Below are 57041 nucleotides of genomic sequence, written 5' to 3'. Positions count from 1 at the left end.
GCCTGCCGCTGATGTTGACGTCGCATTTGGCCGAAGTGCTCGCCGGCATGGTTCTCGTCGGCGTCGGCACATTCTTCGCGCAGGCCGCAGCGACGGGCTTCGTCGGACAGGCCGCGACCGACAACCGCGGCATCGCCAGCGGGACCTATCTTGCGTGCTACTTCTGCGGCGGGCTGGTCGGTACGGCCGTGCTCGGGCGATTGTTCGACAGTTTCGGCTGGCACGCCTGCGTCGCGGGCGTCGGCGCGGCCCTCGCGCTGGCGGCCCTGCTCACCCTTGCCTTGAAGCGCTAGCGCTTGGCCGGCATTTCCGGCGGCGGCTCGTCGTCTGCGATGGCGCGCCAGGCGGCGCCGTCGAGATCATCGTACTGGCCGCTTTTCAGCGACCAGAGGAAGGCGACCAGACCGGCTCCTCCAAGCATCAGGGCCAACGGGACCAAGATGACCAGGATCTCCATTACCCAAGCTCCCGCGAGGTGTTCCGGGCGCGCAGCGAGTTCAGCATCACCAGGATCGACGATCCGCTCATGGCCGCCGCCGCGATGAGCGGCGTGACGATGCCGCTGATCGCGACCGGTACGGCCAGCACATTGTAACCGATCGCAAGCCAGAGGTTTTCTCGCATCAGATGCAGCGCCTTGCGCGACGCGTCGATGGCGGCCACCACAGGCGCCAGCGGCCGGCCGAGGAAGACGAGATCGGCGGTGGCCTGGCTGAGATGTGCGGCCGAGATCGGCGACATCGAGACATGGGCTGCCGCGAGCGACGGCGCATCGTTCATGCCGTCACCGACCATCAGCACCTTTGTGCCGCGCCGCTTCAATTCCTCGATCCGTGCGATCTTATCGGCCGGCGTCACGCCCGCGCGCCACTCGGGAATGCCGAGCGCATGCGCTGCTGCGACCACCGCCGGCTCACGATCCCCGGAGAGGATCTCGATGCCGATGTTGCGCGCCTTCAGCGCCGCGATCACGGCCTGGGCATCTGGGCGCAGCCCTTGGCGCACCGAGAGGATGAATTTTTCGCTCCCTTTGCTGAATGCGACGATGGAGGCCTCGGGATCGAGATCGTCGGTCAAGCCGACAAGTCCCTCGGCGCCGCAGAAGGACGGACGGCCGAGACGCAGCTCGACACCGTCCACGGTGGCGCGCACGCCCTGCCCGGCCTCTTCAACGGCACCGACGATCGGCGACCTCGCGCCGGCTGCCTGCGCGACTGCGGCCGCTACCGGATGATGGCTCGACAGCGCGAGCCGCCCAGCGAGCTCGAAGATGTCGGCGGGGATGTCGGCCACGTTGGTCACTTCGAGATCAGGCAGCGTCAGCGTACCGGTCTTGTCGAAGATGATGTGGTCGGCCTCGGCGAGGCGCTCGATCGCATCACCCGCGTTGAGCAGCACGCCGGACTTGAACATCGTGCCCGCGGCCACCGTCTGCACAGTGGGGATCGCAAGACCGAGCGCACAGGGGCAGGTGATGATCAGCACCGCAACGCCGGTCACGATCGCATCGTGCCACGACGCGCCGGCGACAACCCAGCCGAGGATCGTGACCAGCGCGGTCGCATGCACCACCGGCGCGTAGAGCCGCGAGGCGCGGTCGGCGAGCCGCATGTAGCGCGAGCGCGCGGCCAGCGCGTTGTCGAGCAGCCGCGTGATCTCGGCGAGCAGCGTCGCTTCCGACGCCGCCGAGACCCGCACCCGCAGCGTGCCGGAGATGTTCATCGATCCCGCATAGACCGGCGTGTCCTGCTCCGCCGTGACGTAGAGCGTCTCGCCGGTGATCAGGCTCTGGTCGATCTCGGACCGTCCCTCGATCACCGTGCCGTCGACCGCGCAGCGCTCGCCGGGCCGCAGCAGCACGATGTCGCCGGGATGGATCGCGGCGATCGGCACCTGGGAGATCTCATCGGGCCCGATGAACTTCGCCGCGGTCTCGGCCTTCAGCGCAGCGAGATTGCCGGCGACCGCACGGGTACGCCGCCGCATGTTCTGGTCGAGGAAGCGGCCGACCAAGAGGAAGGTCAGCAGCATGATCGCCGCGTCGAAATAGGCATGCTCGGCGTGGTGGATGGTCTCGACCACGGACATGCCGAGCGCAAGGCACACGCCGATCGAGATCGGCACGTCCATGTTGGTGGTCTTGTTCGACAGCGCGCGCCAGGCCGAGCGGAAGAACGGCTGGCCGGCATAGGCCGCCGCCGGCAGCGCGATCAGCGCCGACAGCCAGTGAAAGAAGTCGCGCTGCTCCGGCAGCATGTCCGAGACGTTGCCCGACCACACCGGGATCGACAGCATCATCACGTTCATGGTGGCGAAGGCTGCGACGCCGAGGCAGCGCAGCAGGAAGCGGGATTCGGCAACCTCGGCCTCTTCCGCGCTTTCGGTCTCGAAAGGATAAGCCTTGTAGCCAAGCTCCTCCAGGCGATCGATGAAGCGGGCGGGATCGAGCGTGCCCTGCTTCCACTCCAGCGCGACGCGGCGGTCGGTGAGGTTCACGCGCGCCAATGTGACGTCGGGGATGGCCGACAGTCCGCGCTCGATCTTGGCCATGCAGCCGGCGCAGTGAACGCCCTCGACGGCGAGATCGATGTGCTTGATCCCCTCGCCCGCGATGCGGACATAGTGCGAAAAATCCCGCGTGACCTGCATGACCATGTCCCTCAGTTCAGGATCACGCGATTGCGCGACATGAACACGCGCGTGCCGCGCGCCTTGCCCTCGATCACGAGATCCCACTGGCCGGGCGCGACGGCGGCGGCATTGCCGCGATAGACGCCGATGCCGGCTTCAGGAAGCTCGACGGCGAGATCGGCGCGCTTGTCGGTCGGCCGCTCCAGGCGTCCGCCAAATTTCAGGCCGCTCACCGGCTGGCCATTCGCATCGCGCGCCTCGACCTGAAGCGTGGCACCGCCATCTGCGCGGCGCTCGATGTGAGCGCTGACCTTCCATTTGCGCGCGGCCTGGTCATGAGCTGCCGAGATCTCGCGGTCGTAGGTGAGGCCCGCCGCATAGGGGCTGTTGACATCAGTGCCCGGCAGGGTCGCGATCGCGAGCTTCATCATGGTGACGTTGACGCCGATCACGAGGCCGAAGAAGGCGACCAGCATCAGGAACACCTTCGTTCCGGTCAGCGGCTTGGCGGCCATGGCAGTCTCCTGAACTTACGGCGCGACGAAATTGTCGGTGGTGGTGGCGACCTCGCCGAGACCGATATCGGTGACGTGGAAACGCACGGGGATCGACTTCTCCGGATTGCTCTCGGCCGGCGCGGTGACCAGCAGGCGCAGCTCGCTGGTGGAGTCGCGCGGGATCACGATCATCGGCCGATCAGGCGTCACCGAATCGATGCCGACGACATGCGTGGTCAGATTGGCCGGTCCGTCCGCATCGATCGCGACGAGGCGGTCGTAACCGCTCTTGTTCAGCAGCCGCACCGTATAGGCGTTGCGGATCGAGCCGTCGCTGAGCTTGACCGCGACGGGGTTGCGATCGTGCAGCACGTTGACGTCGAGCAGGCTGCGGGTCGCCAGCGTATAGATCATGAAACCGCCGATGACCGCGATGATCGCGCTGTAGACGACGGTACGGGGCCGGATGATGCGGTAGACCGGCGCCTTGCCTTCCTGGCGGCGCTGGATATTGATGTCGTTGTCATAGCCGATCAGCCGCTTCGGCCGGCCGATCTTGGTCATCACGTTGTCGCAGGCGTCGATGCAGAGCCCGCACTGGATGCATTCCATCTGCGGTCCGTTGCGGATGTCGATGCCGGTCGGGCAGACCGCAACGCATTGATAGCAGTCGACGCAGTCGCCGACATGCTCGCCGAGCGCGCGCAGCTCGGCCGCCTTCTTCACCGAGGTGCGCTTTTCGCCGCGATCGTAGCGATAGGTGACGTTGAGCGCCCATTCGTCGGTGAGCGCGGCCTGGATGCGCGGCCAAGGGCACATATAGGTGCAGACCTGCTCGCGCATGAATCCGGCGAGCACGTAGGTCGTCGCGGTCAGGATGGCGATCCAGATATAGGCGATCATCGGCGCCTGGAAGGTGACGAGCTCCTTCACCAGCGTCGGCGCGTCGTTGAAATAGAGCACCCAGGCGCCGCCGGTCCACCAGGCGATCATCAGCCAGATCGAATGCTTGAGCACGATCTCGGAGATGCGCTCCAGCTTCATCGGATCGGACGACTTGTCCTTTTTCATCCGCTCGCGCCGATCGCCCTCGACGAGGCGCTCGACCGCGTAGAACAGATCGGTCCACACGGTTTGTGGACAGAGATAGCCGCACCAGATGCGGCCGCCGACCGAGTTCATCAGGAACAGCGCCACCGCAGCGACGATCAGGAGGCCGGTAAAGTAATAGACCTCCTGCGGCCACAGCTCGATGAAGAAGAAATAGAAGCGGCTGTTGGGCAGATCGATCAGCACCGCCTGGCTAGGCGCACCGAGACCGCGATTCCAGCGCACGAAGGGCAGGAAGTAGTAGACGCCGAGGCAGAACGCCATCAGGCCCCACTTGATCCGGCGGAAGGTGCCATGGACGCTCTGGGGATAGACCTTCTTGCGGGCCGCGTAGAGCGGCCCGTAATCGTCGTCCGATGTGAGCTCGTTCGGGTTCACGGTCTTGTTCATCGCTAATGGCGTCTCGAAAAGGTGCGATCAAACCTAGACCCGACGCCGCCGCGTCGGTTGATCCAGCTCAAGCGGGGGCACTTTTGTTCACTCTGCTTGCGCGACTAAGGCTTGAGACTCGACGAGCGCCCCGCCGAAGGTGCGTTCCCTCCCCCTCGCGGGGGAGGGAACGGAGAGACCGGTGCTGGTGGTCGAGCTCCATTCGACCTCACCCGTCACTGCTTCTACTTTCCGCCGCCCAGCGAGTGGACGTAGACCGCCATCGCCTTGAGGGTGGCGGAGTCGAGCCGTCCTTCCCAGGCCGGCATGACGCCGGCGCGTCCCTGGCTGATGGTCTCGATCAGGGTCGCCTCGTCCGAGCCGTAGAGCCAGATCTTGTCGGTCAGGTTCGGTGCGCCCATCTCCGGGTTGCCCTTGCCGCCGTCGCCATGGCAGGCGACGCAATTCTCCGCAAAGATCTTCTCGCCCTTGGCGGCGTCAAAACCCTTGCCGGTCGACAGGCCCGACAGCGAGCGTACGTAGTTGGCGACCGTGACGATCTCGTCCGGCTTGAGCACGCCGTCCTTGCCGAAGGCGAGCATCTGGCCCTCATGCGTCTTGGCATGGCCGGAGCGCGCGCCGAACTGGATGGTCTGCATGATCTGCTCGAGCGTACCACCCCACAGCCAGTCGTCGTCGTTCAGGTTCGGGAAGCCCTTGGCGCCGGCGCCGCCCGAGCCGTGGCACGGTGCACAATTGTCGCCGAACACGGTCCTGCCCTTGGCACGGGCGAGCGCCAGCAGAGCCGGATCCTTCTGGATGTCGGCGAGCGGCGCCGCCGCCAACGCCGCCATCTTCTCGCCGCGCAGCGCCTCGAGATTGGCGAGCTCCACCGCGAGGCTGGCGCGCGTCGAGTAGCCGAGCAGCCCGGTGGTGTTGCTGGAGATCAGCGGCCAGGCCGGATAGACGATCCAGTAGCCGATCGCCCAGATGATGGTGAGGTAGAAGGAGATCACCCACCAGCGCGGCAGCGGCGTGTTGAGCTCCTTGATGCCGTCCCACTCATGTCCGGTCGTGGACTTGCCCGTGACGGAATCGATATCGCCATGATGATCGGTCATGATCTCTTACTCCTCCCGCAACGGCAGGCGTGCCGCTTCGTCGAACGCGGCCTTGTTGCGGGGCCAGAATGCGTAGGCGATAATCGCGAGAAAGATCGCGACGAACACCGGCGTCCAGATCGTCGTGACGAGACCAGACGCGAGATTGTCGAGTGTCAGGATGGCTTTCATCGGTGATGCCTTCTCAGCGAAGATTGGCTTTCTCGTTGTAGAGCTGGAAGTCGACCAGCGTGCCGAGCATCTGCAAGTACGCGATCAGCGCGTCCATCTCGGTCGGCGTGCCCGACTTGCCGTCGAAATTGCGCACCGCGGCCTTGGCGTAGCGCTTGGTGAAGGCGTCGGTGCCGGCATTGTCAGGATCGGCTTGCGCCTTCAGGTCGGCGCCAGCGTTCACGATCTGGTCGTCGGTGTAGGGCGTTCCGACGGCCTTGAGCGTCTTCATGTGGTCGGCGATCGTATCAGGGTCGACTTCGGTCTGACTGAGGAAGGGATAGCCCGGCATCACCGATTGCGGCACGATCGCGCGCGGATTGGTCAGATGGGTGACGTGCCAGTCGTCGGAATATTTGGCGCCGACGCGGGCAAGATCGGGACCGGTGCGCTTCGAGCCCCACTGGAACGGGTGGTCGTACATGCTTTCGGCGGCGAGCGAGAAGTGGCCGTAGCGCTCGACCTCGTCGCGCAAGGGACGGATCATCTGCGAATGGCAGAGATAGCAGCCCTCGCGGACATAGACGTTGCGGCCCGCGAGCTCCAGCGGCGTGTACGGCCTGACGCCGTCGACCGCCTCGATCGTGCTCTTGAGGTAGAACAGCGGCGTGATCTCGACGAGCCCGCCGATCGCGATCACCAGCAAGATGCCGACGATCAGGACGATCGAGTTCTTTTCGAAGATTTGGTGGCGTGTCCAGAACGACATGGAAGGAAGGCTCCTCATTCCGCCGGCTGGAGCGCGACGGGCATCTGGACTTGCTGCTCGCCTGCGCGAACGGTCATCCAGAGATTGTAGGCCATGATCAGCGCGCCGATCAGGAACAGCCCGCCGCCGGCAGCGCGGATGATGTAGAAGGGATGCATCGCCTCGACGGTCTCGATGAAGGAATATTCGAGGAAGCCGAGCGAGGTGTAGGCGCGCCACATCAGGCCCTGGAGGATGCCGGAGACCCACATCGCCGAGATGTAGAGCACGATGCCGAGCGTCGCGATCCAGAAGTGCCAGTTGACGAGCTTGAGGCTGTAGAGGCCCTTGCGATTCCAGGCCCACGGCACCAGGCAATAGAGCGCGCCGAAGGAGACGAAGCCGACCCAGCCGAGCGCGCCGGAATGCACATGGCCGATGGTCCAGTCGGTGTAGTGGCTGAGCGAGTTCACCACCTTGATCGACATCATCGGGCCTTCGAAGGTCGACATGCCGTAGAAGGCGACGGAGACGACCAGCATGCGCAGCACGGGATCGGTGCGCAGCTTGTCCCAGGCGCCCGACAGCGTCATCAGGCCGTTGATCATGCCGCCCCAGGACGGCATCCACAGCATGATCGAGAAGGTCATGCCGAGCGTCTGCGTCCAGTCCGGCAGCGCCGTGTAGTGCAGATGGTGGGGACCCGCCCAGATGTAGAGGAAGATCAGCGCCCAGAAGTGGATGATCGAGAGCCGATAGGAATAGATCGGCCGCTCGGCGCGCTTGGGAATGAAGTAGTACATGATGGCGAGGAAGCCGGCGGTCAGGAAGAAGCCGACCGCGTTATGGCCGTACCACCACTGGAACATCGCATCCTGGATGCCGCCCCACGCAACGTACGACTTCGAGCCGAACACAGAGACCGGAAGGGCCGGATTGTTGCCGAGATGCAGCACGGCGATCGTCACGATGAAGGCGAGATAGAACCAGTTCGCGACGAAGATGTGCGGCTCCTTGCGCTTGATGATGGTGACAAGGAACACCAGCAGGTAGACCACCCAGACGATGGTCAGCCAGAGATCGGCATACCATTCCGGCTCGGCATATTCCTTCGACTGGGTGACGCCGAGCAGATAGCCGGTGCCGGCGACCAGGATGAAATAGTTGTAGCCGAGCACGACGAACCAGGGCGCGAGATCGCCGGCAAGGCGCGCGCGGCAGGACTTCTGCACGACGTAGAACGACGTGCCGATCAGCACGTTGCCGCCGAAGGCGAAAATGACCGCCGAGGTGTGCAGCGGCCGCAGGCGGCCGAAGCTGGTCCAGGGCAGGTCGAAATTCAGCGCCGGCCAGGCCAGCTGCGAGGCGATGATGAGACCGACGAGGAAGCCCGCGATGCCCCAGAACATCGCCATGACGGCGGTGAACTTGATCGGGCCCATGTTGTAGTTGGGGCGCCCGTTGATCTCCGCCGGCGGCAGCTCCGCCGGGCGATCGAAGTAGCGGTTGATGATCACGAACACCGCGGCGAGGCTCGCCGCCGCGCTCAGCGCGGCATGAAAAGCGAAGGGCGCATCGAGCGCCTTGGCCGAGGCGATCACGCAGAGGAAGGCGGTGACTGCGAACGCGACAGCCAGTCCGCTTTCACCTGATGTCATGGATTTTGAGATGGAGGGCTGGCTCATCGCGGATTCTCTTTCGAAAGAACACGGAGCCAGAAACCACATTCACCCTCGCGGGGAATTGATTGAAATCAAGACGGGCGTTTTGGTTCGTCGTAGGTGGCAAACATTTTTGGGGAGCTCCCGTATTTCTGCGGAGCCGCCGGTTGAAGTGCCCTCTCCTTTCATGTCCGTCGAAGCCTTTGCGGCGGATTCGGGAGAGGCAGCGATCACGGTGCGGCAGACTCACTTGGGTGAGGAGTCTGGCTCCGCGAATCCAGTATCGTAGGGTGGGCAAAGGCGCACTTGCGCCGTGCCCACGATTTGTCGAACACGCGACAGGATGGTGGGCACGCTTCGCTTTGCCCACCCTACGATATCTGTGATCGCGGATAGATACCCCTCATCCGGTGCTTCGCGGAAGGACTCACTCCCTCGCCGTCGCCTTCAGCGCGGCGATGACATCCTCGCGGGCGATGATTCCGGCGAGCTTCTGCGCGCCGTCGAGCACGATGATGCTCCGGATGCGGTGTTCGACCATGATCTGGAGCACGCGCGTCAGCCGCGTGTCGGGGCTGACATAGATGAACTCCGGCGTCATGACGTCGCCGATCCTGCGGCTCATCAGGTCGTGATAGCGCGGCAGCATCTGGTTCGGAGTGAACGCAAAGCATTTCAGGATGTCGAACTTGGTGACGATGCCGACCACCTGCCCGTCGTCCTCGACCGGATAGGAGTTGAAGTCATCACGCTCGAACATCTCGCTGAGCGCGAGCAGATCCTGGTCGCGCTGCACCGTCTTGACCTTGCGCGTCATGTAGCCACTGGCGGTCTCTTCGAGAAACTTGTACACGGCGCGTCCTCCTCGAATGGTTCAGTCAGTGCGACAGCAGTACGCAGCGCGCCGATTGCGTGACCAGATGCTCCGTGACGCCGCCGAGGATCAGCTCGCGAAAGCGCGAATGACCATAGGCGCCCGCGACGATCAGGCCGGCGCCGACATCGCCGGCGACCTGCTCCAATTGCGCGGCGGCAGAATCGTTCCGCACCGCCTCTGTGATGCGCGCGCTCGCGGTGATGCCGTGACGGGCGAGCCAAGCGGCGACATCGGTGACGCCGGCCATCACCGCCGAGCGGTCGTCGTCGCGCTCCGGAATCTCGACAACGGTGACGTCACTCGCCTTGCGCAGCATCGGCAGCGCGTTGGCCACTGCACGGCGCGACTCCGGCGTGTCCTTCCAGGCCACCAGCACGCTGCGCAGATCGAGCCAGTTGACCTTGTCGGGGACGACGAGGAGCGGGCGGCCGGCCTGCATCACCAGATCCTTGGGGCGAGCTAGCGCGAACGCGTCGGGGAAGGCCGGGCCGTACCCGCCGCTGACGATGATGTCGGCGCAGCGCGCCTGCGCCAGCACGAATCGCGCCGGAAAATCCAGGGCGCTGCGCCACTCCGCCCGGCCGCCGCGCGCTTTCGTGGCGCTGCGGAACTGGGCTTCCAGATCGGCAAGGCGCTTCCTGATGGAGGCTTGCTCCTGATCGATCAGGCTCTGGGCCTCAGCGCCGTCGGTGAAATAGAGCGGCGGCGCATACTGCCCCGCGGCGACGCCGATGATGGCCGCCTCGAATCGCTCGGCGAGCTCGCCCGCGACCTGAAGACGCGCCTCGTTGGACTGATCGAGCGCCAGGCTGACCATCACGGTCGCGTATGTCATGGGGTGTCTCCGCACAGAAGGAACTGCCGCGGAATCTAGCCGCGCCAGCGCGCGGCATGATGAGGTAGATCAAACTGCCGGGCACCGGCTTGCGGCAAATCCGCCAATGGAATCAGACATCCGAACTTGCCTCTCGCCCGCCCATGGGCGAAATTGCGGCCATGTTCGCGGCATAGTCCGCCGCGCCAGAATGGGAGCCATCGATTGTCGCCGACCCGCGTAACGCATCCGTCAGACGACAGTCGGGGCGAGCATTTCCGGGTCCGGATCGAGGGGTTCGGCGTCGGCACCTGGGATCTCGACCTCACGACGCGGGAGCTGGAGTGGTCCGAGACCGCGCGGATGCTGCTCGGTATCGGGCGCGGCCAGCCGGCCAGCTACGACCTCTTGCTCTCTCGCCTCGAGCCCGAGGACCGCGCCCGCGTCGAGGACGCGATCAGGCAGGTCATCGAGCATGGCGGCGGCTTCGACGTCTCCTTCAAAATTTCCCGCAATGCCGACCGCGGCAAATGGCTCAGGGCCCGCGCCGGCCTGATCCGCGACGATGCCGGCGTCGCCCGCCATCTCAGCGGCATCCTGCTCGACATCGACGAGGAGAAGCAGGTCGAGGAAGCGCTGCGCACGCGAGAGACTCACCTCCGCTCCATCCTTCACACCATTCCCGATGCCATGATCGTCATCGACGGCCACGGCATCATCCAGCTGTTCAGTACGGCCGCGGAGCGGCTGTTTGGCTGGTCGGAGCAGGAGGCGATCGGCCAGAACGTCAGCATCCTGATGCCGGAGCCGGACCGCACCCGTCACGACAGCTACATCGCGCGCTATCGCTCGACCAATGATCCGCACATCATCGGCATCGGCCGCATCGTCACGGGCAAGCGCCGCGACGGCACGACGTTCCCGATGCATCTGTCGATCGGCGAGATGCAGTCCGGCGGCGAGCCCTATTTCACCGGCTTCGTCCGCGACCTCACCGAGCACCAGAAGACCCAGGCGCGGCTGCAGGAGTTGCAGTCCGAGCTCGTCCACGTCTCGCGGCTCACCGCGATGGGCGAGATGGCCTCCGCCCTCGCGCACGAGATCAACCAGCCGCTGGCGGCGATCAGCAATTACATGAAGGGATCGCGCCGGCTGCTCGCCGGCAGCACGGATCCCAACACGCCGAAGATCGAGAGCGCGCTGGACCGCGCCTCGGAGCAGGCCTTGCGTGCCGGCCAGATCATCCGCCGCCTGCGCGACTTCGTCTCCCGCGGCGAATCCGAGAAGCGGGTCGAGAGCCTGTCCAAGCTGATCGAGGAGGCCGGCGCGCTCGGGCTCGCCGGCGCGCGCGAGCAGAACGTGCAGCTCCGCTTCAGCCTCGATCCCGATGCCGATCTCGTCCTCGCCGACCGCGTGCAGATCCAGCAGGTGCTGGTCAATCTGTTCCGCAATGCGCTGGAGGCGATGGCGCAATCCGGGCGGCGCGAGCTCGTCGTCGCCAACAAGCGCGTCGCCGACGACATGATCGGAGTGGAAGTCTCCGACACCGGCTCCGGCTTCCAGGACGACGTCATTCCAAACCTGTTCCAGACCTTCTTCACCACCAAAGACACCGGCATGGGCGTCGGACTGTCCATCAGCCGCTCGATCATCGAGGCTCACGGCGGGCGCATGTGGGCCGAGAGCAACGCATCGAGCGGCGCGACATTCCGCTTCACCCTGCCTGCAGCCGACGAGACCTGAGCAATGACGACCAAGGGACATGTCTACGTCATCGACGATGACGCCGCGATGCGGGACTCGCTGAACTTCCTGCTGGACTCCTCCGGCTTCGGCGTCACGCTGTTCGAGGACGCGCAGAGCTTCCTCGACGCCCTGCCCGGCCTTGCCTTCGGCTGCGTCGTGTCCGACGTGCGCATGCCGGGCCTCGACGGCATCGAGCTTCTCAAGCGGATGAAGGCGCAGGCCAGCCCGTTCCCGATCCTGATCATGACCGGCCATGGCGACGTGCCGCTCGCGGTCGAGGCGATGAAGCTCGGAGCCGTCGACTTTCTTGAAAAACCCTTCGAGGACGATCGCCTCACCACGATGATCGAGACTGCGATCCGCCAGGCCGAGCCGGCGGCCAAGAACGAGGCGGTCGCGCAGGACATCGCCGCCCGCGTCGCTTCCTTGAGCCCGCGCGAGCGCCAGGTCATGGAGGGCCTGATCGCCGGCCTCTCCAACAAGCTGATCGCCAGGGAATACGACATCAGCCCGCGCACCATCGAGGTCTACCGCGCCAATGTCATGACCAAGATGCAGGCGGGCAGCCTGTCGGAACTGGTCCGGCTGGCGATGCGCGCCGGCATGCTGAAGGATTGAGGCAAACCGGATTGAGGCAAGTCAATCTGCGCGGCTCAGGCTGTGCTAGCCAGATGCGATGATCGAGATCGGCTCGCACCCCCAGCGGCTTCCCATGGCGCCCTCGGCAAAACCCGTCGTCTATGTCGTCGACGACGATGCCGCCGTGCTGGGATCGCTGCGATTCCTGCTCGAAACCGACGGCTTCGACGTGCGGACCTTCAGGAACGCCACGGCGCTGCTGAATGCCGCCAGCGAGCCCGGCGCCGACTGCTACGTGATCGACTACAAGATGCCGGACATCAACGGCATCGAGCTCGCCGGCCGCCTCCGCCAGTTCGACGAAGGCACGCCGGTGATACTCATCACCGGCTATCCCGACGGAAATATCTCGGCCCGCGCGGCCGCCGCGGGCGTCAAGGACGTGATCTTGAAGCCGCTTCTCGACGAAAACCTGGTCAAGCGCATCCGTGGTGCGATCCAGGAACGGCGCCGGAATTGACCTTACGGGATTCTACGTAGGTAAACCTCCTTAAGATAACGCGCGAAATTTCCGGATTGCGCAAACCCGCGTAGCAATGCTCCATCACAACGGAGATGGCGCAGATGCTGACCCAGACGCTCGACACCCAGGCGATCAACACGCAACTTCGTGGCAAGATTGCCCCTGCCCATCCTGTCTCCGACCAGTTCGGCGCGATCACCGGCCATGTCGGCCTCGTCGCCACCGAGTTCTCCTACCGCAAGGACGAAGAGATCTACGGCGAGGACGAGCCGTCCGAATATGTCTACCAGGTCGTGTCGGGCGCCGTGCGCAGCTACAAGCTCCTCTCCGACGGCCGCCGCCAGATCGGTGCCTTCCATCTTCCCGGCGACGTGTTCGGCCTCGAATCCGGCCCGACCCACCGTCTCGCCGCCGAAGCCATCATCGACACCAATGTCCGCCTCGTGAAGCGCGCCAGCCTGGAGAAGGCCGCCGGCTCGGACGTGCAGGTCGCCCGCAAGCTCTGGGCCATGACCGCCGGCGAGCTGCGCCACGCCGAAGACCACATGCTGCTGCTCGGCCGCAAGACCGCGATGGAGCGTGTCGCGACCTTCCTGCTCGAAATGGACCGCCGCCTCGCGGTCGCCGGCATGATGGCGCTGCCGATGTGCCGCCGCGATATCGGCGACTATCTTGGCCTCACCCTTGAGACCGTGTCGCGCGCGCTGTCCCAGCTCCACGCCCAAGGCATTCTCGGTTTCTCCGGCGCCCGCCAGATCGTGCTGCGCAACAGGGCGCGCCTGCACAATCTCGACGCCTGACTTTTCCTCCCCACTGACTTGGCCGGCTGATGTCGTTCAGCCGGCCATTTCTTTTGGCGCAAGCCGCCGGGTCTCCGGCATCACCAGCAGGATCAGCAACAGCCCCGTCGCGGCGATGCCGGACAGCCCGATGAACGCGGTGGCGTTGCCGAACTTGTCGCTGACATAGCCGCCCAGCGCAGTGCTCAGCGACGCGCCGATGCCGGTCGCGGTGCCGACGATTCCCTGTGCCAGATTGAAGTGTCCGCTGCCGAAGGCGACGTCGGCCACGATCAGCGGAATCATCACCGCGAACACCGCCGCCGTGATGCCGTCGAACACCTGCACCGCGACCAGCAGATAGGGATCACGCACCGTGGCGAACAACAGACCGCGGATCGTCAGCGCGCCGAACCCGATCAGCAGCAGCGGCCGGCGGCCCCAGAGTTGCGCCTTGCGCCCGACCGTCGGCGACAGCAGCGCCACGATCGCCTGGGGCACGACGATGCAAAAGGCAACGAGCACCGTTGCCCACTGGCTCGACCTGGCCGTCACTGCGCTCGCCATCAGCGGCATCATCGAGGCGTTCGCGAGCTGTAACAGCAGCACGCTCAGCGCAAACACGATCAGCGGCCGCTGCCTGATCAAGTGCCAGATATTGGTGTCGCCCGGCACCGGCGCCTCGCGCGGCATCTCGCCGTGGCAGCGCGCGATGTCGACCTCCTCCTCCCGGATCCGCGACAGCGCGATCAGGGTCGGGATCGCCAGCAAGAAAGTGACCAGGAACACCGAGCGGCTCGACAACAGATAACCGGCGGTGCCCATCACGGCGGCCGCGACGCCGTTGCCGAGCGAGGCGAAGCGCGCATTGCGCCCGAGCCGCTCGCCGATCGCGAGTGGCCCGACGAGGCCGAGGCTGATCGCCGCGATTGCAGGTCCCAGCACGCAGCTCGCCGCCGCATGCAGTGTCGCCGCCGTCACCACCACGGGGAAGATCGGCATCGCCGCATAAGCGAGCGCGCAGAAGCCGATGGTCACGATCGCAAGGGCCGCGACCAGCCGCTCGGATTTCGCGGCATCGATGATGGCGCCGCCCGGCATCTGCCCGATCAGGGCGACGATGCCGCCGATCGAGAGCACGAGGCCGATCTCGACCTGGGTCCATTTCTGCGTCGTCAGGTACACCGCGATGAAGGGACCGAACCCGGTCTGCACGTCGGCAAGGAAGAAGATGAACCAGTCGAGACCGCGCAGGCTCTGGCGCGACGGCGCCGGAATGGGCGCAAGCCGCAGCGCTGCGGCGTTGTTCTGTTCAACGTGGCCGCCGCGATCCGCATGGTTCGGCTTCCTCGACAACAGCACAGGCAGTCAGCCCTCCCCGCGTCTCACTGGATGGCTTGCAGCGGTTGAAGACTGCCGGACGCGCCGAGCACGACCATCGGCGTGTCTTCCTTGTATTCCGGCGCGGCAGCGACCTGAGCCTTGGTCAGCTCCAGCGTGATGCTGTCCTTCTTGTTGGTGATCTTGCCGAAATGAAGCGCGTTCCAGTCCACCACGATCTTGCGGCTGCCGACGCCCAGGAAGCCGCCAAAATCGATCACGGCGGCGCGCACATGGCCGGTGCGGTCGACGATGATGTCGACGATGCGGCCCATGCCCTCGTCGGCGGCGCTGCGCACGTCGCGGCCGAGCACGCCGTGCGCATCGCTCGCGCCGATGATGGTCACCGAGGGCGGCGGCGCAGCGTCCTTCGGCGTCACAGGCACGGTCGAGGCCGGCGGCTGCGCAGCCGCCGGCGCATTCGCTTCACTTGGCGGCGAGGTTGGGGCCACCGCAGGCGGCTCCTCCGCGGCACGCGACATTGCGACCGTCAGGCCGGCGACGATCGCCACGCTCAAGACCAGCCATCGGACAGCACGCATGGGACCCTCCTCGCGCGCCTAGCGCGCCAGCACGATCGAGACCTGGATCTGGCCGCGCGTGCGCAACACCTCCAGCGCGACGTCGTCGCCGTGGCGGCTGACGCGCAGATCGACGCTGGACTCGCCGAGGCGCAGATCGCGCAGGATCACCTCGTTCAGGAATGCCGGCAGATGCGGATTGCGCAGGCGGATCTCGCCGCGCGCCACATCGAACTCGATGCCGAGCGCCGCCTCCAGCAGCGTGAACGGCGTCGCGCTGGCCCAGGCCTGCGGCGCACAGGCGACCGGATAGAGCGTCGGGCCGCGCCGCTTCTCGCGCCGGAAGCCACAGAACAGCTCGGGCAGCCGGCGCAGATCCATGTAGGTCGCAGCGTCGAACAGGCCCTTGAAGACATGCGCGACCGAATGCTTGAGGCCGTAGCGCGCGAGCCCGAGCGCGATCAGCGCGTTGTCGTGCGGCCAGACCGAGCCGTCATGATAGGACATCGGGTTGTAGCGCACCTCGCCTTGCGCGACGGTGCGGATGCCCCAGCCGGAGAAGAAGTGCGGCCGCATCAGATCGGCGGCGACGAGGCGCGCGCGATCCTCGCGGATCATGCCGCTGAACAGCACCTGCCCGGCATTCGAGGTGCGCACCTTGCACGGCCGCTTCTTGCCGTCGAGCGCGAGCGCATAGGTGCCGAGCTCCTCGCACCAGAACGCCTTTTCGAAGCGCTCGGCCAGCGCGTTGGCTTCGGCCTCAAGCTTGCGCACTCGGTCCGGCTTGCCGAGCCGCAGCGCGCAACGCGCGGCAAGCTGCTTGGCCGCGTAGACGTAGCCCTGGACTTCGGCGAGCGCGATATTGCCTTCCGCGAGCTGGCCGTCGGCGTGGAAGATCGCGTCGTAGGAATCCTTCCAGCCCTGGTTGGCCAGTCCCTTTTCCGTCGCGCGCTGGTATTCGACGAAGCCGTCCTGATCGGGATCGCCCGGACCGTCGATCCAGGCGAGGCCCGCCTCGATCGCCGGCCACAGCTCGATCAGCGTCGCTGCATCGCCGGTGCGCTCGAAATAGCTGCCGGCGAGCAGGATGAACAAGGCGGTGGAATCGACGCTGCCGTAATATTGCGAGAACGGCACCTCGCGCAGCGCCGCCATCTCGCCGCCGCGCATCTCGTGCAGGATCTTTCCGGGCGCCGCGTCGGCAAGCGGATCGACCGTCTTGGCCTGGAAATGGGCGAGCCGCCTGAGGACGCCCTTGGCGACGCGCGGGTCGACCCACAGCATCTGCAGCGCGGTGATCAGCCCGTCGCGACCGAAGGTCGTCGAATACCAGGGAATGCCGGCATAGGGATAACGCCCCTGCGGCGTCTCCGTCATCAGCATGTTGAGGTCGGCCATGGCCTGGCACAGCACCTCGTTGAAGATGTTGTTCGAGGTTTCGATGCTGGCCGCGCCCATCGTCGACTGCCGCATCTCGCGGCGATGGGCGAGCAAGCCCCTGAAGAAACGCGCGGGCTTTTCCGTGACCGGCCGGTTGCAGGACACGGCGACGAACAGCGATTTCGATTGATGCGGATCGAGCTCGACCTGCCAGGTCGCGGCGTTCACCGACAGCCGTGTCGGACGCGGGTCGAAATGCAAACCGGTCGTGCGCTCGGCATCGTCGAGGCCGCGATAGTCGAACAGCACGTCGGTCGGCCCGAGCAGCTTGCTCGTGCCGGTGCCCCGGCGCGGCCGCTGTTCGCCGCGGACCTCGAACAGGTCGGCAAAATCGTTGTCGAACAGCAGCGTCAGCTCGAAGCTCGCCGGCCGCTCGCCATGGTTCTGCACGCCGATGCGTTGATAGGCCGAGCCGTGCCACAGGAAGATCGTGCGCACGATGTGCAGCAGATCCTTCTGCAGCACGAGGGCGCCCTCGCGGTAGATGTCGGGATTGGTGAGATCGACCGTCAGCGCCGAATTGTCGTCGCGTAAGTTGGAGCCGAGCAGCAGCGGCTGGAGGTCGTTGAGCACGAGCTCCAGCCGCGCCAGGTAGCGCGTGTCATGGTGGAACAGGCCGTCCGGCCCGCCTGCCGAGGCGCCGATGTCGCCGTGGCTGTCGAGCACGATGAAGGTGTCGTCGTGCTTGAGCGAACGCCGCGGCCGCGCCGACGGCCCCGTCATCGGGATGTAGAACGGCTGCTCCGCGACCTGCTCCACGGTCCGCGTCACGGAGACGAATTTGGTGACGACTTCGGCTGCCATGAGCTGCTCCCCTGCCTTGTTTCGAAACGCAACCAACGCAGACGCAACTGTTGGGTTTACGCGGCGAACTTCGCGAGCCGGCTCATTTCCTGCGTCACCAGCTCACGGTAGGGACCGTGACCCTGCATCAGGCGGTCGGGCGCGCCGTCCTCGATGATCTTGCCATTCCTGAGCACGATCACACGGTCGAAATTGCGCAGCGTCGCGAGCCGATGCGCGATCGCGATCACGGTGCGGCCGCGCATCAGGCGTGACAGCGCCTCGCGGATCGCTTCCTCCGACTCGCTGTCCAGCGCCGCCGTCGCCTCGTCCAGCAGCAGGATCGGCGCATCCTTCAGGAAGGCGCGCGCGATCGCGATGCGTTGGCGCTGGCCGCCGGACATCTTCACACCGCGGTCGCCGACCATGGTGTCGAGACCCTCAGGCAGAGTTTCCACGAAATCGCAGCGGGCGGCAATGGCCGCGCGCAGCACCTCGTCGTCCGTCGCGTTGGGGCGGCCGTAGCGGATGTTCTCGCGGATGGAACGGTGGAACAGCGAAATATCCTGCGGCACGACCGAGATCGCCTCGCGCAGGCTGAGCTGGGTCACCATCGAGACGTCCTGGCCGTCGACGGTGATGCTGCCCTCGTCGACGTCGTAGAAGCGCTGAAGCAGCGTGAACAGGGTCGACTTGCCGCCGCCGGACTGGCCGACCAGGCCGACGCGCTGGCCGGGCTGCAGCCGCAGGCTGAACCGCTCGAAGATCTTCTCGCCGCCGGGATAGCCGAAGGTGACGTTGTTGAACGCAATCGCCGCGCCGCTCTTCACCAGCGGCTCCGCCTCGGGGTGATCGCGTAGCTCATGCGGCACCAGGAGGGTCGCGATGGCCTCGGTCAGCCGTGCGACATGCTGGGTGACGTCGACCAGCGCCACCGCGAGATCGCGCGTGGCGTTGAGGATGGACAGGCCGAGGGTGCAGACCAGCACGACGTCGCCGGTGGTCGCCTCACCCTGCTGCCAGAGCGTGATCGCCCAGGCCATCAGCGCAACGGTCAGGACGACTGTCACACCGGCATGGGTGAGCCGCAGCTTCTCCAGATAGCGCAGGCTGCGGCCGCGCGCGGTAAGCTCGCGGTTGACGGTAGCGTCGAACCGCTCGTGCTCGTGGCTGATGCCGCAGAAGGCGCGGACCAGCGGCATATTGCTGATGACGTCGATCATCTCGCCGTCGACCACGGCCGCCTTGTCGGCGAAATCGTCATGCAGGGGCTTGCCCGCCGCGGCCAGATGGAACATCGCGATCACCATCCCGCCGGCGATCACGATCAGGCCGAGCGCCATATAAGGACTGACGGTTCCGATCAGCATGATTGCCGCAACTGTGGCAATGCATGGCGGCAGCACATTCCAGACGAACATGTTCTCGACGGTGAACACCGCATTCGAGGTCGCCGTGATGCGGCTCGTCAGCATGCCTGGCATGCGGTCGGAGAAGTAGCTCGGCGCATGTCCCGTCAGGTGACGAAATATGTCACGGCGCAAATCGCCCGTGACACGAACGAAGGTGAAGCTCGCCGTCCAGCTCGCGATCCGCCACAGGAAGTTGTCGGCAGCGATCAGCGACATGAGCAGAATGAATGCCAGCCATACGCTACCACCATGCGATGTTCCCGCCGACAGACTGTCGACGAGTGATTTGACGCCGTACTGCGTGCCCACGGAGCAGGCAACGGCTGCGACGACAGCAGTCAGGATCACGAGATGCGACGCGAGACGACGCCGAAGATAGCGCAAGACAAAGGCAAATGGCCTGCGCGCGTATCCAGAAAGCTGATCCATATGGCACTCGACCCCGTGTGATGATTTCCAGTTTTGTGGCTGACCGACAGAACATCGACCAGCTCGCCTCGGTTCCCGGGCAGGCTGATCACGACATGCGGATGCGGACGATCTGCGAAGACGAGATGGCAGCATCGAGACAGGTGCGAGATGTGTCCAATAAGTAACGTTTGTTGAGAGGAACTTCGCAACTGCGGGAACGTTCCCTTAGCTGGCATTGCCGGTGCCGTACGCGCTGGGGGTTTTCAATATTCATGATCGCAGAGGAGAAGGTGAGATGCGCATCGCGCAGGTAGCTCCGTTGACGGAGGCTGTTCCACCCAAGCTGTATGGCGGCACCGAGCGGGTGGTGCATTGGTTGACGGAAGAGCTGGTTGCCCTTGGACACGACGTCACACTGTTCGCCAGCGGCGACTCGAAGACGTCGGCGAAGCTGGATGCCCTATGGCCGCGAGCGCTGCGCCTCGACGGTTCCGTGCGCGATCCCAACGCGTTGCACATGGTGCTGCTGGAGCGGGTGCGGCAGAAATGTGACGACGAGGAGTTCGACTTCCTCCACTTTCATCTCGACTATTATCCCTGGTCGCTGTTCTACCGGCAGCCGACACCGTTTGTGACCACGCTGCACGGCCGGCTCGACCTGCCGGAGCATCAGCCGGTGTTCGACACCTTCTCCAAGATGCCCGTGATCTCGATCTCGAACGCGCAGCGGCGGCCGGTGCCGCAGGCGAACTGGGTGACGACGATCCATCACGGCCTGCCCGAGAATCTGCTGACGCCGAAGCCGGCCAAGCAGGAATATCTCGCCGTGCTCGGCCGCATCGCGCCGGAGAAGGGCGTCGACCGCGCCATCAAGATCGCGACCCATTGCGGCATCCCGCTGAAGATCGCGGCCAAGGTCGATCGCGCCGACCAGGACTATTATGACGAGCTGATCAAGCCGATGATCGTGAACAATCCGCTGGTGGAGTTCATCGGCGAGATCAGCGACCACGAGAAGTCGGACTTCCTCAGCGGCGCGCTCGGACTTCTGCTGCCGATCGACTGGCCGGAGCCGTTCGGCCTCGTCATGATCGAGGCCATGGCCTGCGGGACGCCGGTCGTCGCCTTCAATCGCGGCTCCGTGCCGGAGATCATCGACGAGGGCCTCACCGGCTTCGTGGTCGAGGACATCCTCAGCGCGGCCGGTGTGGTCAACCGTCTTCCGAGCCTGAATCGCTCCGCGATCCGCAAGCAGTTTGAGTCGCGCTTCACCGCGCGGCGGATGGCGCTCGACTATCTCGCGGCCTATCGCAGCCTGACCGAGGAGCAAGCACCGCGGATCAAGCTGGTGAGCAGCGCGGAGTAAGCGGCTCCACAAACGGTGTCGTCCCGGACAAGCGAAGCGCCGATCCGGGACCCATAACCACAGGGCGTTGTTTGGCGACGACTCGGAGTGACCGGTCTCGTACAAAATTCCTCCCTGTGGTTATGGGTCCCGGGTTCGCGCTGCGCGCGCCCCGGGACGACAGTTGTGTGTGCTGCGCGTTCAACGCGCCCTACACCACCACCGTCCGCTTCGGCTCCACGATCTCGAACATCCGCGGAAACTCATCCATCAGGCCCATCAGCTCGGCGAGCTTCATCGGGTTGCCCGACAGCTTGATCTTGCCGGCCGCCACCGCTTCCGGAAAACTCGTCAGCTTCGCAATGACCTCATCGAGCGTCGCGCGCGCCAGCGTGAAGCTGGCATCGGCGCCTTCGGCCTGCACGCCCTCGGTATAGGTCAGCGCGCAATTCTCCAGATTGAGCACGAAGGTCTCGCCGGTGTCCGAAAAGCTCCAGTTCAGCACGATGTGCTTTCCTTCCGCTTTCGGACCGTTGAGGCGGATGCCGAGCACGTCCCAGAGCTGCCCGGTGCGCAGCGCGGCCAGCGTCTCGCGCGGCATCGGCGGACGCGGCGGGGCCTTCGGCATGCCCTGGCGCAATTCCTGCGCGCCGAACAGATAGGCGTTGCGCCACGTCGCGCTCTCGGCGGCATAGCCGAGCTGCTCCAGCGTGTCCGCCAGCAGCGCGCGCGCCGCCTGATTGTCCGGCTCGGCGAAGACGAGATGGCCGAGCGCCTGCGCGACGAAGCGGAATTCACCCTTGTCGAAATCCGCGCGGGCCCGCGTCAGGATCGCGTCGGCGCCGCCCATGTACTCGACATACTTCTTGCCTGATTCCACCGGCGGCAGCGGATCGAGATTGACTGGGTTGGCGTCATACCAGCCTAGATACTTTTGGTAGATCGCCTTCACATTGTGCCTGATATGGCCGTAATAGCCGCGGCCGTGCCAGGCGCCTTCGAGGCTCTTTGGCAACTGGATGGTCTCGGCGATCTCCGTCGCCGTGAGGCCGTGGTTCATCAGGCGGATGGTCTGGTCATGTGCGAACTTGTAGAGATCGCGCTGCTGCCGGATCATGGTGCCGATGCGCTCGCGTCCCCACACCGGCCAGTGATGCTGGCCGCACATCGCCTCCGCCTTGCCGTCCCACAGCTGCAAGGCCTCATTCAGGTATTTCGACCAGGCCAGCGCGTCGCGCACGTCGGCGCCGCGGAACGGCAAGAGATTGTGAAAATTGTGGGTGCAGTTCTCGGCGAGGTTCAAGAGCTTGTAGCGCGGGATGAAGAAGTGCATCTCCGCCGGCGCTTCGCTGTTCGGCGCCATCTGGAATTCGAACTCGACGCCGTCGATGACGCGCCTGTCTCCGGTCGCCATGATCAGATCGGTCGGACGCAGCAGCGCGACCGCGCCCGCCGCCATCGACTTGCCGAGGCCGCAATCGACCTGGCCTCGTGCCCCCTTGGCCAGGAACGGCCCGAATTGGTACTGCGCCCGGCGCAGCATCGCGGGGCCCGCGATGATGTTCTCGGAGACGGCGTGCTCCATGAACAGGTTCGGCGCGATGATCGGCACACGCCCGGTCGCGAGCGCATCCTCCTCCAGCACGCCGCGCGCGCCGCCCCAATGGTCGGTGTGGGTATGGGTGAAGATCACGGCCGCAACCGGCCTCATGCCGCGATGCGTAAAATAGAGATCAAGCGCGGCACGCGCGCCTTCGATCGAGGTCAGCGTGTCCACCACGATGACGCCGCGATCGCCCTCGATCAGCGTCATGTTGGCGATGTCGAGCCCGCGCACCTGGTAGACGCCGGGCACGACCTCGAACAGCCCATGCCGCATGTTGAGCCGCGCCTGCCGCCACAGGCTGGGATTGACCGTCGGCGGCGCCTGCTCGGCAGACAGGAAGCCGTAAGGCTCGAGGCTCCAGACCGTGCGCCCTTGCGGATTTGTCACCTTCGCGTTGTCGATCGTGCCGAGGAAGCCCCGCGCAGCATCGTCGAAATCCCGCGTGTCGGAAAACGGCAGCGCATCGAGCATCGCCGCTTGCTGCGAGATGACGGACGGCGTTGCGTCCTTCTCGTTGCTGACAATGTCGGTCATCTTCGTTTCCTCCCGGCTCGTTGCGGGCATCTAACCGCATCTCGCGGGTGATTGCCATCACTGGCCGAGACAGCACAGGTGCCCTTCCCTTCTCCCCTTGCGGGAGAAGGTGGCATAGGCGGCCCATGGCCGCCGTTCTCAAGAGGACGCCGAAGCGAAGCTTCGGCTATGGCGCCGGATGAGGGGCCTCTCTCCGCTCACAACACTGCTCGTGAGGATGGATACCCCTCACCCGTCTCGCCGCCATGCGGCGAGCCACCCTCTCCCGCAAGGGGAGAGGGTGCACCGTCCATGCGGCAACGCTAGTGCATCCCCAGCACCCTTGGCAGCCACAGCGTCAAATCCGGCCAATAGGTCACGATGACGAGGAAGCCGAGCATGGTGATCAGCCACGGCATCACCGCGACCGCAAGATCGGTGATGCGCATTCGCGCGATCATGGATGCGACGTAGAGGTTCAGGCCGACAGGCGGATGGCAGAGGCCGACCTCCATGTTGACGTCCATGACGATGCCGAAATGGACGAGGTCGATGCCGAGCTTCTTGGCGGCGGGCGCCAGGATCGGGGCCATGATCAGGATGATCGAGTTCGGCTCCATGAAGTTGCCGGCGAGCAGCAAGAGGATGTTGACCACCAGCAGGAAGCCGACCCAGCCGAGATTCTGCGCCGCGATCCAGTCGGCGAGCGTCGCCGGCAGGTTCTCGTTGGAGAGCACGAAGGAGAACAGCACCGCGTTGGTGACGATGTAGAGCAGCATCGCGCTGGTGTTGGCGGCGCGCAGCAGCACCCGCGGCACATCCACCATCTTGATCGCCTTGTAGACGAACACCGCGATGACGAAGGAGTAGACCGCGGCCATCGCGGCCGCCTCGGTGGCGGTGAACAGGCCGCTATAGATGCCGCCGATGATGATGACGACCAGCATCAATCCCCAGATGCTCTCGCGGAAAGTGCGGACGGTTTCGCCCCAGGTCGCTTTCGGCAGCCGCGGATAGTCGCGATTGCGGGCGAGCCACCAGGTGACGATGCAGAGCATGGTCGTCAGCAGGATGCCGGGGAGCAGGCCTGCAACGAACAGCGCGCCGATCGAGGTGTTGGTCGAGACCGCGTAGACGATCTTCGGGATCGACGGCAGCATCAGGATGCCGAGCGAGCCGGCGACCGTGATGATGCCGGCGCCGAAGCGCATCGGATAGCCGTGCCGGACCATCTCGGGCAGCACGATGGCGCCGATCGCGGCCACCGTCGCGACGCTCGAGCCGCAGACCAGCGCGAACATGGCGCAGGCGACAATGCCGGCAAGGCCGAGGCCGCCATACCAGTGACCGATCAGCGAGGTCGCGAAATTGATCATGCGGCGCGCGACGCCGCCATGGGTGAGGAAATTGCCGGCGAGGATGAAGAACGGGATCGCCATGATCTCGAAGCCCTCGATGCCCGTGAAGAGCTTCATCGAGACCGCCTCGATCGGCACCGTGGTCAGCGTGAACAGGAACGTCATCACGGTGAGGCCGAGCGCGATCGAGACCGGAATGCCGGTCAGCATCAGCGCGATCAGCAGCGCGAACACGGTCGCGGCACGCATCCAGTGCGGCAGCACCACCACGCCGAACTTTTCGGCAAGGCACATCATGAAGATCAGGACCGGCGCCATGATCAGGATGACGCCGAGCGGCGAGACTTTTCGCGCGGCGGCCCGGGTTGCGGCGCCGGCAGGCTGCGGGTGCAGCGCCGGCGAGGCGTCGGCCTCGACGCCCTCGACATGACTCTCGTCGTGATGCGGCAGCTCGCCGGTCCAATAGTAGATCCACGAGACCTGGAGGAAGCGGAAGCACATCAAGCCCGAGCCGAGCGGGATCGCCAGATAGACGAACCACATCGGCGCTTCCAGATCGTTGGACTGCTGGCCGGTGTGGAACATCTCGCGCACGAACGAGGCGCCGAAGGCGGCGATCATGCCGGTGAACAGCGCGCCGCAGAGCAGCGCGAACAGGATCACGTGCTTGCGCGAATGCTCCGGCAGGCGGTTGACCAGCAGGTCGACGCCGACATGGATGCCGGTGCGCACGCCGTAGGCCGCGCCGAACTTCGCCATCCAGATGAACATGTAGATGCAGAGCTCTTGCGCCCAGGACAAATCGAGCTCGGACAGGAAGGTGAATACCGCCATCGACAGCGATGCCAGCCAGCTCATCCCGTGCGCGGCCGCCCATCTGGAGAGGGCGATCGATTCGCCGGCGCCGTAACGGTGCACAACAGCAATGAAGATCAGGCCGGTTGCAGCCGCAATGAGCGTCGCGATCAACCATTCTTCGAGATGGTTGAGCGCCGAATTGAGCACGCGAAGCAAATCAAGATCCCCCTATCGATACGAAACGGCCGGAAGTGCTTGCACTCCCGACCGTTGGTATTGTTCTTCAGGAAACGCGTCAGTTCATCTTGACGTCGAGTTCCTTGGCAACGAGATCGAGCACTTCCTGCCCGACCCGGCCCTTGGCCCATTTATAAGTCGGCTGCATCGCCTCCTGCCATGCCTTGCGGTCGGCGTCGCTGAGATAATGCAGCGTGGTCTTGCCGGTCTTCTTGATCTCGGCGAGCGCATCCTCGTTCTCCTGATGCGCGATCAGATTGGTGTAGTCGGTCGCCTCAACCATCGCCTTCTCGAGCTGGGCCCGGATGTCGGGCGGCAGGCCGGACCAGAATTTCGAATTGACGATGACGGCATATTGCAGATGCGCGTGATAGGACACGGTGATGTCCTTCTGCACCTCGTAGAACTTCTGCGTCAGATAGTTGGACGCGGTGTTCTCGCAGCCGTCGACCACGCCGGTCTGCAGCGCCTGGTAGACTTCGGAGAACGCCATGATTTGCGGGATAGACCCGAGCAGACGGAAATACTGGTCGGCGATCTTCGAGCCGGAGATGCGGAACTTCAGGCCCTTGAAGTCCTCCGGCTTCATCAGCGGACGGTTCGACGACACCATGTGGAAGCCATTGTCCCAATAAGCGAGCCCGGTGATGCCCTTGGCTTCCAGCTTCTGGAACAGCCATTTGCCGACCGTGCCCTTCATCGCGCTGGAATAGGTCGCATCGTCCTTGAACAGCCAGGGCAGATCGAGCGCCTCGAATTCCTTGATGCCGAGCGGGGCGAATTTCGCGGTCGAGGGCGCCAGCATCTGCACCGAGCCGAGCTGGAGCGCCTCGATCTCCTCCTTGTCCTTGTAGAGCGAGGAGTTCGGATAGACCTCGATCTTGACCTTGCCGTCGGTGTATTTCTCGGCGAGTTCCTTGAACTTCAGCGCGCCCTTCCCCTTCGGGGTGTCATTGGCGACGACGTGGCTGAACTTGATGATGATGGGGCTCTGGGCGAAGGCGGGGACCACGAGGAACGTGGCGAAAGCAAGCGTCGCCGCTGCGACCGCAAGAAGCAGTTTGCGCATGAAGGACCTCCCCAATAACCCCAGAGAACAGGGTCTTTTTTGTTTTGCGTCCCCAGTAGTGGCAGCAATCCGCCACCCTGCCAACTAGACCTAAGCCCAATTTGCCGCAGGCAAGCTATCTTGACGACTGCTGCATGTGCAACCCGGCACCCGCTCCACGCCAATGGAGCGAGCGCTTATGTCGCATTGCGGCAATGCCATCAGCCTTTGCGCTGGGCGACCATGAACAGACGGCGGAACGGAAACAGCGTCTGTCCTGCGGCATTCTTCGGGTACGCCTTCGCGACCCGCTCCCCGTAGGCCGCTTCGAACGCCGCCTTCTCCTCGCCCTGCAAGACGTCGAGATAGCGCGTCAGCCAGGTCCCCTTGGTCCATTCCTTCACGGGGTTCTCGCCTTCGAGCACCTGGAGATACTCGGTCTCCCAGATGTCGATATTGGCTGACATCGGAGCAAGGAGATCATGATAGAAGGCCGGCCCCTCCACCGGCGGCGGCGTGACGAGATGCTCGACCTTGGATCGCCAGGGTCCGTTGAGCGCGGTCTCGCCGATCAGCACATGCGACGGCGCCAGAAAGTTGCGCGGCATCTGCACGGCGAGCATGCCGCCGGGCTTCACCTTCTCCATCACCGATGGGAAGAGTGCCGCATGATTGGGCAGCCAGTGCAGTGCGGCATTGGAATAGATCAAATCATACTGTTTCGCCGGACGCCACTGGCCGAGGTCCTCATGTGACCATTCCACATCAGGCGCCGCCTTGCGGCCGGCCGCGACCATCTCGGCCGAACCCTCGACACCGGTCACGACGGCATCCGGCCAGCGCTCCCTGATCAGTTTTGTGACGTTGCCGGCACCGGCACCGAGATCGGCGACCGTGCGCGGGCCAACATCGGGAATTCGCATCAACAGGTCGACGGCGGGCCGCAAGCGGTGGCCAGAGAATTTCAGATATTGCTGCGGATCCCAGACCATTACATGCGCCTTTTCTTTTTCATGTTTCCTTCGCTGTCGCTCTTGGTTACCACTGCTCGTCCTGATCAGGCAATTCGCAAAGCCGGCGGGACGGGCAGGAAACGAACGGCAACAAGCAAAAAAACAAGAGAGCGTTGTTATGGACCTCGGGCTCAAATCGAAAACCGCAGTCGTCACCGGCGCGAGCATCGGCATCGGCCGCGCCATCGCCAAGGGGCTTGCCGCCGAAGGCGTGCGCGTCGTCGGCGTTGCGCGGCGCACCGACCTGCTCGCCGAGCTGGTGAAAGAAGTAGGCTCCGGGCTGATCACGCCGTTCGAGCAGGATGTGATGGAAAAGGACGCCGCGGAGAAGATCGCGGCGTTCGCGCTGAAGGAGCTCGGCCATGTCGACATCCTCATCAACAATGCCGGCGGCAGCCGCCCCCTCCCCGTCGATGCGCCCGACAGCAAATGGGACGAGGCGATCGCGCTCAACTTCACCAGCTACCGCCGCATCGCCCACGCGCTGCTGCCGCAGATGATCGCGCGCAAATGGGGCCGCATCGTCAACATCACCGGCAAGTCCGAGCCGGAAGGCCTCAACGCCGCCTTCGCGGCGAAGGCCGCCGTGCACGCCTGGGCCAAGGGCCTGTCGCGCGAGATCGGCGAGCACGGCATCACCATCAACTGCATCCCGCCCGGCCGCATCATGAGCGAGCAGATCCGCCGCAACTATCCGCCGGAGTATCGCGAACGCTTCGCCGAGGAAGAGATCCCGGTCGGCTATTGGGGCGAGCCGGAGGATCTCGCAGCCCTCGCGGTGTTCCTGGCCTCGCCGGTGGCGCGCTACATCACGGGCACGGTGATCCCGGTGGATGGGGGATTACGGAGGTATCAGTTCTAGGGCGGGAGCTCGAGCCTCGTTGCGCTGACCGGCTTCCCGTTGCTTCTTGAAGTCGGTCACGATCTGAAGATCGCGGCCGTCGCACTTAAGGCGCGACGCTGCTCTTGGCGGCGCGGCAGTGCTTTTCGCAGAGCGCCTCCAGCCTGACCCGATCAGGCGGGCTGCGAAGATCGTCGTTCTGATGGAGCAGCTGCTCCAGCTCGAAGGTCTCGTCCGGGGAAAGTCCGGGAAGGATGATCATGCCTTTGGCATTCGTGGTGAACTCGAAATAGCGAGCGCTCATCTGGAATTCCGAAAATGACTTAGGATCAATATCGGCGATCCTAGCGATGGGACGACAATCCGCCAAGGGTCGATAAGAGGCGACGAGGGGCGACCATGCGGCCGGTGCAGGACTTGCACCGCGAGCGCGCGGTCAGACCGATGTGATCTTCCGCAGCTGCGCGGGCGCGTCGAGGAGGTCGTCCGGTGCGGCGAGATAGGCCGGCCAGTCGATCGGCCTGCAGACCAGGCCGCGGCGGCCGATCTCGCGAAGCAGGCGGTCCGCGCGCTGCTTTGCAGGGACACCTACGAGGCGGGTGCCAGCCAAGGCATCGGCTTGCACCTCGTTGCGGATGAACTCGTACATCCGCAGGATGAAATGATCGGAGAGGCCTTCAAAGTCGTCCATGGTGATCCCAGGCTCGTGTCAAGACAACGTCCATGCGAGGACACGCCAGCTGACCCAGGCGATCGCGCCGATCCAGGCGATCATCGCGCTGCCGACCGCGCCAAAGAACGCGAGCGCGACCAGATAGTCGCTGGTCTGCCGGCGCTGAACGCTGACAGGCGCTGCTTGCGTGGCGGTTCTATCAAGCATTTTGGTCCCTGACGGATGACAGGGATAACGAGCCCTATGCGGATCGACAAATGGACGACGATATTAACCTCACCAGTCAACCTTAAGACGGAACCCGCGCCTCCTCGCGAAGGCGTCCGACCGGACGCGAACCGCTGTCTGATGACAAATCAGCCAAGGGCCATAGCTAAAGGATCACAGCTAAGGGCCGTGAGGCGACATCGGCGGCTTGGTTGCGGCCGTGTCGCTCAGCATCTCGAGCTGGCTCGCCAGTGCGCTGAGGCTACGTGATATGCTCTTCAGGATGGTGGCAGTCCTGGCGGGCAGACCTGCTTCGGTCGCCTTTCGCTTGAAAGCCCTCGCGAGTGCGCGGCACTCTACGGCAGAGGGCAGACTTCTATGCACGGTCGCTTTGACTCCAGCTGACACATCCGCGTTTTCTGCTTCGCGTTTTCCGCGCGTTTTGCAAACGAAGATGCCCCCGCTAAACACAAATGCAAGCAAAAACGAGAGTGGCGAAAATGGCCGGGAAAACCTCAGACAATTCAGATCCAGCATTGGCGAAGCGTCACAAGCAATCGGCGATCATCGGCCGCTTGACCGTGGCCTGCTTCGTGGCGATGCGCAGTGGCTACGCGCGCAAGCATCTCGGCGCGGTGTTCGAAGAGCTGCTGACGGCGCTGGCGATCCGCGTCGCCGACGATCTCGGCGCACCGCCCTTGACGGCTTCCGACCTGTCCAGGCATCTGGGATTGCCGCGCTCCAACGTCCGCCGCTGCCTCGAAGCCCTGATCGAGGAAGGCGTGGTCCGCAAGGAGAATGAACACGGCTACAGGGGAGAGTTGGACTGGCTCGCCTCCCGGATCGATGCGGAGTATTTCCTGATAATCCGCAATGCGATCGTCACCGCGGCGGACGATCTGAAGGCGCTGGACGCGCCCGCGTAAGAAGGCCTGCACAGGCGGCGCCGGATACTTTGATCTAGATCAAGCTTGCCACGGCACCGCCATTCCGGAATGGTTGTCGATGGCCGCGCAGAAGCGCCGCCCATAGCCAAGGAGATGATCGATCATGACCTCCTCGAACTTCCTGCGTCGCCTCATGCTCGCTGCGGCAAGCACCTTGCTTCTCGGCACGGGCGCCCAGGCCGGGCCGATCCCCACGCATCTGTCGGCGATGAAATCGATGGTCGATCAGGCCACGACCGAAGTGCGTTGGGTCGGCGGCTGGCGCGGCGGCTACGGCTATCGCGGCGGCGGCTACCGCGGTTGGGGCTATCGCGGAGGCTGGGGCTATCGCGGCTACGGCTATCGCGGCCTCGGTTATGGCGTCGCCGGCGCCGTGGTCGGCGGCGCGATCGCGCGGAGCGCCTATTACGGCGGCTATGGTGGCTACTATGGCGGCTATCCCGCCTACAGCTACGGCTACAGCTACCCGTCCGCATCGTATTACGGTTATGGCGGCAGCTACGGCTACGCCGACGATTATTGCGCGCCCTCCGGCAGCTATTGGGCCTACTAGAGCGTTTTCGAGCGAAGTGGAAGCCGGTTCGCGTGAAGAAACCGCGTCAAAACAAGAATCTAGAGCTTCGGTTCTGATTCAATCAGAACCGAAAATGCTCTAGCCCGTAGGATGGGTAGAGCGCAGCGAAACCCATCGATCGCCGTCCAAATTGAAACGTCATGGGTCTCGCAGGTGCTCTACCCATCCTGCGCACTTCATCCCTCGCCCGCCGGCGGGACCACATAGAGGGTCAGCGCGAACACCGCGTAAATGAGGATCATCAGGGCGCCGACGAACCAGGCCGAGCGTCCGCTCGCGGTGACGAACGCGGACGTGACCGTTGCGATCATCACCATGGTCACCGCGCCCGGCCAGAACTGCAGGTCCATCGGCTTCGGCCCCACGACGTAGCTGAGCAGCACCAGCGCGGGGGCCACGAACAGCGCGATCTGGGAGGCGCTGCCGAGCGCAATGCTGACGGCCATGTCGAGCCGGTTCTTGCGCGCCGCGCCGAAGGCCACCGCAAATTCTGCGGCGGCGCCGACCAGCGAGACGACGATGAAGCCGACGAAGGCCGGGCTCATCCCGAAGGTTTCCGCCGCCTTCTGCACCGATTCCACGAAGATTTCGCTGACCAGCGCGACCAGCACGGTGACGACCAGCAGCGTGCCGGCGGCTACTCCGACCGGCCAGTGCGCCTCCTTGTCATCGCCGTGATCGGTGCTTGCGAACAATTCCTTGTGCGTCCCGAGCGAGAACAACAGGCCGAGCCCGTAGGCAATGATCAGCAGGACCGAAATGCCGACACTGAGCTTGTGGATGATCCCGCCGTCCTGCGGCAGGTGCTCGAGATCGGCGACCGCCGAAGGCGCCAGCAGGGCGACGGTCGCCATCAGCAGCAGGCCGGACGAAAGCCGCGCGCCGGCGCGGTTATACTCCTGCACGTGGTAGCGCAGGCCGCCGAGCAGCAGGCAGGCGCCCAGCATGAACACAGCATTGGTGACGATCGCACCCGCAATCGATGCCTTCACCAGCATGTACTGGCCTGCGCGCAGCGCCGCGATGGCGATGATCAGCTCGGTCAGATTGCCGAGCGTGGCATTGAGCAGTCCGCCCACGGCATCGCCGGTCTTGGCGGCGACCGCCTCGGTGGCATGGCTGAGCAGCGCCGCCAGCGGCACGATCGCAAGCACCGCCAGCACGAACAGCAGCGTGTGGGAATGCGGCGCCGCCGCCTCGGCCACCAGCACGATCGGCACGAACACCAGCATCCAGAGCAAAGGGGTATCCCGGATTTCCCTGAGCAGAGTCTGCATACCGGCCGCCCTTTCCATGGATGCTGATGGAAAGGTCCGGCGGGCGAACGGGGGAGTGTTGATCTGGCTCAAACGTAGCCAGGGAGACGCGCCGCTGGACGGCATGAAGCGGGCACCGCGCGTGGTACAAGCGGATGGGGTTGAGCGCATCGAAACCCATCGACGGAGCCAGCGTGGCACGCCGCGGAGGCCGCCCTGCACGCCTCGCAAAAGGCTTGTCGCGGGGGATCGGCGAGCACGGGATCACCCGTCAACGGCCTCCCCCCGGCCGCATAGGTCGCTCCACGCCGTGTGCGTTGACAGCCCCCGCGGGCCCTTTAATGTCTAGACATATTCCGGAGCCGTCTTCTCGGGAGCCTCGCCATGCCGCCGATCTACATCGCCTATCTGAATCGCCTCGACATCGAGGAGCTCAAGATCACCGACGAGGAGATCCTGGCCGCGATCGAGACTAGCCTGGCGGCGCAAGGCCGTGGCGACACGGTCATCGAACCGCGAGTCCATCTCGAACCGGGCGTGGCGAACGGTCATTTCAACGTGCTTCGCGGGGCGATCAAGGCGCCTATCGACAGGGCCGGTGTGAAGGTCGTCGGCGACTTCGTCGACAATTACAAGCTCGGCCTCCATTCGGAGCTGGGAATATTGACCCTGTTCGACCCGTCAAACGGTGCGCCGAAAGCGATCATGGACGCCAGCGGCATCACCGACATGCGCACAGGTGCGGTCACCGCGATCGGCGCCAAATATCTCGCCCGAAAGAACTCGAAAGTCCTGGGACATATCGGGGCGCGCGGCACCGCCTATTGGAACGTGCGATTGCTCGATCATCTCTTCGACTTCGACGAGATCCGGGTCCATTCGCGGCGAGAAGACAGCCGTAATGGCTTTGCCGAACGGCTCTCGCGCGATCTCGGAAAGAAGGTCATCGCAACCGCGGATTGGCAGTCCTGCCTCGAAGGCGCCGACATCGTCGTCGAGGCGTCCCGTCTCGACAAACCGGCGCCCATGCTCAAGACCGAATGGATCAAGAAGGGCGCCTTCGTCGTCCCCTATGGCACGATGAGCGCGATCGAGCTCTCACTGACCGATATCATGGCCAAGCTCGTGGTCGACGATTGGGGGCAGTGCAAAGGGGGCAAGTTCGGCAGCCTCCGCGCGCACGTCGAGGCCGGCAAGCTGTCCGAGAAGACGCTGCACGCCGAGCTTGGACAGATCGTCGCCGGGCTGAAACCTGGCCGCGAAAGCGACGCGGAGACCAATCTGCTCTGGCATCGCGGGCTTTCGCTCTCCGACATCGCACTGGGTCATGCCATGCTGGAGAAGGCCGAGCGTCTCGGCATCGGCCAACGTCTGCGGTTTGCATGACTGGCGGCGCACGGCCGTCCACGCTGTACTACGTCGCGAACGCGCGGATGTATTCGGGCGTGCCTGCAGCGGCTGCGGCCTGGACCGAGTTGTTCGACTGGCTGGCGCGCGAGAGCGGGATTGCCCTTGACGTCATCGATCATGCATTCCCGCTACCGCTGTCCGATCTGTGGGCGCGCAGGGACCTCGGTGCCGCCTTCATGTGCGGATTTCCGTTCATGCTCGCGGCCGACCGCCCCCGGCCTGTCGCCGCGCCTGTTCCATTCGGCGCGCTCTACGGCGGGATGCCGGTGTATGCGACGCGCCTTGTCGTCCGTGCCGACTCCCGATTTCGATCGCTTGAAGACACGTTCGGCGGCCGGCTTGGCTTCACCGTCCCGGACTCGCATTCGGGTTACAACGCCCTGCGCCACCATCTCTTGCCGCATTATCGACAACGCGGTGCGAACCTTTATCGCGAAAGCGTCGGGCCCCTCACGACACCAGGCCGGGTCATCAGGGCGCTTCTCGACGATGAGATCGACGTCGGTCCGCTCGACAGCTATGCGCTGGATCTGATGCTGCGCCACGATCCGCTACTCGACTCGCAGATCCGCATCGTCGCGACCACCGACCTTGCGCCGATCCCCTTTCTGGTCGCGGCAGGCGGGTGCCCCGACGACGTTATCGCCGCACTGCAGACGGCGCTTTGGGGCTTTGCAGCGGCTCCCGCCTGCGCATCCCTCCGCGAGCGACTCTGCCTCGACGCCTTCGCTGCCGTCGACCTTGCCAGCTACGAGCTCACGTTGCGCTGGGATGCCGAAGCGCGCGCCGCCGGTTATGCGCAACCAGGCTAGGCGCCGCCTGCTCTATTTGGCCTTCGCCGCGTCCACGAAGCTGTTGGTCCACAAATCGTCCTTGGTCGCCGCGGCGTCGAATTCCTTGCCGAAATTGTTGCCTACCTCCTTGTTGAAGGTCAGCGCGTTCTTCATGCCGTCGACGTCGATCGCGCCGCGGCCCGCCACACCGCTGCTCATGCTCTTGACCGCCGAGGCGATCGCCTGCGGATCGGCCTTGGCGAAGAACTGCTTCTGGATCGCGTCAGCCGTCTCGGCTGGCTTGTCGAGCACGGCTGCGCTTGCCGCCTGCATCGCATTGACCGTCTTCTGGATCAGCTCGGAGGCGCCAGGGCTGATCGGCTTCTTTGCGACCAGGACGAGATAGGGTTGCTTGGCGAGAAGCGGGAATTCATCGCCCATCGAGACGAGCACGAGGCCAGTACCCGCCTTCTCCGCAAGAAATCCCTCGGGCGGAGAAAGAACGAAGGCATCGATGCGCTTGGCCTCGAGCGCCGCCTGGATCGCGATGGGGCTGCCGACCTGCGCCACCTTGATATCGTTCTTCGCATCGAGCCCGCCTTGACCGGCGAGCCAGCGCGCCGCGGCCTCCTGTGCGCCGGCGAGCGCGGTCGCGCCGAACGTCGCGCCCTTCAGGGCGGCCAGCCGCTTCGGCAGGGGATCGGTCGGCTTCACGCCGGCGCGTTCGAGGAAGTCCTTGGACACGACGAGTTGTAGCGTCACTTTCGACATCAACGAATAGACGATCTCGAACGGCTGGCCCTTGGCCACCGCACGCAGCATCGAATCCGGACCGACTGCGGCCAGATCGATATCACCCGCATCGAGCGCCGCGAGTGCGGACGCATCGCCGCCGGGCAACGCGGCGATCGTGGCGGTGAGGCCTTGCGGCTTGAACGTGTCGAGCGCGCGCCCCGACCAGACCGGGAGGAAGCTTAACGTCGGGGCTCCCAATCCGATGCGAACCGCCTGCTGGGCTTCGGCGAGGCTGGGCGGCAAGGCGATTGCCGCGGCGACCGTGGCCGCCCTCGCCCATTTCATCGTGACGCGCATGGATCAATTCTCCCGATTCAAGCGTCGATCGGGCCTGAACCCGACAATGTTCGCCAGCGCAGAAGGCGACGCTCGATCGCGCCGGCAACGAGGTTTGCAAAAGTAACGAAGCCGAGCAGGATGACGATCCCCGCGAAAACGCCGGCAGGATCGTAGGTCGACGACGCCTCATGGATGAACAGGCCGAGCCCCTGCATCGACGATGTGAACTCGCCGACGATGACACCAATGACGCTGTAAGGAATCGCCAGCCGCATGCCGAGCATGACGAACGGGGCGGCGGCGGGCAGGAAGACGTGATAGGTCAGCTGGCGCTGGTTGGCACCCATCACCAGCGTGAGATTGACGAGCTCGCGATCGACGCTGCGGACGCCGGCGAACACGTTGTAGAAGACCAGGAAAAACACCATGATCGAGGCAAGCGCGACCTTCGATCCGATGCCGATGCCGAACCAGATGATGAACAGCGGTGCCAGCGCGATCTTGGGAACCCCGTAGAAGGCCATCACATAGGGCTCGAATATCCGGGCAAGCCGCGGCGAGCGACCAAGCGCGTAACCGGCGAAAACACCGCCTGAGACGCCGATAACGTAACCGAGCACGAGCTCCTGCCCGGTGATCCATAGATGCGGATAGATTTCGCCGGAGGCGAACAACTCGTACAGGCGCGCGGCAACCGCCGTCGGCTTGCTGACGTAGATCTCCTTGATCAACCGCCCCGAGGCCCACTGCCAGCAAACCAGAAGTGCGATACCCGGCAGGAGCTTCGCAAGCCATTGCAAAGCTTTCGCACCGATCAAGCCCGGTCCGCCGCCCGCACGCGTTGACGCGATCGAAGACCGGGATGCAGCTTCGCTCATGGCCTGCTGCTCGCTCAATGGATCTGTCCGGCTTGAAGCTGGGAACGAAATTCGGTCCAGACGGCGTCGTAGGCGGCATCGAAGCTGGGGTTCTTGAACGGCTCGAACATGTTGCGCGGCCGGGGCAGGCTGATCTCGATATTGGCGAGCAGCCGTGAGGGCCTCTGGCTCAGCACGACGACGTTATCGGCGAGCAGCACGGCTTCGGTAATGTCATGGGTGACGAATATGACGGTGGCGCCGGCTTCCATAGACAGGGTCTGGAGATCGCTTTGCATCACCATACGGGTCTGGGCATCGAGAGCGCCAAACGGCTCGTCCATCAGGATCACGTCGGGACGATAGACCAGCGTGCGCGCGATCGATCCGCGCTTCTGCATGCCGCCGGAGAGTTGGCTCGGATAATGCTGCTCGAACCCCGTCAGGCCAACAGACCGAAGGACATCGTCAACCCGTTTTTGCCGTTCGTGCGCGGGGACGCCGCGGAGCACCAGCGGCAACTCGACGTTTTCGGCAAGAGTCTTCCAGGGCAACAGCTGCGCCTGCTGCGGCACGAAGCCCACCTCGGTATTGACCGACGTGACCTTGCGGCCACGGTGATGGACCGTCCCGCGCGTTGGAAAGAGCAGGCCGGCGGCCATCTGGAGCAGCGTGCTTTTCCCGCAGCCGCTCGGTCCGATCACCGCGATGAACTTGCCGCGGGCGGCCTCGAAGCTGATCCCGTCCAGCACACGGATCTGGGTTCGCTGCCCCGGCGACGGAAAGTCCTGGCCTATCCCGTCGAACACGAGCACGCGATCATCCATGCCGATCAACCTTCAACGAACATGTCTATACATATTCCAAGCCGTCGAAATGGGCAAGCCAAGGCCCATACCGAGAATTTGGGCTTCATGGGTCGAATGAGAGGCAGGTGCAGACGGCGAGATCGCTGCCGCGGCGCACCGACGTTGCGGCCCCGGCATGAATGATCGCGTGAGCCGACCGGTCTGGGCCGACAAGTTTCAGGACACCCGCCGATAGCTAAAAGAGCTACGGCCTAGTCATGGAGCAGCGTTTGCCAGTCTGGAGGCACCGCCCCAGCCGGCCCGGGCACCGGCTGATCCAGCGGACGGGAGAGCGGGCCTGGTAGCTTCGGACCGGCGAAAGCCTCACCCGTGCGATAGTCGTAAAACCATCGTTCGCCCGGCTCGAAGCTCGTGATGATCGGGTGACCTGTTGCTGCGTTGTGTTTCGATGCATGCTGATTGGGTGACGCATCACAACAGCCGATGTGACCGCACTCGACACATCTGCGAAGATGGAACCACCACCCGCCCGCAGCCGAGCATTCCACGCAGCCCGTTCCGCTCGGCCTGGCGGCGGGGTTGATGCCATCCCTTTCAGACTTCATAGGTTCAACCCACTGCAAGTGCGCGCCGTCGCCGCGAACGCATTCACGCCGCGATCCGCGACGATCACATCCTGCCGGTGTTTTGCCCGACGTGTCAACGTGATCGCGGTCACGCAAGGAGTCACGGCGCGACTGGAAACCCCTTGTCGATCAAGACCCCTCTACTGTGCATGGGGTTGTTTTCGATTTTTTGTTTTGAGCCTCAATAAGAACGCGAAGAAGCCCTTCACTCCGCCTGCAGGATCTCCGCGATCGCGGCGCCTGCCGCGATCGTGCCGAGCTTGCCGCCGACGTCACGCGTCGCCCTGCCCTCACGAAGCGCCTTCGCCACCGCGGCCTCGATCGCACGCGCCGCTTCTTCATAGCGGGCGGCGCCGCTCCTCTCGCCGTGCCAGGCCAGCAGCAGCGCGGTCGACAGGATCAGGGAGACCGGATTGGCGACGTCCTGCCCCGCGATGTCGGGCGCCGAGCCGTGCGCGGCCTGCGCCATCGCGTAGCGGTCGCCGACATTGAGCGAGCCGCCGAGGCCGAGGCTGCCGGAGAGTTCGGCGGTGAGATCGGACAGGATGTCGCCGAACATGTTGGTGGAGACGATCACGTCGAAGCGATCGGGGCTCCGCACCACATGCGCCATCATGGCGTCGACCAGGATGTCGTCGACTTCAAGGCCGGGATAGGCCTTGGCCGCTGCGCGGCAGATGTCGAGGAACATGCCGTCGCCGATCTTGAGCACATTGGCCTTGTGCACGATGGTGAGATGCTTGCGTCGCTTCATCGCCAGGCGGCAGGCGGCGTGCGCGATGCGCTCGCAGCAAAGGCGCGTGATCCGGCGCAACGAGATCACGACGTCAGGCGTGACCAGCATCTCGCCATTGCCTTGCTCCATGTTGCGGTCGGCATAAAACCCCTCGGTGTTCTCGCGCACCACGATGAGATCGAAATCACCGATGCGGCCGGGCCGCCCGGCATAGGTGCGCGCCGGCCTGACATTGGCGTAGAGGTCGAGGTTCTTGCGGAAATGCCGGGACGGATTGATCTCGCCATGCGCCTCGTCCTTGAAGTCGAAGGTGGCGGTGGGACCCAGGATCAGGCCGTCGGCGGCGCGGACGATGTCGAGCAGCTCGGGGCGCACGGTGGTGCCTGATAGCTTCAGGCTGGCATGCCCGACCGCGTGCTCCTCGAGCCGCAGATCGAGCTGGAAGCGTTCGGAGGCCGCGCGCAGCACGCCCGATGTCGCGGTCGTGATCTCGGGCCCGATGCCGTCACCGGGCAGAACGACGATTTGCATGGCGTTTCCCCAAAATTGCAGTCACCGCGCGATCATACGCCGGCACGAGGCGACATCGCCTGACCTTCGCGCATACACAGCATGCAAGCATATGCCTGTGGAAGGCGGCTTCGGCGTAGTACATGCCAAAAGTCCCTTTTGGCCACGCCGCCGGAGCAACGCGCTGACGCAATGACAATCACGTTACCTGCCGCAGCGCGCGAACCCGACCATCCCATTGCCGACGGCCTTCCGGTCACGCAGCGGCGCTGGGCGATTGCCGCGATCTTCACCGCGCTGGCGATGGCCTCGCTCGACACCGCGATCGCTAATATCGCCCTGCCCGCCATTGCCGCCGATCTGCATGTCACGCCGGAGCAGTCGGTCTGGGTGGTCAACGTCTACCAGATCGCGCTGGTGGCGACGCTGCTGCCGCTCGGGGCGCTCGGCGAGATCGTCGGGCACCAGCGCATCTATCTCGGCGGCCTGGTCCTGTTCACCATCGCCTCGCTGCTCTGCGCGGTGGCGTGGTCGCTCGATAGCCTGCTGGTCGCGCGCACGCTGCAAGGCTTAGGTGCCAGCGGCATCATGAGCGTCAACACGGCACTGGTGCGCTTCGTGTATCCCGGGCGGATGCAGGGCCGCGGCTTCGGCCACAACGCGCTGGTGGTCGCGACCGCCTTCACCTTCGGACCGTCGATCGCCTCCGCCATCCTCGCGGTCGGCCCATGGCCGTGGCTGTTCGCCGTCAACATCCCGTTCGGCCTCGTTGCGATCGGCATCGGCTTTGCGATGTTGCCGAAGACGCCGCGGGCCGATCACGGCTTCGACTTCCTCGGCGCGCTCCTTGCCGCCGCATGCCTCGGCCTGTTCATCACCGGCGTCGGCAGCGCCGCGCACAATCTGTCGCCGGTTGTCGTCGGCATCGAGCTGGTCGCGGCGATCGCGCTCGGCTTCATCCTGACCCGCCGCCACGCCGATCATCCGGCGCCGATGCTGCCGATCGACCTGTTCGGCCGGCCGATGTTCGCGCTGTCGGCGGCGACGGCCGTTTGCTCCTTCGCCGTGCAGGGCCTCGCCTTCGTCTCGCTGCCGTTCTATTTCGAGGACGTGCTGGGACGTTCGCAGGTCGAGACCGGCTTCTTCATGACGCCGTGGCCGCTGGTGGTCGGCATCATGGCGCCGATTGCGGGACGCCTGTCCGACCGCCATCCGGTCGGCCTATTGGGCGGCATCGGCCTCGTGCTGCTCGGCCTCGGCATGGCGCTGCTCGCGCTGCTTCCGGCGAGCCCGAGCATCCCCGATATTGTCTGGCGCATCATGATCTGCGGCATGGGGTTTGGCTTCTTCCAGGCGCCGAACATGAAGGCGCTGATGGGAAGCGCGCCGCCGCATCGCAGCGGCAGCGCCTCCGGTATCGTCGCTACCGCGCGCCTGACCGGACAGACGACCGGCGCCGCACTCGCCGCGGCCTGCTTTGCCATGGCCGGACATAACGGTGCGACAGTGGCGCTGGCGCTCGGCGCCGGCTTTGCCGCGCTCGGCAGCGTCATGAGCTTCTTGCGGCTGGCGGTGAAGTAAGCCTCTAAGCCAGGTGCCGGGCAGCCGTCGCGTCGATCGCCGCGGCCGCCGCGACGACGGGCTCGTCGTCGAGCGCGGCGAGGCGCCCGTCGATCGCCTCGATGACCTTGCGCGAGAACGGGCCGAGATGGGCATAGGCCGCGATCAACTGCACCGCGATGCGCGCCGATGAGGTGTCGCGCTTGGCGCAGTTCATGAAGGTCTCCCACAGCGGCCCGCGCGCCTCCGGAAGCGCGGTGACCACGCGGTGCACCGTCTCCATCGCCCCGACCTTCGCGCGGATGTCGCCTTCCGCGAGCTCATGGCGCTGCCTCGAACGGTCGAGCAGCGTCATCAGGCGGTCGACACGCCGCGCATACGCCGCCGGGCTGTAGATGTGCTCCAGAACCCGCTTGTAGTCCGTCAGGATGTCGCGCAACGGGCGGACCGGATCGAAGTTGATGCCGGCCGTGCACTGATCGGCACCGATGGTCGGCGCTATATCGTGGCCCGGATGCAGCCGGCCTTCGCGCTCCAGTCGGCGCGTGAGCTGCGTGTTCGGCAAGGCGTAGAGCAGGCCGACCATGGCGACCGGGATCGCGGCTTCCTCGATGAAGTCGATCATCGCCTCCGCCATCGAGACCTTCTCGTTGTCGAAGCCGACGATGAAGCCGGCGGTGACCAGGATGCCGGCGGCGTAGATCTTGTGGATGCTCTCGGCGATGTTGCGCCGCGTATTCTGCTTCTTGCGCATCGCGACCAGCGTCGCGGGATCCGGGCTCTCGATGCCGACGAAGATACCGAAGAAGTTTGCGGCTCCCATCAGCTCCAGCAATTCAGGGTCATCGGCGAGATTGACCGATGCCTCAGTCGATAGTTCGAAGGGATAGCCGTGCGCGCGCTGCCATTCAGCGAGTTGCGGCAGGAACTGCCGCAGCGACTTCTTGTTGCCGATGAAATTGTCGTCGACGAAGTCGAGATGACCGCGGTAGCCCATGTTGTAGAGCGTCTCGAGCTCGACGAACATCTGCTCGGTCGTCTTGGTCCTGGGCACGCGGCCGTAGAGCTCGATGATGTCGCAGAACTCGCAGGTGAACGGACAGCCGCGCGAGTATTGCACACCGATATAGAGGTAGTCCTCGAACTTCAGTAGGTCGAAGCGCGGCACCGGCGTCTTTGTCACGTCGGCCTGGAATTTCGGCGCGGTGAAGACACCGGATCGGGCCCCGCTTTGCCAGGCCGCGATGAACTCGTCGATGATGCCCTCGGCCTCGCCGAGCACCCGGAAGTCGGCATTCTCGTAGATGTGGGGGCTGGAGGTCGGATCGGGGCCGCCGACGACCACCGGCTTGCCGGCCGCGCGGCACATCTCGATCAGGCGCAGCGTGTCGGCCTGCTGCGGCAGCATGCCGCCGGTGAAGACGACGTCGGCCCAGGCGAAATCGTCATCGCTGAAAGCTTGCGTGTTGCAATCGATCAGCCGGACGCTCCAGTCCTTGGGCAACATCGCCGCGACCGTGATCAGGCCAAGGGGGGCTGCCGGGCGCCGGACGCCCATCAATTTGCAGGACTCGCCAAAACTCCAGAACGACTCCGCGGTGAAGAGCGGATAGAGCATCAGCACGTTACAGGGGCTCGGCACGTCGATGGCACTCCTTTTGAGTCGGCGCAGTGTAGCAAAGCGCTCTCATCTTGCACCCCGACAAAAGGACCAAACTGTGGTCGTTGCATGCAAGGGAACCTGCAAACGTCGCCCCAAGCGGGGCCTTGGCGCTCCGGGAAAGGTCGTTCAGCCCGCCCAGCCGGGGCGAGGCAAAACACCGCGGGTGCCCCAATCTTCCCGTAGCCGCGAGAATCTTCAATAGCTGCCCCTCGGACTATTGATTTGAAGAGTTCCAAATTGCCGGACACATTGCGCCCCTGAGTCCAATCGGTGGATTGGGCCAATCAGGGGACTGCGATGGCAAACCTAACAATCAACGGAAAAACCTTCACGCTCGACGTCGAGCCGGATACCCCGCTGCTCTGGGCGATCCGCGAGAATGCCGGCCTGACCGGCACCAAATACGGTTGCGGCATTGCACAATGCGGCGCCTGCACGGTTCACATGGACGGCGTCGCCACCCGCTCCTGCGGCATTTCGGTCGCCGAGGCCGAGGGCAAGAAGATCACCACGATCGAGGGGCTCGCCTCCGGCGCCACGCTGCACAAGGTGCAGGAGGCCTGGATCGCCCAGGACGTGCCGCAGTGCGGCTATTGCCAAAGCGGCATGATCATGGCCGTGGCGGCGCTGCTGAACGAGAAGCCGAAGCCGACCGACGCAGACATCGACGAGGCCATCACCAATATCTGCCGCTGCGGCACCTTCCAGCAGGTGCGCGAGGCGATCCACACGATCGCAAGCGCGTAAGGGAGCCGCCCCATGAACAAGCACGTCTCTCCCAAGATGAACCGCCGTGCCTTCGTCATCGGCACCGCCGCTGTCGGCGCCGGCCTCGCAATCGGCCTCGATCTCCCGTTCGGCGGCCCCACTGTGGTCCGCGCGGCCGATGGCTCGCCGGAGGTCAACGCCTGGGTCGTGGTCCGGCCCGACGACACCGTCGTGATCCGCATCGCCCGCTCCGAGATGGGCCAGGGCTCGCTGACCGGCCTTGCCCAGCTCGTCGCCGAGGAGCTCGAATGCGACTGGACCAAGGTCGCCACCGAATATCCGACGCCTGGCCAGAGCATCGCCCGCAAGCGCGTCTGGGGCGATTTCTCGACCGGCGGCAGCCGGGGCATCCGCTCCTCGCAGGACTATGTCCGCAAGGGCGGCGCCACCGCGCGCGTAATGCTGATCGAGGCCGCCGCCAATGAGTGGAAAGTGCCGGCCTCCGAATGCACGGTCGCCAACGGCGTCATCACCCATACGCCATCAGGCAAGACCACGACCTACGGCAAGGTCGCCGAAGCCGCCGCGAAGCTGACGCCGCCCGCCGACGTCAAGCTGAAGGATCCGAAGGACTGGAGGCTGGTCGGCAAGGGCGTGAAGCGGCTCGACACCGCCGACAAGACCAATGGCACCATGATCTACGGCATCGACGTCAAGCTACCGGGCATGCTGAACGCCGCGATCAAGGACTGTCCGGTGTTCGGCGGCAAGCTGAAGAGCTACGACGAGGCCAAGGTCGCCGGCATGAAAGGCGTCAAGAAGGTCGTCAGGGTCGGCGATACCGCAGTGGCGGTCGTGGCCGACACCTGGTGGCACGCCAAGACTGCGCTGGAAGCGCTGCCGATCGTCTGGGACGAAGGCGAGAATGCCAAAGTGTCCAGCGAGTCCATCGCAAAGTGGCTGGCCGAAGGCCTGAACAACGATCAGCCAGCCTATGTCGGCAACAAGAACGGCGACGCGAAAGCCGCGATCGCCGGCGCGGCCAAGAAGGTCGAGGCCGTCTACTCCTATCCCTACCAGAACCACGCCACCATGGAGCCGATGAACGCCACCGCGCTCTACACGGCGGACAAGTGCGAGGTCTGGTGCGGCACCCAGAACGGCGAAGCCGCCTTTGCGGCCGTGCTGGAGGCCTCCGGCCTGCCGGCGGAGAAGTGCGACGTGCACAAGGTGATGCCGGGCGGCGGCTTCGGCCGGCGCGGCCAGACCGACTATGTCCGCCAGGCGGTCATGGTCGCCAAGCAGATGCCGGGCACGCCGATCAAGCTTTTGTGGTCGCGCGAAGAGGACATGGCGCACGGCCGGTATCACCCGATCACCCAGTGCAAGATGACCGGCGCGTTCGATGCCAACAACAATCTGGTCGCGCTGCACTACCGCCTGTCCGGCCAGTCGATCCTGTTCTCGCTGCGCCCTGAAGCGCTGCAGAACGGCATGGACCCGGCCGCATTCCAGGGCGTCGCCCAGTCCGGCGAGGCCGCGTTCGGCTATTCGGTGCCGAACCTCTTGATCGAGCATGCGATGCGCAACCCGCACGTTCCGCCCGGCTTCTGGCGCGGCGTCAACGTCAATCACAATGCGATCTACATGGAATGCTTCATGGACGAGCTGGCCCAGGCCGCAGGCCAGGACCCGCTCGAATTCCGCCGCAAGCTGATGGGCAATCATCCCAAGCATCTGGCGGTGCTCAATGCCGTCGCCGAGAAGATCGGCTGGACCACGCCGGCGCCGCAAGGCGTCTATCGCGGCATCGCGCAGGTGATGGGCTATGGCAGCTATGTCGCCGGCGCCGCCGAGATCTCGGTGACCGACGGCAGCAAGATCAAGGTGCATCGCATCGTCGCCTCCACCGATCCCGGCTACGTCGTCAATCCGGCGCAGGTGGAGCGGCAGATCGCGGGCTCCTTCGTCTATGGCCTCTCCGCGCTGTTCTACGGCGGCTGCACCGTCAAGGACGGCAAGATCGAGCAAACCAACTTCGACACCTACAATTCGATGCGCATCAACGAGATGCCGAAGGTGGAATCGGTGATGGTGCCGAGCGGCGGGTTCTGGGGTGGCGTCGGCGAGCCGACCATCGGCGTTGCGGCACCCGCAGTGCTCAACGCCTATTTCGCCGCGACGGGCAAGCGGGTCCGCTCGTTCCCGCTGCGCGACCAGAACATCACCTTCGCTTAAAGCAACATGCTGCGGCGGCAAGAGATGGCCGCCGCAGCCCTTTTTCAGATGCCCCTGATGACCACGCGCCCGGTGACACGGCGCAATGCCGTGTTCGGCATCACCATGGCGGCCGCGACGCTGGCGCGGCCATCGATCTTGCGCGCGCAATCCACGGCACGCGTCGTCGTGGTCGGCGGCGGCTTCGGCGGCGCCGCTTGCGCCCGCGCGCTGAAGCGTGCGCAGGACAATTTGCAGATCATCCTGATCGAGCCGAACGCGGTCTTCACCTCCTGTCCCTTCAGCAACGAAGTGATCGCCGGCCTGCGCGAGATCGAGGCGCAGCAGTTCGGCTACGACAAGCTGGCCGCCGAGGGCGTCACTGTGATCGGCCAGGCCGTGACCGCGATCGACCCGGCGCGGCGCAGCGTCATGACGAGCGATGGTGTGGCGCTGCCGTATGATCGTCTCGTGCTCTCACCTGGTATCGACTTCCATTTCGAAGCCCTGCCCGGCTACGACGACGCCGCATCGGAAAAGATGCCACACGCCTGGAAGGCCGGCGCACAGACGCTGCTGCTGCGCAGGCAATTGGAAGCGATGGAGGACGGCGGCACGGTTGCCATCGCGGTCCCCGCCAATCCCTCGCGCTGTCCGCCGGCGCCCTACGAGCGCGCCAGCCTGATCGCGCATTATTTGAAGACGAGGAAGCCACGCTCAAAAGTGCTGGTCCTCGACGCCAAGGACAGTTTCTCCCAGCAGCGGCTGTTCGAGAAGGCGTGGAAGGAGCTCTACGGCGACATGATCGAGCGCATCGCGCTGTCGCAAGGCGGCCGCGTCACCTCGGTCGATGCCGCGACCAAAACCATCGTCACCGAATTCGGCAATTACACGCCCGATGTCGCCAACGTCATCCCGCCGCAGCGCGCCAGCCGTATTGCCGAGATCGCGGGCGTTACAGATGCGACCGGCTGGTGCCCGATCGATCCTGTCACCTTCGAGTCAAAACTCGTCAAGAACATGCACGTCATCGGCGACGCCTGCCTTGGCGGCGGCATCCCCAAATCGGCATCGGCCACGAGCGCGCAGGGCAAGGCCTGCGCCGCGGCGATTGTCGCTTTGCTTGCAGGTCGCGCACCGGAGGCGCCACGGCTGACTGGCGTCTGCTACAACACCGTCGCGCCCGGTTACGGTTTTTCGCTCGCGGGCAACTACCAGCCGAGAGGCGAGATCTTTGCCGAAGTCGAAGGCGGCGCGACGAGCCCGGTCGATGCACCGCGCGAGCTTCGCGCTCGCGAGGCCGCGGACGCGGAGCGCTGGTTTCAAACCATCACGGCGGACACCTTTGGCTAGGGCATGATGAGACCAAGCCGACGCCACGACCACAATGCGCCCCCTCCCCCGCCTGCAGGGGAGGGTTGGGGAGAGGGTGTCTCCACCCGCGAGGACCCCCAAGAGGAGAAAGCCCTCACCCGCGCCTTCGGCGCGACCTCTCCCGCAAGCGGGAGAGGTAAGAGGAGCGCGCGGCGATCTTGGCCGCACCATCGAGCACTTGCGATTGCAGCGTTGATCCTGGCGAGCTTCACCTCGCCCTGCCGAGCGGACGAGCTTGCGCCCTACAAGATCACCGGCGACGGCATCGCGGAATCCCTCACCGGCACTCCCGGCGATGCCGCACGCGGTCGCGCGCTGGTGCTGGCGCGCACGACGACCTGCATCCTCTGCCATTCCGGTCCCTTCCCCGAAACCCGCTTCCAGGGCGACCTCGCGCCTGATCTCTCCGGCGCCGGGAACCGCTGGACGGCGAGCCAGTTGCGGCTTCGTCTGGTCGATGCGGCGCGCTTCAACCCGGAGACCATCATGCCATCCTATTACCGCAACGATGGCCTCATCCGCGTCGGGCGCAATTTCGCCGGCAAGCCGATCTTGTCGGCTGCGGAGATCGAGGACATCGTGGCCTTTCTTGCAACGCTTCGGGACTAGCTTCATGGCGACCACGCGACGACAATTCTTGAATCTTGCCGGAGGAGTGACAGTCGCCGGGACGATCCCGATCGTCACGCTGCGGCCGCTCGCGGCAACGCCGGCGATGCTCAGCGCCGCGATCCGCAACGTCGTCGGCGAGGCACCAATTCGCACTGGCAAGGTCAAGCTCGACATTCCTCCGCTGGTCGAGAATGGCAACACCGTGCCGATGACGGTGAGTGTCGCAAGCCCGATGACGGCGACCGACTACGTCAAGAGCATCCACGTCTTCAACGAGAAGAACCCGCAGCCGAACATCGGCAATTTCTATCTCAACCCCTCCTCCGGCCGCGCCCAGGTCTCGACCCGCATCCGCCTCGCCGACACCCAGAAGGTGGTCGCGATCGCGCGCCTGTCCGACGACACCTTCTGGCAGGTCGCGGCGGACGTCGTCGTGACGCTGGCCGCCTGCACCGAGGAGCTGAACTGATGGCCGCGCTCATCAACGTTCCCGCGAAGGCCAAACGCGGCGACATCATCGAGATCCGCACGCTGACCTCGCACATCATGGAAACAGGCTTCCGCCACACCGCCGACGGCGCGCTGGTGCCGCGCGACATCATCACCAGCTTCACCTGCCGCTACAACGGCACCGAGGTCTTTCGCGCCGACCTGTTTCCGGCGATCGCCGCCAATCCGTATCTGTCCTTCTTCACCGTCGTGAAGGAGAGCGGCAAGTTCGAGTTCGAATGGATCGGCGACAACGGCTATTCGTCCACAGCATCGGCATCGATCACCGTCGAATGAGATTTTGGCGCGCGATAGCGGCGGCGATATTGCTCGCCGCGGCCCCTGCCCTGCTCGCCGGTGAAATCCCGCCCGATGCGCGCCGGTCCGGCTATGCGTTCATGGGGGCCGACACGCGCGCCATGCAGGATGACGACACGTCCAATCCCGGCATGCTGTTCGTGCTCGACGGTGAGGCGCTGTGGGGCAAGAAGACCGGCAGCGCCGACAAGGCCTGCGCGGATTGCCATGGCGATGCGCGAAACAGCATGAAAGGCGTCGCGGCGCGCTATCCCGCGTTCGATCAAACGCTCGGCCGTCCCGTTACGCTGGACCAGCGCATCAATCTCTGCCGCGCCAGTCATCAGCAGGCGACGGCGCTCCCTTACGAGAGTCGCGACCTGCTGGCACTATCCGCCTTCGTCGCCCACCAGTCGCGCGGCGTCGCGATCACCGCCGGTGACGATCCGCAACTAAAGCCGTTCGTCGCACAGGGCCGCGATCTCTTCATGCAGCGCGAGGGCCAGCTCAACCTCGCCTGCACCAATTGCCACGATGACAATTTCGACAAGCGCCTCGCTGGATCACCGATCACGCAGGGACAGCCGACCGGCTATCCGCTCTACCGTCTGGAATGGCAGACGCTGGGATCTCTGGAGCGTCGCTTGCGCAGCTGCATGACCGGCGTCCGCGCCCAGGCCTATGATTACGGCGCACCGGAACTGGTCGCGCTCGAGCTTTACCTGATGTCGCGGGCGCGCGGCCTGCCGATGGAGACGCCCGCCGTGCGCCCCTGAGGCGCCAGATTAGGACTAGGCAGGCGTGGCACGGCCGCTAGTATCGCGCCCAAAGAAAATGACAGAGAGGGAGGGACTAAATTGGCCAACCACAATATCTCGCGCCGCACGCTGTTGAAGGGCACCGCCGCGGCCGGCGCGCTCAGCCTGACCGGGCTGCCCGCCCGCGCCGAGGTCAACTGGAAGAAATATGCCGGGACCAAGCTGGAGGTGATCCTCGCCAAGGGTCCGCGCGGCGACAACCTGCAAAAGAACATCAAGGAGTTCACCGAACTCACCGGCATCCAGGTGGAATCCGAGCAGATCCCCGAGCAGCAGCAGCGGCAGAAGGTCGTGATCGAGCTCACCTCGGGCCGGCCGAGCTTCGACGTGGTGCATCTCAGCTATCACGTCCAGAAGCGTCAGTTCGAGAAAGCCGGCTGGCTCGCCGACATGACGCCGTTCATGAAGGATCCGACGCTGACCGCGCCCGATCTCGTCGAGAGCGATTTCTCGGCCGCCGGCCTGCAATACGCCAAGAACGACAAGGGCCAGATGCTGTCGCTGCCCTGGTCGGTCGATTACTTCATCCTCTACTACAACAAGGAGCTGTTCCAGAAGAAGGGCGTCGCCGTCCCCAAAACCCTCGACGAGATGGTCGCGGCGGCCGAAAAACTGACCGATACCAAGGAAGGCACCTACGGCTTCGTCGGTCGCGGCCTGCGCAACGCCAACATGACGTTGTGGACCAATTTCTTCCTCAACTATGGCGGCGAATTCCTCGATGCCAAGGGTAACATCCTGACCGACGGCCCCGAGGCGGTCGCCGCGACAAAGCTCTATCAGACGCTGCTGACCAAGGTCGCGCCGCCCGGCGTCGCCGGCTTCAACTGGATGGAGTCGATGGCCTCGTTCACGCAAGGACGATCTGCGATGTGGATAGACGGCGTCGGCTGGGCGCCGCCGCTGGAGGATCCCGCCGCCTCGCGCGTCGTCGGCAAGGTCGGCTACACCGTCGTGCCCGCCGGACCGAAGGGGCAGTATTCGGCCACTTACGGCGACGGCATCGGCATCGCCGCTGCGAGCAAGAACAAGGAAGCTGCCTATCTGCTCTGCCAGTGGGTGGTCTCGAAGCAGCAGGGCGCGCGGCTGCTGCAGGCCGGCGGCGGCGTGCCGTTCCGCAACTCGATCCTGAACGATCCCGAGATCCAGCAGGGCGTGAAGATGCCCAAGGAGTGGCTGCAATCGGTGATCGATTCCGCCAAGATCAGCAAACTCGGCCTGCCCGTCGTCATCCCCGTTGCGGAATTCCGCGACATCGTCGGCGCAGCGCTCACGGCGACGCTGTCCGGAGCCGATCCCGCGACTGAACTGAAGAAAGCCAACGATCAGTACCGGCCGATCCTGGAGCGCAGCGAAAAAGCGTGAGTGCGTTGACACAATCGACTCCGGCCGCGGCTTCGACCGAGGCCGCGCCGGAGAAGGGGTTGCGGCCGCCGTCCTACTGGCCGTTCGTGGTGCCGGCGCTTGTCGTCGTGCTGGCCATCATCATCTTCCCGTGGGTCTTCACCATCTGGATGAGCCTGAACGAATGGAAGGTCGGCTCGCCGACCACCTTCGTCGGGCTGTCCAACTATCTGCGGCTGACCAGCGATCCCCGCTTCATCGAGGCGATCGGACACACCATGGTCTACACCGCGCTGTCGGTCCTGCTACCGCTGGTGCTGGGGACGTTTGCAGCCGTGGTGTTTCACCAGAGATTCGCCGGCCGCGGATTCCTGCGTGGCGTGTTCATCATGCCGATGATGGCGACACCCGTCGCGATCGCGCTGGTCTGGACCATGATGTTCCACCCGCAGCTCGGCGTGCTGAACTACCTGCTGTCGCTGGTTGGAATTCCGGCGCAACTCTGGGTCTTTCACCCCGCGACCGTCATTCCCTCGCTGGTGCTGGTCGAGACCTGGCAATGGACGCCGCTGGTGATGCTGATCGTGCTCGGCGGCCTGGCCGCAATCCCGACCGAGCCCTATGAGAGCGCGCAGATCGACGGCGCCAACTTCTGGCAGGTGTTCCGCTTCATCACGCTGCCGCTGATCATGCCGTTCCTGTTCATCGCTGGCATGATCCGCATGATCGACGCGGTCAAGAGCTTCGACATCATCTTCGCGATCACGCAAGGCGGACCCGGCTCGGCATCGGAGACGATCAACATCTATCTCTACAGCGTCGCCTTCACCTATTACGACCTCGGCTACGGATCTGCGATCGCGGTCGTGTTCTTCCTGCTGATCGTCCTGCTTGCGGCGGTGATGCTTTACGCCCGCCAGCGCATGCTGTGGACCGAAATCGCGAGCGGCGCATGAACTTTCGTCAGCTCATCGGCAGGATCGGCTTGTGGCTTTCGGTGTTCGTCATCGTATCGCCGGCGATCCTGTTCTTCCTCTGGATGCTCTCGTTGTCACTCAAATTCGAGGTCGATAACGCCGCCTATCCGCCGGTGTTCTTTCCTGATCGCATCGCATGGAAGAACTACGCCGACGTGCTCGCCTCCAACCGCTTCCTGACCTATTTCATCAACAGCCTGATCGTGACGGGCAGCGCGACGTTGCTCGCGCTGATCGTCGGCGTCCCCGCCGGCTACGGCATCGCACGCATGGCCGCGCATAAATCCGCGATCGTGATCCTGATCGCCCGCATCACGCCGGGACTGTCCTACCTGATCCCGCTGTTCCTGCTGTTCCAGTGGCTCGGCCTGCTCGGCACGCTGGTGCCGCAAATCATCATCCATCTTGTCGTCACGGTGCCGATCGTGATCTGGATCATGATCGGCTATTTCGAGACCACACCGATGGAGCTGGAGGAAGCCGCCCTGATCGACGGTGCCGGCCGCTGGCAGGTGTTTCGGCACGTGGCGCTGCCGATTGCGAGGCCCGGTATCGCTGTGGCCTTCATCCTCGCAGTGATCTTCTCCTGGAACAATTTCGTGTTCGGCATCGTGCTGGCGGGGCGTGAGACGCGCACCCTGCCCGTCGCGGTCTACAACATGATCTCGTTCGACCAACTGAGCTGGGGCCCGCTGGCCGCGGCCGCCCTGATCGTGACGTTTCCAGTGCTGCTGCTGACGGTGATGGCCCAGCGACAGATCGTCGCCGGGCTCACCGCGGGTGCCGTCAAGGGCGGGTAGCTACTCCGCCGGCGCGGCGTGCATCTCCGGATGCGCGGCGTAGTGCTCGCTGGTACCGAGCTTGCTGGCCGCGAACAGGCCGGCCGACACCACGGCATAGGCGAGCGCGACCGCCGGCGTCACGCCAAAGCCGCCGCCGATGCCGACGGCTTCGCCATGCATGAAGCCGAAGTAGGTCAGGACCGCACCGACCAGCGCGAAGGCGGAGGCCTTCTCGAGATCGCGCTCGATGATGAAGACACCGATCGCACCCAGGATGAGACCGCCGAGGATGGAGCCGCCGCCCATCACCTCCAGGCCGTGATAGAATACGCCCTGCTGCGGCAGCGCGGCGATCGCGGCAGCCTTGACCGCGTCGGCCTTGTCGGCGGCCATTCCGCCGACCGTCGCCGCAGCCGTCATGGTCGAGCCAAGCATGGTGTCGATCTGGAGCTTGGCCCAGGCCGCAAGATGCGGCGTCAGCGCCAGCACGATCGCGGGCGCGTGCTTGACCGGCGTGGTCTGGAACGCCTGTGCGCCGATGAGCATGCCGATATAGAGCAGGATCGGCGAGATCGCGACGACCGGCACCAGCGCCAGCAGCACCGAGATGATGCCGAACCAGGCCAGCACCACGACCATGATGCCGGTCGCAGCGGAATAGCCGATGCGGCCGCCCATCGCCTTCCAGCCGGGATGGCCGATATAGACCGCGTTGATGAAGGGATTGCCCATCAGGCAGCCGATCAGGCTGACGACGCCGTCGGCGGTCAGCACGCGCGTGGTCGGATATTCGTCGCCGGCCGCTTCAGCGCTCTCGACATTGTCCATGGCCTCGACGAGGTCGTAGATGCCAAACGGAATGGCGGTGACCAGGATGATGCCGAGGAATTCGAAGCCGGAGAAGACGTAGCCCACGGCCGGGATCGGCACCGAGAAGCCGAAGTTCGCGAAAGCGGCTCCAACACCCGCGATGCTCAATCCGCCAAGGCCGAGCCCGAACAGGTTGGAGCCCCAGGCGATGATCATGCCGGCCGCGATGGCGACGAGGCCCGCGGGAATGCCGCGCCAGTATTTCACGCCGCCGAACCAGCTCACCAGGATGATGGCGAAGCAGACCAGACCGATCTGCGGCGTCATGTACATCTCCAGCGCAGGCCGCATCGAGATGAAGGTGACGGAGACACCGGCAAGCGTGCCGAGCAGCGCCGCACGCGGCGTGATTTTTCGAATGAATGGGGCAACGAAGCCACCGATCATAAGAATGAAACTCTGGAAGAACACCCAGACGAGGCCGGCCGACCAGCCCTTGAGCGGATCGCCCGTCTTCAGCGTGATCGGCAGCATGATCACGAAGGTGACGATGAACATGTGCGGCACGCTGACGCCCGAGGGCAGCGCGCAAACGTCGCTGCGGCCGGTCTTCTGCGCTAGGCGATAGGCGAGATACGCGTAATAGAAGGTGGAGAGGCACATCATCAGCCCGAGCGCGGGCAGGATGCGGCCGAACACGAGGCTGTCAGGCATCTTCAAGACGAAGCGAAGCAGGCCCGTGAGCACCAGCATGTTGACGAGGATGTTGGTGCCGAAGCCGAAAAATGCGTTCCAGTCGCCCGATGTCCATAGTGCCGGTTTGAAGCTGGACTTGCCGGCCGTCCCCGTCAATGTGCTCATGAAAATACCCCTATGTGCTCGAAGTTTTCATTGCCTCCAGAACTGCGGCCGAGTCCGTGACCCAGCCGAAGATGCCGCCCTGGGCCTTGATCATCTTCAGGCCCATCTCGTGAAACTCGGGGAAGTAGGATGCACAGCCGTCGGAGATGACGACGCAGCGATAGCCGCGGTCGTTGGCTTCGCGCACCGTCGTGTTGACGCACACTTCGGTGGTGACACCGCACACCAGCAAATTCTCGATGCCGTATTTCTCCAGCACGTCGGTGAGCTCGGTAGCGTAGAACGCGCCCTTGCCGGGCTTGTCGATCACGACCTCGCTGTCGAGCGGATAGAGTTCGGGAATGATGTCGTGCCCGGCTTCGCCGCGAATGAGGATGCGCCCCATCGGGCCGGGATCGCCGATGCGCAAGGACGGCGCGCCGCGCTCGACCTTTGCCGGCGGCGCATCGGAAAGATCAGGCAGATGTCCCTCGCGGGTATGGATCACCAGCATGCCGGTGTCGCGCGCCATCCTGAGCACTGCACCGATCGGCTTTACCGCGCGCGCAAGCTGGCTGACGTCGTTGCCGAGCGTCTCGCCAAAGCCGCCGGGCTCCATGAAGTCGCGCTGCATGTCGATGATCACGAGCGCGGTCGATGACCAGTCGAGCTTGATCGGCTCGGGCTCGGCCCTGATGACGCCCAGTGTCGACTTGCTTGAGTTCAACATGACGCCCCCGCGAGAACTCTCTTTACGGAGAGTTCTGCAAGCGCCGTGCCATTGTGTACAATTGCGATGGGGCGTGGGACGTGAGGGAATTCGTTGTGCGGTCAGAAGGTTACGGCGGCGATCGACGGCTGCTTATTCCCTGTGCGACGGCTTTGCGACGTGCATTTGCTTAAAGGATGAGCGGCGCACGGCGCACTCTCCGCCGTCATTCCGGGGCGACGCGTCAGCGTCGAGCCCGGAATCCATCGGGCCGCAGTACGCGAGGTGAAATGGATTCCGGGTTCGCGCTACGCGCGCCCCGGAATGACGGCGGAGAGTGTGTGACGACGCCTAGCGCCTACCGCCCACCCCATACAGCTGCCGATACTCATTCTCATACGGCGCATACGAATCCTTCAGCGTTGCCATGTTGAGCAACATCGTGGCGACCATCGTGCCCGCTCTGTCGAACACGCGCGTCTTCGCCCAGGCGCTCTCGGTGCGGCGGCTGCCGGAGAGCGCGACCACCTCGCGCTCGACCTCGTATTCTTCGTCGACGAAGAGCGGGCCTTTCACCAGGCGGATCTCCTGATCGGCGAACAGGCCGACCGCCGGGCCCTTGGCCGGCAGCGGATCCTCCTTGGAGCGGTACTGGAACAAGACACTCAGCATCTCCATCGGAATGATGGGCCTGCGCCACGGATTATCGGCGGTTGCGTAGTAAGGCGAGTTCTCGGTGATGACGGCGAGCTTCTGCCGCAGCGAAAACGGATAGAGGTCGCCCATGTTCTGGTCGAACGCCATCCGCACAGTCTGCCGCTGGCTGGTCTGTGCCACCCTCACATCGCGCAGGATCACGGGATCGGTCAGCGGCCTGAGCTCGCCAAGGCGCGTCTCCAGCGCAGTCTGGGCGTGCGGCTCACCTAGCGAGGCCGTGCCGCGCAGCACCTCGGTGCCGTCGCGCTTCACCATCTGGATCTCGCATTGGCGCGTTTCCGGCAGCGGCTTCGACAGGATCGCCCGCACCTCCTCACCCTCGTAGCAGACGCTGCGGTAATGCGCTGAGATGCAGCCGGTCTCGAACCAGGCGTGTCCCCACAGCCGCGCACCGAGCGGAGCGAACTGGCTGAAATGGGTCGGGCCCTCGATGGTGCCGCCCTTGAAGCCGAGCTTCTGCGCGGTGGCGTCGTCGTGGATCGAGGCATGCGCGTCGTAGGTCTGCGCCTGCAGCATCTGGCGCGGCTGGCGCCACGGGCCGGTCAGGGCCTCGGCCGTCTCGGTGATCTCGGTGTCGAACGCGTCAGCCATGGTGCTCTCCATTGGCAGCCATGACTAGCAGGAGCGCCACGGATGCGGCCAGCGATATTGACTTCGCGGCCCCATGCTTTTGACTGTCACAATTCGCGTCGCGCAGCCGCAACTCTCCCGCAGCGCAAACCCCACGCCGAACGAGACACGAGGACTCCTGAAATGACGCTGATGCAGGTCGAGCTGGACGACAAATACCGGCTCGAATCGAAGCGGATATTCCTGTCCGGCACACAGGCCCTGGTCCGCCTGCCCATGTTGCAGCGCGAACGCGACCGGCTTCAGGGGCTCAACACCGGCGGCTTCATCTCCGGCTATCGCGGTTCCCCGCTCGGCATGTACGACCACGCGCTGTGGCGCGCGAAGTCATTTCTCCAGCAGCAGGACATCGCCTTCGTCCCCGGCCTGAACGAGGATCTGGCGGCGACCGCCGTCTGGGGCAGCCAGCAGGTCGGCCTGTTCCCCGGCGCCAAGGTCGATGGCGTGTTCGGCATCTGGTACGGCAAGGGGCCCGGCGTCGACCGTTCGGTCGACGCGCTCAAGCATGCGAACGCGGCCGGCACCGCGCTCAATGGAGGCGTGCTCGCACTTGCCGGCGACGACCATGGCTGCCAGTCCTCGACGCTCGCGCATCAGAGCGAGCAGGTGTTCGCGGCGGCGCTGATCCCCGTGATCAATCCGGCGACACTGCAGGACTATCTCGATCTCGGCCTCTACGGGTTTGCGCTGTCGCGCTTCTCGGGCTGCTGGGTCGGCTTCAAGGCAATCAGCGAGACGGTCGAGAGCTCGGCCTCGATCTATAGCGACCCCGAGCGCATCAAGATCGTGCTGCCCGACGATTTCGAGATGCCGCCGGGCGGCCTCAACATCCGCTGGCCCGATCCGCCGCTGGAGGCTGAGCGGCGCCTGTTCGGCCCGAAGATGGCAGCAGTGCAGGCCTTTGCCCGCGCCAACCAGCTCGACCGCATCGTGCTCGATTCCAAGCCGGCCCGGCTCGGCATCGTCGCGACCGGCAAGGCTTATCTCGATCTGCGCCAGGCGCTCGCCGATTTGGGCATCACCGACAGGGACGCGCAGGATCTCGGCTTTCGCATCTACAAGGTCGCGCTGACCTGGCCGCTGGAGGAAAGCGGCGCGAAGCGCTTTGCCGAAGGTCTGCAGGACGTGCTGGTGGTCGAGGAGAAGCGCGGCTTCATCGAAGACCAGCTCATGCGCATCCTCTACAACATCGATGCGTCCCGGCGCCCGACCGTGACGGGCAAGCGCGACGAGAATGGCGCGCCGCTGCTGCCGAGCGAGGGCGAGCTGACGCCGACCATCGTTGCGGGCGCGCTGGTAAACCGCTTGCGCAAGCTCGGCCATCACAGCCCGGTGCTGGAGCAGCGCCTCGCCCGGCTCGAGGCGTTCGACAATCCCGTCACGACAAGCACGCAGATCAAGCTCGCGCGCACGCCGTTCTTCTGCTCGGGCTGCCCACACAATTCCTCGACGCGCGTGCCGGAAGGCAGCCGCGCCATGGCCGGCATCGGCTGCCACGGCATGGCCTTGAGCATGCCGACGCGCCGCACCGACCTGATCTCGCATATGGGCGCCGAGGGCGTGAACTGGATCGGCCAATCGCCCTTCACCACCGAGAAGCATATTTTCCAGAATCTCGGCGACGGCACCTACACGCATTCCGGGCTCCTTGCCCTTCGCGCCGCGTCGGCGGCCGGCATCAACATCACCTACAAGATCCTCTACAACGACGCCGTCGCGATGACCGGCGGC

54 protein-coding genes and 1 pseudogene (2 of these 55 running past the window's edge) are annotated in these 57041 nt (G+C 64.7%); 23 read left to right on the top strand and 32 right to left on the bottom strand.

Features of this window, described 5'->3' with window-relative positions; genetic code table 11:
* On the top strand, positions 1–293 hold the 3' end of the coding sequence (locus tag WN72_RS14735; protein WP_092214756.1) for an MFS transporter. The gene continues 910 nt to the left of window position 1, outside the view; 293 of the gene's 1203 nt are visible here — the last part of the coding sequence; its start codon lies beyond the left edge, outside the window; the stop codon is at positions 291–293.
* On the opposite strand, the gene ccoS is transcribed toward WN72_RS14735, so the two are convergent.
* The 10 genes from ccoS to WN72_RS14685 all read right to left on the bottom strand — a co-directional run bounded on the left by ccoS (position 290) and on the right by WN72_RS14685 (position 9999).
* Positions 290–457 carry a cbb3-type cytochrome oxidase assembly protein CcoS gene (gene ccoS, locus WN72_RS14730; protein ID WP_092214754.1) on the bottom strand — a complete coding sequence of 56 codons (168 nt, stop codon included), beginning with the start codon at positions 455–457 and terminating at the stop codon, positions 290–292. The genes WN72_RS14735 and ccoS overlap by 4 nt on opposite strands.
* Positions 457–2649 (bottom strand): cation-translocating P-type ATPase, encoded by a 2193-nt coding sequence (locus WN72_RS14725; protein WP_092214976.1) that lies wholly within the window; start codon positions 2647–2649, stop codon positions 457–459. The genes ccoS and WN72_RS14725 overlap by 1 nt, the downstream gene beginning before the upstream one ends.
* An 11-nt stretch (positions 2650–2660) precedes the next feature.
* On the bottom strand, positions 2661–3146 hold the full coding sequence (locus tag WN72_RS14720; protein ID WP_092214751.1) for a FixH family protein: 486 nt from the start codon (positions 3144–3146) through the stop codon (positions 2661–2663).
* 15 nt (positions 3147–3161) lie between these two features.
* Positions 3162–4628, bottom strand: coding sequence for a cytochrome c oxidase accessory protein CcoG (gene ccoG, locus WN72_RS14715; RefSeq protein WP_092214748.1), 1467 nt, complete (start codon positions 4626–4628; stop codon positions 3162–3164).
* Between the two features lie 224 nt (positions 4629–4852).
* Entirely contained in the window at positions 4853–5728 is an 876-nt protein-coding gene (gene ccoP, locus WN72_RS14710) for a cytochrome-c oxidase, cbb3-type subunit III (RefSeq protein WP_092214745.1), read from the bottom strand.
* A gap of 6 nt (positions 5729–5734) precedes the next feature.
* Positions 5735–5899 carry a CcoQ/FixQ family Cbb3-type cytochrome c oxidase assembly chaperone gene (locus tag WN72_RS14705; protein WP_027558455.1) on the bottom strand — a complete coding sequence of 55 codons (165 nt, stop codon included), beginning with the start codon at positions 5897–5899 and terminating at the stop codon, positions 5735–5737.
* Between the two features lie 13 nt (positions 5900–5912).
* Positions 5913–6647 (bottom strand): cytochrome-c oxidase, cbb3-type subunit II, encoded by a 735-nt coding sequence (gene ccoO / locus WN72_RS14700; protein WP_092214742.1) that lies wholly within the window; start codon positions 6645–6647, stop codon positions 5913–5915.
* A 14-nt stretch (positions 6648–6661) separates the two neighbouring features.
* Positions 6662–8311, bottom strand: a complete 1650-nt coding sequence (gene ccoN, locus WN72_RS14695; RefSeq protein WP_035730034.1) for a cytochrome-c oxidase, cbb3-type subunit I — start codon at positions 8309–8311, stop codon at positions 6662–6664.
* Positions 8312–8714: 403 nt separating this feature from the next.
* Complete coding sequence (locus tag WN72_RS14690) at positions 8715–9140, bottom strand: CBS domain-containing protein (RefSeq protein ID WP_092214738.1); 426 nt, start codon at positions 9138–9140, stop codon at positions 8715–8717.
* 25 nt (positions 9141–9165) lie between these two features.
* Positions 9166–9999 (bottom strand): universal stress protein, encoded by an 834-nt coding sequence (locus tag WN72_RS14685; RefSeq protein WP_092214734.1) that lies wholly within the window; start codon positions 9997–9999, stop codon positions 9166–9168.
* A 204-nt stretch (positions 10000–10203) separates the two neighbouring features.
* On the opposite strand from WN72_RS14685, the gene fixL reads away from it, so the two are divergent.
* The 4 genes from fixL to WN72_RS14665 all read left to right on the top strand — a co-directional run bounded on the left by fixL (position 10204) and on the right by WN72_RS14665 (position 13626).
* On the top strand, positions 10204–11721 hold the full coding sequence (gene fixL / locus WN72_RS14680) for a sensor protein FixL (protein ID WP_092214731.1): 1518 nt from the start codon (positions 10204–10206) through the stop codon (positions 11719–11721).
* A 3-nt stretch (positions 11722–11724) separates the two neighbouring features.
* Positions 11725–12342 (top strand): response regulator FixJ, encoded by a 618-nt coding sequence (gene fixJ, locus WN72_RS14675; protein ID WP_092214728.1) that lies wholly within the window; start codon positions 11725–11727, stop codon positions 12340–12342.
* A 58-nt stretch (positions 12343–12400) separates the two neighbouring features.
* Positions 12401–12823, top strand: coding sequence for a response regulator (locus tag WN72_RS14670; protein ID WP_027558448.1), 423 nt, complete (start codon positions 12401–12403; stop codon positions 12821–12823).
* Between the two features lie 104 nt (positions 12824–12927).
* Positions 12928–13626 (top strand): helix-turn-helix domain-containing protein, encoded by a 699-nt coding sequence (locus WN72_RS14665; protein WP_167380738.1) that lies wholly within the window; start codon positions 12928–12930, stop codon positions 13624–13626.
* A gap of 36 nt (positions 13627–13662) precedes the next feature.
* Here the strand turns inward: WN72_RS14665 and WN72_RS14660 are convergent, their stop codons facing one another.
* From WN72_RS14660 to WN72_RS14645, 4 genes are read right to left on the bottom strand one after another with little or no spacing between them, the layout of a single operon-like run.
* Positions 13663–14967 carry an MFS transporter gene (locus tag WN72_RS14660; protein WP_027558446.1) on the bottom strand — a complete coding sequence of 435 codons (1305 nt, stop codon included), beginning with the start codon at positions 14965–14967 and terminating at the stop codon, positions 13663–13665.
* Between the two features lie 23 nt (positions 14968–14990).
* The gene (locus WN72_RS14655) at positions 14991–15527 is read right to left on the bottom strand and encodes a PRC-barrel domain-containing protein (protein ID WP_167380737.1); all 537 of its coding nucleotides are present in this window, start codon (positions 15525–15527) and stop codon (positions 14991–14993) included.
* An 18-nt stretch (positions 15528–15545) separates the two neighbouring features.
* The gene (locus tag WN72_RS14650) at positions 15546–17750 is read right to left on the bottom strand and encodes an amylo-alpha-1,6-glucosidase (protein WP_027558444.1); all 2205 of its coding nucleotides are present in this window, start codon (positions 17748–17750) and stop codon (positions 15546–15548) included.
* 56 nt (positions 17751–17806) lie between these two features.
* A complete protein-coding gene (locus WN72_RS14645; protein WP_092214722.1) occupies positions 17807–19570 on the bottom strand; it encodes an ABC transporter ATP-binding protein in 1764 nt (587 codons plus the stop codon).
* Positions 19571–19847: 277 nt separating this feature from the next.
* Between WN72_RS14645 and WN72_RS14640 the strand changes: the two genes are divergently transcribed.
* Positions 19848–20918, top strand: coding sequence for a glycosyltransferase family 4 protein (locus tag WN72_RS14640; protein ID WP_027558442.1), 1071 nt, complete (start codon positions 19848–19850; stop codon positions 20916–20918).
* Positions 20919–21108: 190 nt separating this feature from the next.
* On the opposite strand, the gene WN72_RS14635 is transcribed toward WN72_RS14640, so the two are convergent.
* The 5 genes and pseudogenes from WN72_RS14635 to WN72_RS14620 all read right to left on the bottom strand — a co-directional run bounded on the left by WN72_RS14635 (position 21109) and on the right by WN72_RS14620 (position 27449).
* Positions 21109–23037 (bottom strand): alkyl/aryl-sulfatase, encoded by a 1929-nt coding sequence (locus WN72_RS14635; protein ID WP_092214970.1) that lies wholly within the window; start codon positions 23035–23037, stop codon positions 21109–21111.
* 302 nt (positions 23038–23339) lie between these two features.
* Entirely contained in the window at positions 23340–24623 is a 1284-nt protein-coding gene (locus tag WN72_RS47625; RefSeq protein ID WP_027558440.1) for a TRAP transporter large permease subunit, read from the bottom strand.
* 291 nt (positions 24624–24914) lie between these two features.
* Positions 24915–25133: pseudogene (locus tag WN72_RS47620) on the bottom strand (TRAP transporter small permease); the annotation flags it as partial.
* Positions 25134–25467: 334 nt separating this feature from the next.
* The gene (locus WN72_RS14625; protein WP_092214719.1) at positions 25468–26478 is read right to left on the bottom strand and encodes a DctP family TRAP transporter solute-binding subunit; all 1011 of its coding nucleotides are present in this window, start codon (positions 26476–26478) and stop codon (positions 25468–25470) included.
* Positions 26479–26678: 200 nt separating this feature from the next.
* Complete coding sequence (locus tag WN72_RS14620; RefSeq protein ID WP_092214716.1) at positions 26679–27449, bottom strand: methyltransferase domain-containing protein; 771 nt, start codon at positions 27447–27449, stop codon at positions 26679–26681.
* A gap of 139 nt (positions 27450–27588) precedes the next feature.
* Here WN72_RS14620 and WN72_RS14615 point away from each other — a divergent pair, with 139 nt between their 5' ends.
* Complete coding sequence (locus tag WN72_RS14615; RefSeq protein WP_027558437.1) at positions 27589–28332, top strand: SDR family NAD(P)-dependent oxidoreductase; 744 nt, start codon at positions 27589–27591, stop codon at positions 28330–28332.
* An 85-nt stretch (positions 28333–28417) separates the two neighbouring features.
* On the opposite strand, the gene WN72_RS14610 is transcribed toward WN72_RS14615, so the two are convergent.
* The 3 genes from WN72_RS14610 to WN72_RS14600 all read right to left on the bottom strand — a co-directional run bounded on the left by WN72_RS14610 (position 28418) and on the right by WN72_RS14600 (position 29191).
* Positions 28418–28615 carry a hypothetical protein gene (locus tag WN72_RS14610; RefSeq protein ID WP_027558436.1) on the bottom strand — a complete coding sequence of 66 codons (198 nt, stop codon included), beginning with the start codon at positions 28613–28615 and terminating at the stop codon, positions 28418–28420.
* A gap of 132 nt (positions 28616–28747) precedes the next feature.
* Positions 28748–29002: a hypothetical protein gene (locus tag WN72_RS14605; RefSeq protein ID WP_092214713.1), complete on the bottom strand. Its 255-nt coding sequence runs from the start codon at positions 29000–29002 to the stop codon at positions 28748–28750.
* Positions 29003–29020: 18 nt separating this feature from the next.
* Entirely contained in the window at positions 29021–29191 is a 171-nt protein-coding gene (locus WN72_RS14600; protein ID WP_156950872.1) for a hypothetical protein, read from the bottom strand.
* Between the two features lie 536 nt (positions 29192–29727).
* On the opposite strand from WN72_RS14600, the gene WN72_RS14595 reads away from it, so the two are divergent.
* Positions 29728–30117 carry a helix-turn-helix domain-containing protein gene (locus WN72_RS14595; RefSeq protein ID WP_244553720.1) on the top strand — a complete coding sequence of 130 codons (390 nt, stop codon included), beginning with the start codon at positions 29728–29730 and terminating at the stop codon, positions 30115–30117.
* A gap of 124 nt (positions 30118–30241) precedes the next feature.
* Complete coding sequence (locus WN72_RS14590) at positions 30242–30691, top strand: hypothetical protein (protein WP_092214707.1); 450 nt, start codon at positions 30242–30244, stop codon at positions 30689–30691.
* Positions 30692–30888: 197 nt separating this feature from the next.
* Here WN72_RS14590 and cax read toward each other — a convergent pair whose 3' ends face one another.
* Positions 30889–31989 carry a calcium/proton exchanger gene (gene cax, locus WN72_RS14585; protein WP_092214705.1) on the bottom strand — a complete coding sequence of 367 codons (1101 nt, stop codon included), beginning with the start codon at positions 31987–31989 and terminating at the stop codon, positions 30889–30891.
* Positions 31990–32352: 363 nt separating this feature from the next.
* On the opposite strand from cax, the gene WN72_RS14580 reads away from it, so the two are divergent.
* Positions 32353–33354, top strand: a complete 1002-nt coding sequence (locus WN72_RS14580) for an ornithine cyclodeaminase family protein (RefSeq protein ID WP_092214702.1) — start codon at positions 32353–32355, stop codon at positions 33352–33354.
* On the top strand, positions 33351–34190 hold the full coding sequence (locus WN72_RS14575; protein ID WP_092214699.1) for a phosphate/phosphite/phosphonate ABC transporter substrate-binding protein: 840 nt from the start codon (positions 33351–33353) through the stop codon (positions 34188–34190). Before WN72_RS14580 ends, WN72_RS14575 begins: the two co-directional genes overlap by 4 nt.
* Before the next feature lie 12 nt (positions 34191–34202).
* On the opposite strand, the gene WN72_RS14570 is transcribed toward WN72_RS14575, so the two are convergent.
* From WN72_RS14570 to WN72_RS14550, 5 genes are all read right to left on the bottom strand, one after another.
* Positions 34203–35243, bottom strand: a complete 1041-nt coding sequence (locus tag WN72_RS14570) for an ABC transporter substrate-binding protein (protein WP_092214696.1) — start codon at positions 35241–35243, stop codon at positions 34203–34205.
* A 17-nt stretch (positions 35244–35260) separates the two neighbouring features.
* On the bottom strand, positions 35261–36103 hold the full coding sequence (locus WN72_RS14565) for an ABC transporter permease (protein ID WP_051378009.1): 843 nt from the start codon (positions 36101–36103) through the stop codon (positions 35261–35263).
* A gap of 14 nt (positions 36104–36117) precedes the next feature.
* A complete protein-coding gene (locus WN72_RS14560; protein ID WP_159073921.1) occupies positions 36118–36897 on the bottom strand; it encodes an ABC transporter ATP-binding protein in 780 nt (259 codons plus the stop codon).
* Between the two features lie 245 nt (positions 36898–37142).
* Positions 37143–37496: a UBP-type zinc finger domain-containing protein gene (locus WN72_RS14555; RefSeq protein ID WP_092214693.1), complete on the bottom strand. Its 354-nt coding sequence runs from the start codon at positions 37494–37496 to the stop codon at positions 37143–37145.
* Between the two features lie 226 nt (positions 37497–37722).
* Positions 37723–38784, bottom strand: coding sequence for an isocitrate/isopropylmalate dehydrogenase family protein (locus tag WN72_RS14550; protein ID WP_092214691.1), 1062 nt, complete (start codon positions 38782–38784; stop codon positions 37723–37725).
* Positions 38785–38955: 171 nt separating this feature from the next.
* Between WN72_RS14550 and WN72_RS14545 the strand changes: the two genes are divergently transcribed.
* Complete coding sequence (locus WN72_RS14545) at positions 38956–40344, top strand: MFS transporter (RefSeq protein WP_027558427.1); 1389 nt, start codon at positions 38956–38958, stop codon at positions 40342–40344.
* 4 nt (positions 40345–40348) lie between these two features.
* On the opposite strand, the gene WN72_RS14540 is transcribed toward WN72_RS14545, so the two are convergent.
* Complete coding sequence (locus WN72_RS14540) at positions 40349–41971, bottom strand: B12-binding domain-containing radical SAM protein (protein WP_027558426.1); 1623 nt, start codon at positions 41969–41971, stop codon at positions 40349–40351.
* Between the two features lie 312 nt (positions 41972–42283).
* Here WN72_RS14540 and WN72_RS14535 point away from each other — a divergent pair, with 312 nt between their 5' ends.
* The 10 genes from WN72_RS14535 (at position 42284) to WN72_RS14490 (ending at position 51622) form a co-directional block, all read left to right on the top strand.
* A complete protein-coding gene (locus tag WN72_RS14535; RefSeq protein WP_027558425.1) occupies positions 42284–42733 on the top strand; it encodes a (2Fe-2S)-binding protein in 450 nt (149 codons plus the stop codon).
* A gap of 12 nt (positions 42734–42745) precedes the next feature.
* Entirely contained in the window at positions 42746–44932 is a 2187-nt protein-coding gene (locus WN72_RS14530; RefSeq protein ID WP_092214687.1) for a xanthine dehydrogenase family protein molybdopterin-binding subunit, read from the top strand.
* Positions 44933–44980: 48 nt separating this feature from the next.
* The gene (locus tag WN72_RS14525) at positions 44981–46264 is read left to right on the top strand and encodes an NAD(P)/FAD-dependent oxidoreductase (protein WP_194483046.1); all 1284 of its coding nucleotides are present in this window, start codon (positions 44981–44983) and stop codon (positions 46262–46264) included.
* 204 nt (positions 46265–46468) lie between these two features.
* Entirely contained in the window at positions 46469–46894 is a 426-nt protein-coding gene (gene soxX / locus WN72_RS14520; protein ID WP_092214966.1) for a sulfur oxidation c-type cytochrome SoxX, read from the top strand.
* 4 nt (positions 46895–46898) lie between these two features.
* Positions 46899–47366: a SoxY-related AACIE arm protein gene (locus tag WN72_RS14515; protein ID WP_092214685.1), complete on the top strand. Its 468-nt coding sequence runs from the start codon at positions 46899–46901 to the stop codon at positions 47364–47366.
* Positions 47366–47683, top strand: a complete 318-nt coding sequence (soxZ, locus tag WN72_RS14510; protein WP_027558420.1) for a thiosulfate oxidation carrier complex protein SoxZ — start codon at positions 47366–47368, stop codon at positions 47681–47683. The genes WN72_RS14515 and soxZ overlap by 1 nt, the downstream gene beginning before the upstream one ends.
* The gene (soxA, locus tag WN72_RS14505) at positions 47680–48459 is read left to right on the top strand and encodes a sulfur oxidation c-type cytochrome SoxA (protein ID WP_167380736.1); all 780 of its coding nucleotides are present in this window, start codon (positions 47680–47682) and stop codon (positions 48457–48459) included. The genes soxZ and soxA overlap by 4 nt, the downstream gene beginning before the upstream one ends.
* 81 nt (positions 48460–48540) lie before the next feature.
* A complete protein-coding gene (locus tag WN72_RS14500; RefSeq protein WP_092214679.1) occupies positions 48541–49866 on the top strand; it encodes an ABC transporter substrate-binding protein in 1326 nt (441 codons plus the stop codon).
* Positions 49863–50801: a carbohydrate ABC transporter permease gene (locus tag WN72_RS14495; protein ID WP_027558417.1), complete on the top strand. Its 939-nt coding sequence runs from the start codon at positions 49863–49865 to the stop codon at positions 50799–50801. The genes WN72_RS14500 and WN72_RS14495 overlap by 4 nt, the downstream gene beginning before the upstream one ends.
* On the top strand, positions 50798–51622 hold the full coding sequence (locus tag WN72_RS14490) for a carbohydrate ABC transporter permease (RefSeq protein ID WP_027558416.1): 825 nt from the start codon (positions 50798–50800) through the stop codon (positions 51620–51622). The genes WN72_RS14495 and WN72_RS14490 overlap by 4 nt, the downstream gene beginning before the upstream one ends.
* Here the strand turns inward: WN72_RS14490 and WN72_RS14485 are convergent, their stop codons facing one another.
* From WN72_RS14485 to WN72_RS14475, 3 genes are all read right to left on the bottom strand, one after another.
* The gene (locus WN72_RS14485; RefSeq protein WP_092214674.1) at positions 51623–53275 is read right to left on the bottom strand and encodes a regulator; all 1653 of its coding nucleotides are present in this window, start codon (positions 53273–53275) and stop codon (positions 51623–51625) included.
* Between the two features lie 10 nt (positions 53276–53285).
* Positions 53286–53984 (bottom strand): cysteine hydrolase family protein, encoded by a 699-nt coding sequence (locus tag WN72_RS14480; RefSeq protein ID WP_092214672.1) that lies wholly within the window; start codon positions 53982–53984, stop codon positions 53286–53288.
* 330 nt (positions 53985–54314) lie between these two features.
* Positions 54315–55271, bottom strand: coding sequence for a hypothetical protein (locus WN72_RS14475; protein ID WP_244553718.1), 957 nt, complete (start codon positions 55269–55271; stop codon positions 54315–54317).
* Between the two features lie 162 nt (positions 55272–55433).
* Here WN72_RS14475 and WN72_RS14470 point away from each other — a divergent pair, with 162 nt between their 5' ends.
* Positions 55434–57041, top strand: the beginning of a protein-coding gene (locus WN72_RS14470) for an indolepyruvate ferredoxin oxidoreductase family protein (RefSeq protein ID WP_092214668.1). 1869 nt of this gene lie beyond the right edge of the window; only the first 1608 of its 3477 coding nucleotides appear in the window; its start codon is at positions 55434–55436; the stop codon falls past the right edge of the window.

The organism is Bradyrhizobium arachidis (genome assembly GCF_015291705.1).
In the GTDB taxonomy this organism is placed as follows: domain Bacteria; phylum Pseudomonadota; class Alphaproteobacteria; order Rhizobiales; family Xanthobacteraceae; genus Bradyrhizobium; species Bradyrhizobium arachidis.
This window is presented reverse-complemented; position numbering and strand designations above follow the sequence as displayed.

Coding starts and splice junctions, on each gene's coding strand:
- ccoS (WP_092214754.1), bottom strand. CDS start 457: ATGGAGATCCTGGTCATCTTGGTCCCGTTGGCCCTGATGCTTGGAGGA.
- WN72_RS14725 (WP_092214976.1), bottom strand. CDS start 2,649: ATGCAGGTCACGCGGGATTTTTCGCACTATGTCCGCATCGCGGGCGAG.
- WN72_RS14720 (WP_092214751.1), bottom strand. CDS start 3,146: ATGGCCGCCAAGCCGCTGACCGGAACGAAGGTGTTCCTGATGCTGGTC.
- ccoG (WP_092214748.1), bottom strand. CDS start 4,628: ATGAACAAGACCGTGAACCCGAACGAGCTCACATCGGACGACGATTAC.
- ccoP (WP_092214745.1), bottom strand. CDS start 5,728: ATGACCGATCATCATGGCGATATCGATTCCGTCACGGGCAAGTCCACG.
- WN72_RS14705 (WP_027558455.1), bottom strand. CDS start 5,899: ATGAAAGCCATCCTGACACTCGACAATCTCGCGTCTGGTCTCGTCACG.
- ccoO (WP_092214742.1), bottom strand. CDS start 6,647: ATGTCGTTCTGGACACGCCACCAAATCTTCGAAAAGAACTCGATCGTC.
- ccoN (WP_035730034.1), bottom strand. CDS start 8,311: ATGAGCCAGCCCTCCATCTCAAAATCCATGACATCAGGTGAAAGCGGA.
- WN72_RS14685 (WP_092214734.1), bottom strand. CDS start 9,999: ATGACATACGCGACCGTGATGGTCAGCCTGGCGCTCGATCAGTCCAAC.
- fixJ (WP_092214728.1), top strand. CDS start 11,725: ATGACGACCAAGGGACATGTCTACGTCATCGACGATGACGCCGCGATG.
- WN72_RS14670 (WP_027558448.1), top strand. CDS start 12,401: ATGATCGAGATCGGCTCGCACCCCCAGCGGCTTCCCATGGCGCCCTCG.
- WN72_RS14665 (WP_167380738.1), top strand. CDS start 12,928: ATGCTGACCCAGACGCTCGACACCCAGGCGATCAACACGCAACTTCGT.
- WN72_RS14655 (WP_167380737.1), bottom strand. CDS start 15,527: ATGCGTGCTGTCCGATGGCTGGTCTTGAGCGTGGCGATCGTCGCCGGC.
- WN72_RS14650 (WP_027558444.1), bottom strand. CDS start 17,750: ATGGCAGCCGAAGTCGTCACCAAATTCGTCTCCGTGACGCGGACCGTG.
- WN72_RS14645 (WP_092214722.1), bottom strand. CDS start 19,570: ATGGATCAGCTTTCTGGATACGCGCGCAGGCCATTTGCCTTTGTCTTG.
- WN72_RS14640 (WP_027558442.1), top strand. CDS start 19,848: ATGCGCATCGCGCAGGTAGCTCCGTTGACGGAGGCTGTTCCACCCAAG.
- WN72_RS14635 (WP_092214970.1), bottom strand. CDS start 23,037: ATGACCGACATTGTCAGCAACGAGAAGGACGCAACGCCGTCCGTCATC.
- WN72_RS47625 (WP_027558440.1), bottom strand. CDS start 24,623: ATGCGTGCCGCGACCGTGTTCGCGCTGCTGATCGCGCTGATGCTGACC.
- WN72_RS14625 (WP_092214719.1), bottom strand. CDS start 26,478: ATGCGCAAACTGCTTCTTGCGGTCGCAGCGGCGACGCTTGCTTTCGCC.
- WN72_RS14620 (WP_092214716.1), bottom strand. CDS start 27,449: ATGGTCTGGGATCCGCAGCAATATCTGAAATTCTCTGGCCACCGCTTG.
- WN72_RS14615 (WP_027558437.1), top strand. CDS start 27,589: ATGGACCTCGGGCTCAAATCGAAAACCGCAGTCGTCACCGGCGCGAGC.
- WN72_RS14610 (WP_027558436.1), bottom strand. CDS start 28,615: ATGAGCGCTCGCTATTTCGAGTTCACCACGAATGCCAAAGGCATGATC.
- WN72_RS14605 (WP_092214713.1), bottom strand. CDS start 29,002: ATGGACGACTTTGAAGGCCTCTCCGATCATTTCATCCTGCGGATGTAC.
- WN72_RS14600 (WP_156950872.1), bottom strand. CDS start 29,191: ATGCTTGATAGAACCGCCACGCAAGCAGCGCCTGTCAGCGTTCAGCGC.
- WN72_RS14590 (WP_092214707.1), top strand. CDS start 30,242: ATGACCTCCTCGAACTTCCTGCGTCGCCTCATGCTCGCTGCGGCAAGC.
- cax (WP_092214705.1), bottom strand. CDS start 31,989: ATGCAGACTCTGCTCAGGGAAATCCGGGATACCCCTTTGCTCTGGATG.
- WN72_RS14580 (WP_092214702.1), top strand. CDS start 32,353: ATGCCGCCGATCTACATCGCCTATCTGAATCGCCTCGACATCGAGGAG.
- WN72_RS14575 (WP_092214699.1), top strand. CDS start 33,351: ATGACTGGCGGCGCACGGCCGTCCACGCTGTACTACGTCGCGAACGCG.
- WN72_RS14570 (WP_092214696.1), bottom strand. CDS start 35,243: ATGCGCGTCACGATGAAATGGGCGAGGGCGGCCACGGTCGCCGCGGCA.
- WN72_RS14565 (WP_051378009.1), bottom strand. CDS start 36,103: ATGAGCGAAGCTGCATCCCGGTCTTCGATCGCGTCAACGCGTGCGGGC.
- WN72_RS14555 (WP_092214693.1), bottom strand. CDS start 37,496: ATGAAGTCTGAAAGGGATGGCATCAACCCCGCCGCCAGGCCGAGCGGA.
- WN72_RS14550 (WP_092214691.1), bottom strand. CDS start 38,784: ATGCAAATCGTCGTTCTGCCCGGTGACGGCATCGGGCCCGAGATCACG.
- WN72_RS14545 (WP_027558427.1), top strand. CDS start 38,956: ATGACAATCACGTTACCTGCCGCAGCGCGCGAACCCGACCATCCCATT.
- WN72_RS14535 (WP_027558425.1), top strand. CDS start 42,284: ATGGCAAACCTAACAATCAACGGAAAAACCTTCACGCTCGACGTCGAG.
- WN72_RS14530 (WP_092214687.1), top strand. CDS start 42,746: ATGAACAAGCACGTCTCTCCCAAGATGAACCGCCGTGCCTTCGTCATC.
- WN72_RS14525 (WP_194483046.1), top strand. CDS start 44,981: ATGCCCCTGATGACCACGCGCCCGGTGACACGGCGCAATGCCGTGTTC.
- WN72_RS14515 (WP_092214685.1), top strand. CDS start 46,899: ATGGCGACCACGCGACGACAATTCTTGAATCTTGCCGGAGGAGTGACA.
- soxZ (WP_027558420.1), top strand. CDS start 47,366: ATGGCCGCGCTCATCAACGTTCCCGCGAAGGCCAAACGCGGCGACATC.
- soxA (WP_167380736.1), top strand. CDS start 47,680: ATGAGATTTTGGCGCGCGATAGCGGCGGCGATATTGCTCGCCGCGGCC.
- WN72_RS14490 (WP_027558416.1), top strand. CDS start 50,798: ATGAACTTTCGTCAGCTCATCGGCAGGATCGGCTTGTGGCTTTCGGTG.
- WN72_RS14485 (WP_092214674.1), bottom strand. CDS start 53,275: ATGAGCACATTGACGGGGACGGCCGGCAAGTCCAGCTTCAAACCGGCA.
- WN72_RS14480 (WP_092214672.1), bottom strand. CDS start 53,984: ATGTTGAACTCAAGCAAGTCGACACTGGGCGTCATCAGGGCCGAGCCC.
- WN72_RS14475 (WP_244553718.1), bottom strand. CDS start 55,271: ATGGCTGACGCGTTCGACACCGAGATCACCGAGACGGCCGAGGCCCTG.